The sequence below is a fragment of the Mesorhizobium sp. WSM4989 genome, from assembly GCF_029625795.1.
Lineage (GTDB): Bacteria > Pseudomonadota > Alphaproteobacteria > Rhizobiales > Rhizobiaceae > Mesorhizobium.
In genome coordinates this window covers 909,860-966,737 of sequence record NZ_JARTVN010000002.1, presented here as the reverse complement: position 1 = coordinate 966,737, position 56,878 = coordinate 909,860, and the positions used below count along the sequence as shown (strand labels likewise).

General features: G+C 64.1%; 56 protein-coding genes and 1 pseudogene (2 of these 57 cut by a window edge). 24 read left to right on the top strand and 33 right to left on the bottom strand.

The genetic code is table 11. The features are described from left to right. From P9217_RS17420 to P9217_RS17375, 10 genes are all read right to left on the bottom strand, one after another. Window positions 1–327: the 5' end (the start) of a PfkB family carbohydrate kinase gene (locus P9217_RS17420; protein ID WP_278087354.1), read on the bottom strand. It extends 648 nt beyond the left edge of the window; the window shows 327 of its 975 coding nt (coding positions 1–327); the start codon lies at window positions 325–327; its stop codon lies off the left edge, out of view. Next, entirely contained in the window at window positions 327–1,358 is a 1,032-nt protein-coding gene (locus P9217_RS17415) for an ADP-ribosylglycohydrolase family protein (RefSeq protein WP_278087353.1), read from the bottom strand. Before P9217_RS17415 ends, P9217_RS17420 begins: the two co-directional genes overlap by 1 nt. Window positions 1,359–1,360: 2 nt before the next feature. Continuing rightward, window positions 1,361–2,086, bottom strand: a complete 726-nt coding sequence (locus tag P9217_RS17410) for a GntR family transcriptional regulator (RefSeq protein WP_278087352.1) — start codon at window positions 2,084–2,086, stop codon at window positions 1,361–1,363. Between the two features lie 297 nt (window positions 2,087–2,383). Next, window positions 2,384–3,286: a LysR family transcriptional regulator gene (locus tag P9217_RS17405; RefSeq protein WP_278087351.1), complete on the bottom strand. Its 903-nt coding sequence runs from the start codon at window positions 3,284–3,286 to the stop codon at window positions 2,384–2,386. Between the two features lie 9 nt (window positions 3,287–3,295). Continuing rightward, entirely contained in the window at window positions 3,296–4,165 is an 870-nt protein-coding gene (locus P9217_RS17400) for an alpha/beta hydrolase (RefSeq protein WP_278087350.1), read from the bottom strand. After that, entirely contained in the window at window positions 4,162–4,485 is a 324-nt protein-coding gene (locus tag P9217_RS17395) for a hypothetical protein (protein ID WP_278087349.1), read from the bottom strand. Before P9217_RS17395 ends, P9217_RS17400 begins: the two co-directional genes overlap by 4 nt. A gap of 77 nt (window positions 4,486–4,562) precedes the next feature. Beyond that, window positions 4,563–5,741 carry a muconate/chloromuconate family cycloisomerase gene (locus P9217_RS17390; RefSeq protein ID WP_278087348.1) on the bottom strand — a complete coding sequence of 393 codons (1,179 nt, stop codon included), beginning with the start codon at window positions 5,739–5,741 and terminating at the stop codon, window positions 4,563–4,565. 59 nt (window positions 5,742–5,800) lie between these two features. After that, window positions 5,801–6,670: a dioxygenase gene (locus tag P9217_RS17385; protein ID WP_278087347.1), complete on the bottom strand. Its 870-nt coding sequence runs from the start codon at window positions 6,668–6,670 to the stop codon at window positions 5,801–5,803. Window positions 6,671–6,708: 38 nt separating this feature from the next. Continuing rightward, window positions 6,709–7,233 carry a flavin reductase family protein gene (locus tag P9217_RS17380; protein ID WP_278087346.1) on the bottom strand — a complete coding sequence of 175 codons (525 nt, stop codon included), beginning with the start codon at window positions 7,231–7,233 and terminating at the stop codon, window positions 6,709–6,711. Next, the gene (locus P9217_RS17375; RefSeq protein ID WP_278087345.1) at window positions 7,220–7,825 is read right to left on the bottom strand and encodes an FAD synthetase family protein; all 606 of its coding nucleotides are present in this window, start codon (window positions 7,823–7,825) and stop codon (window positions 7,220–7,222) included. The genes P9217_RS17380 and P9217_RS17375 overlap by 14 nt, the downstream gene beginning before the upstream one ends. 230 nt (window positions 7,826–8,055) lie before the next feature. On the opposite strand from P9217_RS17375, the gene P9217_RS17370 reads away from it, so the two are divergent. From P9217_RS17370 to pcaF, 5 genes are all read left to right on the top strand, one after another. Next, window positions 8,056–9,639, top strand: coding sequence for a 4-hydroxyphenylacetate 3-hydroxylase N-terminal domain-containing protein (locus P9217_RS17370; RefSeq protein WP_126061718.1), 1,584 nt, complete (start codon window positions 8,056–8,058; stop codon window positions 9,637–9,639). A 191-nt stretch (window positions 9,640–9,830) separates the two neighbouring features. Continuing rightward, complete coding sequence (locus P9217_RS17365; RefSeq protein ID WP_245460758.1) at window positions 9,831–10,046, top strand: hypothetical protein; 216 nt, start codon at window positions 9,831–9,833, stop codon at window positions 10,044–10,046. A 194-nt stretch (window positions 10,047–10,240) separates the two neighbouring features. Further along, complete coding sequence (locus P9217_RS17360; RefSeq protein ID WP_278087409.1) at window positions 10,241–11,098, top strand: CoA-transferase; 858 nt, start codon at window positions 10,241–10,243, stop codon at window positions 11,096–11,098. Beyond that, window positions 11,095–11,898 (top strand): CoA-transferase subunit beta, encoded by an 804-nt coding sequence (locus P9217_RS17355; RefSeq protein ID WP_278087344.1) that lies wholly within the window; start codon window positions 11,095–11,097, stop codon window positions 11,896–11,898. Before P9217_RS17360 ends, P9217_RS17355 begins: the two co-directional genes overlap by 4 nt. Next, window positions 11,898–13,103, top strand: a complete 1,206-nt coding sequence (pcaF, locus tag P9217_RS17350) for a 3-oxoadipyl-CoA thiolase (RefSeq protein ID WP_278087343.1) — start codon at window positions 11,898–11,900, stop codon at window positions 13,101–13,103. Before P9217_RS17355 ends, pcaF begins: the two co-directional genes overlap by 1 nt. 13 nt (window positions 13,104–13,116) lie before the next feature. Here the strand turns inward: pcaF and P9217_RS17345 are convergent. From P9217_RS17345 to P9217_RS17325, 5 genes and pseudogenes are all read right to left on the bottom strand, one after another. Next, window positions 13,117–13,278, bottom strand: a pseudogene (locus tag P9217_RS17345) (4-hydroxybenzoate 3-monooxygenase); the annotation flags it as partial. 59 nt (window positions 13,279–13,337) lie between these two features. Next, window positions 13,338–14,153, bottom strand: coding sequence for a 3-oxoadipate enol-lactonase (pcaD, locus tag P9217_RS17340; protein WP_278087342.1), 816 nt, complete (start codon window positions 14,151–14,153; stop codon window positions 13,338–13,340). Window positions 14,154–14,208: 55 nt separating this feature from the next. After that, a complete protein-coding gene (locus P9217_RS17335; protein ID WP_278087341.1) occupies window positions 14,209–15,144 on the bottom strand; it encodes a PfkB family carbohydrate kinase in 936 nt (311 codons plus the stop codon). A gap of 13 nt (window positions 15,145–15,157) precedes the next feature. Further along, window positions 15,158–16,027 carry a MurR/RpiR family transcriptional regulator gene (locus P9217_RS17330; protein ID WP_095802307.1) on the bottom strand — a complete coding sequence of 290 codons (870 nt, stop codon included), beginning with the start codon at window positions 16,025–16,027 and terminating at the stop codon, window positions 15,158–15,160. Continuing rightward, window positions 16,024–17,013 (bottom strand): TIM barrel protein, encoded by a 990-nt coding sequence (locus tag P9217_RS17325; RefSeq protein ID WP_095802306.1) that lies wholly within the window; start codon window positions 17,011–17,013, stop codon window positions 16,024–16,026. The genes P9217_RS17330 and P9217_RS17325 overlap by 4 nt, the downstream gene beginning before the upstream one ends. A gap of 145 nt (window positions 17,014–17,158) precedes the next feature. Here P9217_RS17325 and P9217_RS17320 point away from each other — a divergent pair, with 145 nt between their 5' ends. Beyond that, complete coding sequence (locus P9217_RS17320; RefSeq protein WP_278087340.1) at window positions 17,159–18,817, top strand: sulfatase-like hydrolase/transferase; 1,659 nt, start codon at window positions 17,159–17,161, stop codon at window positions 18,815–18,817. Between the two features lie 5 nt (window positions 18,818–18,822). Here P9217_RS17320 and P9217_RS17315 read toward each other — a convergent pair whose 3' ends face one another. From P9217_RS17315 to P9217_RS17295, 5 genes are all read right to left on the bottom strand, one after another. Next, window positions 18,823–19,677: a sugar phosphate isomerase/epimerase family protein gene (locus P9217_RS17315; RefSeq protein WP_127239829.1), complete on the bottom strand. Its 855-nt coding sequence runs from the start codon at window positions 19,675–19,677 to the stop codon at window positions 18,823–18,825. Between the two features lies 1 nt (window position 19,678). Further along, entirely contained in the window at window positions 19,679–20,455 is a 777-nt protein-coding gene (locus P9217_RS17310) for an ATP-binding cassette domain-containing protein (RefSeq protein ID WP_066992195.1), read from the bottom strand. Further along, complete coding sequence (locus tag P9217_RS17305; RefSeq protein ID WP_067328839.1) at window positions 20,452–21,444, bottom strand: ABC transporter permease; 993 nt, start codon at window positions 21,442–21,444, stop codon at window positions 20,452–20,454. The genes P9217_RS17310 and P9217_RS17305 overlap by 4 nt, the downstream gene beginning before the upstream one ends. A 125-nt stretch (window positions 21,445–21,569) precedes the next feature. Then, window positions 21,570–22,559: a substrate-binding domain-containing protein gene (locus tag P9217_RS17300; protein WP_245460845.1), complete on the bottom strand. Its 990-nt coding sequence runs from the start codon at window positions 22,557–22,559 to the stop codon at window positions 21,570–21,572. Window positions 22,560–22,633: 74 nt separating this feature from the next. Next, entirely contained in the window at window positions 22,634–23,707 is a 1,074-nt protein-coding gene (locus tag P9217_RS17295) for a LacI family DNA-binding transcriptional regulator (protein WP_127239830.1), read from the bottom strand. A 138-nt stretch (window positions 23,708–23,845) separates the two neighbouring features. Between P9217_RS17295 and P9217_RS17290 the strand changes: the two genes are divergently transcribed. Both P9217_RS17290 and P9217_RS17285 read left to right on the top strand, forming a co-directional pair. Beyond that, a complete protein-coding gene (locus P9217_RS17290) occupies window positions 23,846–24,877 on the top strand; it encodes a hydroxyacid dehydrogenase (protein ID WP_278087339.1) in 1,032 nt (343 codons plus the stop codon). A 227-nt stretch (window positions 24,878–25,104) separates the two neighbouring features. Then, window positions 25,105–25,410: a hypothetical protein gene (locus P9217_RS17285; protein ID WP_095779425.1), complete on the top strand. Its 306-nt coding sequence runs from the start codon at window positions 25,105–25,107 to the stop codon at window positions 25,408–25,410. A 92-nt stretch (window positions 25,411–25,502) separates the two neighbouring features. Here P9217_RS17285 and otsB read toward each other — a convergent pair whose 3' ends face one another. From otsB to P9217_RS17230, 11 genes are all read right to left on the bottom strand, one after another. Beyond that, a complete protein-coding gene (gene otsB / locus P9217_RS17280) occupies window positions 25,503–26,285 on the bottom strand; it encodes a trehalose-phosphatase (RefSeq protein WP_278054293.1) in 783 nt (260 codons plus the stop codon). Then, window positions 26,282–28,075, bottom strand: a complete 1,794-nt coding sequence (locus P9217_RS17275; protein WP_278087338.1) for a trehalose-6-phosphate synthase — start codon at window positions 28,073–28,075, stop codon at window positions 26,282–26,284. Before P9217_RS17275 ends, otsB begins: the two co-directional genes overlap by 4 nt. Window positions 28,076–28,263: 188 nt before the next feature. After that, window positions 28,264–30,426 carry an amylo-alpha-1,6-glucosidase gene (locus P9217_RS17270; RefSeq protein ID WP_067328824.1) on the bottom strand — a complete coding sequence of 721 codons (2,163 nt, stop codon included), beginning with the start codon at window positions 30,424–30,426 and terminating at the stop codon, window positions 28,264–28,266. A 40-nt stretch (window positions 30,427–30,466) separates the two neighbouring features. Further along, entirely contained in the window at window positions 30,467–31,525 is a 1,059-nt protein-coding gene (locus P9217_RS17265; RefSeq protein WP_127239831.1) for a glycosyltransferase family 4 protein, read from the bottom strand. A 93-nt stretch (window positions 31,526–31,618) separates the two neighbouring features. Beyond that, entirely contained in the window at window positions 31,619–32,389 is a 771-nt protein-coding gene (locus P9217_RS17260) for an L-iditol 2-dehydrogenase (RefSeq protein WP_127239832.1), read from the bottom strand. A gap of 40 nt (window positions 32,390–32,429) precedes the next feature. Beyond that, a complete protein-coding gene (locus tag P9217_RS17255; RefSeq protein ID WP_127243566.1) occupies window positions 32,430–33,188 on the bottom strand; it encodes a glucose 1-dehydrogenase in 759 nt (252 codons plus the stop codon). A 40-nt stretch (window positions 33,189–33,228) separates the two neighbouring features. Further along, window positions 33,229–33,957 (bottom strand): SDR family oxidoreductase, encoded by a 729-nt coding sequence (locus P9217_RS17250; protein ID WP_278087337.1) that lies wholly within the window; start codon window positions 33,955–33,957, stop codon window positions 33,229–33,231. A 22-nt stretch (window positions 33,958–33,979) separates the two neighbouring features. Beyond that, window positions 33,980–35,233, bottom strand: coding sequence for an ABC transporter permease (locus tag P9217_RS17245; RefSeq protein ID WP_095802294.1), 1,254 nt, complete (start codon window positions 35,231–35,233; stop codon window positions 33,980–33,982). Continuing rightward, window positions 35,230–36,042, bottom strand: a complete 813-nt coding sequence (locus tag P9217_RS17240; RefSeq protein WP_278087336.1) for an ATP-binding cassette domain-containing protein — start codon at window positions 36,040–36,042, stop codon at window positions 35,230–35,232. The genes P9217_RS17245 and P9217_RS17240 overlap by 4 nt, the downstream gene beginning before the upstream one ends. A 162-nt stretch (window positions 36,043–36,204) precedes the next feature. Further along, a complete protein-coding gene (locus P9217_RS17235; RefSeq protein ID WP_066992156.1) occupies window positions 36,205–37,272 on the bottom strand; it encodes a sugar ABC transporter substrate-binding protein in 1,068 nt (355 codons plus the stop codon). Window positions 37,273–37,499: 227 nt separating this feature from the next. Continuing rightward, window positions 37,500–38,384, bottom strand: a complete 885-nt coding sequence (locus tag P9217_RS17230) for an AraC family transcriptional regulator (protein ID WP_066992353.1) — start codon at window positions 38,382–38,384, stop codon at window positions 37,500–37,502. Window positions 38,385–38,657: 273 nt separating this feature from the next. Between P9217_RS17230 and P9217_RS17225 the strand changes: the two genes are divergently transcribed. From P9217_RS17225 to P9217_RS17195, 7 genes are all read left to right on the top strand, one after another. Beyond that, the gene (locus P9217_RS17225; RefSeq protein ID WP_066992153.1) at window positions 38,658–39,260 is read left to right on the top strand and encodes an ANTAR domain-containing response regulator; all 603 of its coding nucleotides are present in this window, start codon (window positions 38,658–38,660) and stop codon (window positions 39,258–39,260) included. After that, window positions 39,257–40,489, top strand: coding sequence for a CmpA/NrtA family ABC transporter substrate-binding protein (locus P9217_RS17220; RefSeq protein ID WP_278087335.1), 1,233 nt, complete (start codon window positions 39,257–39,259; stop codon window positions 40,487–40,489). The genes P9217_RS17225 and P9217_RS17220 overlap by 4 nt, the downstream gene beginning before the upstream one ends. 357 nt (window positions 40,490–40,846) lie before the next feature. Beyond that, window positions 40,847–41,026 carry a hypothetical protein gene (locus P9217_RS17215; protein WP_095802340.1) on the top strand — a complete coding sequence of 60 codons (180 nt, stop codon included), beginning with the start codon at window positions 40,847–40,849 and terminating at the stop codon, window positions 41,024–41,026. Window positions 41,027–41,089: 63 nt separating this feature from the next. Beyond that, window positions 41,090–42,391, top strand: coding sequence for a nitrate/nitrite transporter (locus tag P9217_RS17210; RefSeq protein WP_095829417.1), 1,302 nt, complete (start codon window positions 41,090–41,092; stop codon window positions 42,389–42,391). A gap of 17 nt (window positions 42,392–42,408) precedes the next feature. Beyond that, window positions 42,409–44,859: a nitrite reductase large subunit NirB gene (gene nirB, locus P9217_RS17205; protein ID WP_278087334.1), complete on the top strand. Its 2,451-nt coding sequence runs from the start codon at window positions 42,409–42,411 to the stop codon at window positions 44,857–44,859. A 58-nt stretch (window positions 44,860–44,917) separates the two neighbouring features. Beyond that, complete coding sequence (gene nirD / locus P9217_RS17200) at window positions 44,918–45,247, top strand: nitrite reductase small subunit NirD (protein ID WP_128371899.1); 330 nt, start codon at window positions 44,918–44,920, stop codon at window positions 45,245–45,247. 3 nt (window positions 45,248–45,250) lie between these two features. Then, window positions 45,251–47,920, top strand: a complete 2,670-nt coding sequence (locus P9217_RS17195; RefSeq protein ID WP_278087333.1) for a nitrate reductase — start codon at window positions 45,251–45,253, stop codon at window positions 47,918–47,920. A gap of 16 nt (window positions 47,921–47,936) precedes the next feature. Here the strand turns inward: P9217_RS17195 and P9217_RS17190 are convergent, their stop codons facing one another. Beyond that, window positions 47,937–49,154 (bottom strand): FAD-dependent oxidoreductase, encoded by a 1,218-nt coding sequence (locus P9217_RS17190; protein ID WP_095829414.1) that lies wholly within the window; start codon window positions 49,152–49,154, stop codon window positions 47,937–47,939. Window positions 49,155–49,169: 15 nt separating this feature from the next. After that, the gene (locus P9217_RS17185; protein WP_278087332.1) at window positions 49,170–49,934 is read right to left on the bottom strand and encodes an HpcH/HpaI aldolase/citrate lyase family protein; all 765 of its coding nucleotides are present in this window, start codon (window positions 49,932–49,934) and stop codon (window positions 49,170–49,172) included. A gap of 104 nt (window positions 49,935–50,038) precedes the next feature. On the opposite strand from P9217_RS17185, the gene P9217_RS17180 reads away from it, so the two are divergent. From P9217_RS17180 to P9217_RS17140, 9 genes are all read left to right on the top strand, one after another. Then, entirely contained in the window at window positions 50,039–50,929 is an 891-nt protein-coding gene (locus tag P9217_RS17180; RefSeq protein ID WP_067328800.1) for a 2-hydroxy-3-oxopropionate reductase, read from the top strand. A 3-nt stretch (window positions 50,930–50,932) separates the two neighbouring features. Beyond that, window positions 50,933–51,745, top strand: coding sequence for a shikimate dehydrogenase (locus tag P9217_RS17175; RefSeq protein ID WP_278087331.1), 813 nt, complete (start codon window positions 50,933–50,935; stop codon window positions 51,743–51,745). Then, a complete protein-coding gene (locus P9217_RS17170; protein ID WP_095779437.1) occupies window positions 51,738–52,544 on the top strand; it encodes an SDR family oxidoreductase in 807 nt (268 codons plus the stop codon). The genes P9217_RS17175 and P9217_RS17170 overlap by 8 nt, the downstream gene beginning before the upstream one ends. Before the next feature lie 13 nt (window positions 52,545–52,557). Beyond that, on the top strand, window positions 52,558–52,905 hold the full coding sequence (locus P9217_RS17165; RefSeq protein WP_278087330.1) for a RidA family protein: 348 nt from the start codon (window positions 52,558–52,560) through the stop codon (window positions 52,903–52,905). Between the two features lie 76 nt (window positions 52,906–52,981). Next, window positions 52,982–53,770: a FadR/GntR family transcriptional regulator gene (locus tag P9217_RS17160; RefSeq protein WP_164747247.1), complete on the top strand. Its 789-nt coding sequence runs from the start codon at window positions 52,982–52,984 to the stop codon at window positions 53,768–53,770. 280 nt (window positions 53,771–54,050) lie between these two features. Then, complete coding sequence (locus tag P9217_RS17155; protein ID WP_127245854.1) at window positions 54,051–54,761, top strand: SDR family oxidoreductase; 711 nt, start codon at window positions 54,051–54,053, stop codon at window positions 54,759–54,761. 11 nt (window positions 54,762–54,772) lie between these two features. After that, complete coding sequence (locus P9217_RS17150; RefSeq protein WP_278087329.1) at window positions 54,773–55,522, top strand: SDR family oxidoreductase; 750 nt, start codon at window positions 54,773–54,775, stop codon at window positions 55,520–55,522. Between the two features lie 83 nt (window positions 55,523–55,605). Continuing rightward, window positions 55,606–56,553, top strand: a complete 948-nt coding sequence (locus tag P9217_RS17145) for a LysR substrate-binding domain-containing protein (protein ID WP_066992107.1) — start codon at window positions 55,606–55,608, stop codon at window positions 56,551–56,553. Window positions 56,554–56,640: 87 nt separating this feature from the next. Next, window positions 56,641–56,878, top strand: the beginning of a protein-coding gene (locus P9217_RS17140) for an amino acid ABC transporter substrate-binding protein (protein WP_082980382.1). The gene runs 797 nt beyond the window's last position; the window shows 238 of its 1,035 coding nt (coding positions 1–238); it begins with the start codon at window positions 56,641–56,643; its stop codon lies off the right edge, out of view.

Sequence of the window (56,878 nt, the reverse complement as noted above, 5' to 3'; positions counted from 1 at the left end):
CCACGAGACGAAGGTACGCTCGGCGTCGCTGCTGATCATGGCGACGCAATTGCCGCTGTCCATCAATAGTGACGGCGGCGTCAGAGTCTCGATGCCTTCGGCAGCAAATGCCGCCCGCAGGAAATCGCCGTCAGGCCCTGTGCCGAGCTGCCCGCCGAACACCACCTTCATGCCGGTGCGGCTCGCCGCGACCATCATGTTGAAGCCGCCGCCGGCGACCCGCGCGTAGCTCGACGCGGTCTTTTCCGTGCCGGGAGCCGGCAAGGCGTCGATGCGGTAGACATAGTCGACCACCGCGCTGCCGACATTGACAAGCCGTCCGCTCATCAGGCAACCTCCTTGCCGGAGCCGGCCTTTGCCGCCCGCGCCGCGACGAGATCGCTGGTCAGCGTGCGGACTTCCGCAAGGTCGATGCCGGTGAGCCCGGCGATCCGATCCTGCGGCAGCCCCGACAAGCCCGAGCACGCGCCCGCCATGCCGGCGGCGATGGCGCCGATCGTGTCGGTGTCACCACCGAGATTGGCGGCAATGACGGCTGCCCGCCATGCATCGCCTTGCGCCACCTCCAGCACCGCGAATGCCGCCGGCACCGATTCCTGGCTGGCGACGCCGGTGCCGACCAGGTCGACGATAAGCCTGATTGCGTCGTTCTCGGTCTTGCCGCGAACCAGCTCCTGCGCCCAGAGGATGCGCGCAGCGATATCGCCGCCGGTCATCCAATGGCCGAGCGCGGCGCCAAGTCTCGCCGCTGCGACGGCATGGCCGGATGCGGCGCGCCAGTCGCCGCCCGAAACGCCGAGACTGACGACAGCAGCGACGGCGGCAGCGGAGGCGATGGCGATCGAAGTGTTATGCGTGGCCCGGCAGGTTTCGGCCACCTTGGCGACCAGCGCGTCGAGCGGCTCCGGCGGCATCATGATGCCGACAGGCGCGATGCGCATGGCAGCGCCATTGGTGTCGCCGCCGCGTCCCGCCTCTTCCGCCGGCACGCCCTCATTGATCGCATCGATGGCGCGCTTGGTCGATGGGCCAAGCAGGTCGTAGCTGCCGCGCGCCTTCACGTCCCGCTCCCAATCGAGCAGCGCGTTGACCCAGCGCTCATGGTCGAAGCGATCGCCGGAGCTGACTAGGATGCGGCCAAGCAGCAGCGCTTGCTCGGTGTCGTCGGTAATGGCGCCTGCCGGCAGCCCCTTCGACACCGGGTGGTCGGCGGCGGGCGCGACGAAATCCTTGACATGACCGTAGAGCTCGGCGATGCGGGCGGGTGACAGAAGCTGCGTCGGCATGCCCAGCGCATCGCCCAGCGCGCCGCCGATGAGCGCGCCCATTGCCCGATCCATCATATCCGCCGCGCCCATGCTCAAAATTCCAGATGCAGCGCGAAATGCGCCGGGTTGAGCAGGCTGGTGACGAATTCGATGGCGCGCCCGTCGGCGGCGCGCGTCAACCGCCGCGTCCTGAGGAAAGGCGTGCCCGGCGCGCAGTCGAGGATGGCGGCATCCGCGGCGCTCAGCATCTCGATGTCGACCCACTCCTCGCCATGGTCGGGCACCAGCCCTGCGCCGCGCAAAGTCTGGTGCAGCGAGCCTTCCCGAAGCCCGCGCAGCGGTACCTCTTCCAACTCGGGCGACAGCGGCAGGCGGCTGCGCTCGATCGAGATCGCGTGACCGTCGTCCGCGTTGGTGCGCACGCGGTCGACGGCGATGAAGGACGGGTTTTCGACACCCAGTTTCGCAGCGAGTTGGGCGTCCTCGATGACCTCGAGCCTCAGAGTCCGGGTCTCGGCATTGGCGCCGGCATTGGCAAGCGCGCGCGACCAGCCGATCGCATCATCGACCGGCATGCCGTCGAAGGTGACGAAGGAGCCGATGCCGACCTTGGTGGTGATCAGTCCGCGATTGGAAAGCTCCTCCAGCCCCTTGCGGACCGTGTTGCGGCTGACGGAGAAGCGCTGAACGAGCTCGTTCTCGCTCTGCAGGCGGTCGCCGAAGCCGAGCACGCCGGAGCGGATCTCGTGCTCCAGAACCGTCGCGATCTGCTCGGGCTTGCCCGTGCCGGGGGTGAGCTGCATCGCGCGACGGGCCATATCAATACCTGTTCAATGAACCTGTATAATCCTGTTCAATATTGGATTTGGACCGGCGAGTCAATGTCGTTGTTACGACCGTCGCGCTCCTCTCGCCTGCCTGTTGTTGTGCCGGCGTCGCAGAAGGTGCGTGGAACCCGCAAAGGCGCGTGGCAATCGTGTCCAGCAGTGCCGGCAACCTGCTCAAACTGCAACGCGAGACGCCGCGGGTGGCGTAAGCCGAGGCGGCGACGCCTTGAGCTAAACCAGTTCCACTTCGGCCATGTCCGCAATCATCGCATTACCGAGGCGACGTATTCAGACCGGCGGACCCGAATGCGAAGCCCGCGCTATTTTCCGAGCCAATTCAAGAAAGCCGAACAAATGCGGCGAGCGGTTGTCTCGTCGATAGTTGAGTGAAAGCTCGGTTCCCGGATTGTGGCCTTCGTATTTCCGATAGACAATGCCGGGCCGCTGATTTTCACTGACCGATGCTGGCACGACCGAGATGCCGACGCCAACCGAAACCAGGCTCATCGCTGTAAGATAGTCCTGGGCCATGACCTGCACGGCAGGAACAAAGCCGTCGACCTTGCATACGTCGAGCACATAGTCCGCGTAACTTGGCCGTGGGCGCCGCGGAAAGAGGACGAAAGTAGCATTCTTGAAATCTGCGAGATGGAATGGTTGTTCACGATTGGCATAGCTGTCGGGAAGCGCCAGCACGAGCGGTTCCTTCATGAGCGTTTCGGATTTGACCTCCGCGTCTTCGATCGACGGGCGCGCCACCGCAATGTCGATTTCCCGCTGGATCAGGGCTCGTCTCAACTCGGCATTGTTCATGGCCGAAAGCGCCAGTTCGATATCCGGATGCGCGGCGCGGAAAGCCCTGATGATGTTGGGCAGAACACCGAAGGTTGCCGTTCCGACGAACGCGATCCGCAGGCGTCCCGCGACACCCTGCCCGATCCGCATCACCTCACGTTCCGTCTGGTCGACGCGTTCGAGGATTTCCCTTGCCCGCTCCAGCAGCAATTCGCCTGCCTGGGTGAGCCGAATCTGGCTGCGGCTGCGGTCGAACAGGGCCGCGCCGATCTCCCTTTCGAACTGGGCGATCTGTCGGCTTAATGGAGGCTGAGCAATTCCGAGCCGCGCTGATGCGCGGCCGAAATGAAGTTCTTCGGCCACTGCCAGGAAATAGCTCAGCCGTTTGAAGTCCATCGCCGTTTGTCAGGCGTCCATCAGCCGCGCAGGCACCCGCGTGACCCTTTCCAGCGCCTCCTTGAAATAGGCCCTGAAGGCAGTAGGGTTCTCGCTCATCGGAAAATGACCAAGATCCTTCATGATCGCAAGAGTGGAACCCTTGATCGCGGCTGCCGTGCGTCGCGCGTCTTCAGGAGTGCAGGTCATGTCGTACTCGCCGCACATGATATGGACGGGCGTGCGCCGCGTGTCGATGGACGCGAGCCGGCCGACGAGGCTGTCATCGGACGTGTAAAAGCTGAGGTCTCCCCGAAAAACGCCTGGCCCGGACTGCATGAACATCCACAGTGTGGTCCAACGCTCTGCGTCGGGCGCCTGCGGCGCGATGTTGGCCGAGACCAGGGCGGCGCCCATTTCGCCGCCATGCGCATCGGGCCGGTGAAACCAGTTGATGTCATACCATGCCGGCTGGAAATCGGACGCCTCGATCGCGATGAAACCCGAAAAGGATTCAGGATGGAGGGCTGCCAGTTGCAGCGCAATCCTCCCACCCATCGAACATCCGGCCAGCAAAGGCTTTTCCAGCCCTGCCGCACGGCAGAATGCCAGCACCGTCTCCATGTAGGTCTCGGTCGAGAGCAGATACTCTTCGGTCTCGAATCCCTCCGGCGGCAGCGACTTTCCATGCCAGGGCATGTCGAAGGCGATGAACCGGTGGGATCTGGTGAACGCCTGGTCGTTCAGGACGGACCGCCACTGCCGCGTGTCGGCGCCCGCGGTGTGAAGGCACACGACCGGACGGCCCTGGCCGGCTTCCTCGAAGTAGATGCGCTGCCGGGCATTTCCAACCGTCACATTGACATAGCGGCCGACGATCGGCTCGATCGAAGATTTCATGAGAAACCCTCCTTGCGTCCCAGCGCCATGAATTCCTTGAAGTACCGCAAGTTCTTGACCAGCGTCAGGATATCGCCGTCGATGCTGCCGTTTCCGTATTTCACCAGGCCGAAAATGTCATGGAACCCCGGCTTAGGCAGAGGTTGCCAGAATTCGCGCAATGCATCGCCCTTCGCTCGCAGCGCAAACCGCCACGGAAGCTTCTTGCTCGGACCTTCCTTGATCTCGACAACCTTTCCCTTCTCGAAGGTCAGATAGAATTCGTCCTGGTCGACCTCGATCAGAATGGTTTCGTTGAAGAGGCGGCCAAGCCGCAGCAAATGAGGTCTCCGCTCGAGGGCGGCCGCCATGTCGTCGAGTCGCTGGCGTAAGTTTCGAACGCGCGGCATGGTCGGTCTCACATCTTACGCGCCATCATGCGCACCTTGTCCTCGTCCAGCGTCACACCGAGCCCCGGCCCGGCCGGCACGCGTATTTCGAACTCCTCGAACACCAGCGGCGTAGCGACGAGATCCTCGACCAGGATTCGCGGACCGAAATGTTCGCTTCCCCATTCGAGGTGAGGCAGCGTCGAGAAGACGGCCATGTGGGCCGCGGCGCCGATGCTGCTCTCCAGCAGGCACCCGCCGTAGAGCTCGATTCCGAACGCCTGGGCGATACCGGCAGCCCGCTTGAGCTCCAGGAGGCCGCCGCTTTTGACCAGCTTCAGCGAATAGACGCTGCCGCAGGCCTGCGTCGCCACGCTGGCCAGCTCCGAATTGGTGAACGCGGCCTCGTCGATGAGAAGCGGAATGTGCGTGCGGGCCGCGACGCGCGCCATCGCTTCGCGTTGGCTTGCTTGAACGGGCTGCTCGATCAACGCGACATTGAGTTCCTCAAGCGCAGGAAAAAGCCGGATGCAAAGCGCCTCGGTCCAAGCCTGATTGACATCGACGATCAGCTTCACGTCGTCACCCAGGCCGGCACGAAGATGTTGCAAGCGCACGATGTCGGCATCCGGCGAGTTGAAGCCGAGCTTGATCTTGAAATCCTTGTGGTGGCGCAGCCGGAGCTTTTCCCTCGCCTCCTCGAGTTCTTGCCCGGCATCACCCGAGGCAAGCGCCCAGATGACACCCATGCGATCTCTGACCTGTCCGCCAAGCAAGGCACTGACAGGCAGGCCGAGCGTATGGCCGACGGCGTCGAAGAGCGCCGACTCCACCGCTGCTTTTGCCGCGAAATTGCGCGTTGCGGCCTTGGCCATGCGCACCGCATTGGCTTCGAAGAGCATGGCGTTCTGACCAACGAGCGCAGGTTCGAGGTAGTTCGCTATGGCGGCCCAGATGGATTCCACGCTTTCTTCGGCCCAGCGCGGTCCTCCGAGCGTGGAGGCCTCACCAATCCCGGTAATGCCGTTTTCAAGCTGGACGCGTACGAGGACGAACCCTTGGTGCGCTATCTCGGTATTCGAAAGCTTGTGGCGACGGACTGTCGGCGCCTCGATGATGGTCGCGACAATCGATCTGATCCGCGTGTCGCGCCCAAGCTCGATGGGAGCGGCGCGGGGTGGAATGTTCTCGGTGACGTTGATCGACATACCGACTGCCCTCGCGAGGACCCGTCTGGGCAACCACCAGGCGGGTCGATTGCTGACTGTTATTCGGCCGCGACGGCGATTGCGGCAGCCTTCGGCTTGAGCTTGAAGTCGAATTCCATGACCAAGTCCGTGTCCGAGCCGGCAGGCGCTTTGTGCAACTTGCCGATCAGGCTTTCCTTGACGGCGAAGACCGCATCGTTGTCGAGGTACTTCGTGTCGGCGTCGTAGATCTGCGACACCAGGCTTTGGTAACCGTCCTTCTGGATCATGAAGTGGATATGCCCCGGCCGCCACGGATGGTGGCCCATATAGTTCAGCAACTCGCCGGCCGCCCCATCGTAGGGAATTGGATATGGCGCCGGGCGGATACCGACGAATTCGTACCGGCCCTCTTCATCGGTGAGGAAACGGCCCCGCAAATTATAATCGGGCTGCTCCGGATCCTGCTGTTCGTAGAGACCGTTCGGAGCGTCTTCCCACACATCGATGATGACGCCCGGAATGGGGCGCCCCGACGTGTCGCTGATTGCGCCGCTGACGCGCACGCTCTGACAGCCTTCGAAGCTCTTCTGGACGATCGAGGCGCCTTTCGGCAGCACCGGCGGATTCTCGCGATAGAATGGCCCAAGCACAGTCGACTCGCTTTCACCGTCCGTGACGGTGTGGTCGAGCATGTCGACGAGAACCTCTATTCCGAGGATGTCGGAAAGCAGGATGAATTCGTTGCGGGCGTCATCCGAGATGTGTCCGGCGCGAACCAGGAACTGGCAGGCCTGGATCAGTTCGGCATGCGTCACCTTGGTGTCGATGCAAAACGCATGGATGTGCCGGATCAGATTCTCAAGAATCTGGCGATTGCGCGCCGGGATATCCGAAGACAAGGCTGCGATCACAACGTCCGAGATGTTTTGCTGGGTCACATTGCGCATATTTTCCTCCTTGAATGGCAGCGTGGGTTTTTTTGGGGTCACCACATGAGTTCAGTTTCGATCTGCGGCATGCTTGCAGGGGCCTTGCGGGTGTCTTCGAGCGCGCCGAACTTGCCTTTGAAGAACAGCAGCGGATCGGCATCGCTGTCCCAGTTGAGCGCCCGGACGTGGCCGACGAAGATCGTGTGATCGCCGGCAAGGATCTCGTCGCGAACTTCCGCCGAAAAGGTGGCGAGCGCGCCGCGGACGACCGGCAGCCCGTCGAGCGAACCGAAGAGGCCGTGAAGCTCGGGATTGGGCTTGCCTGCAAAATGCCAGGCGATCTTGTCCTTGCCGGACGCCAGAACACTGACAGCAAATCGGCCCGAGGCCTGTATTTTTCCAAGCATGCGGGCCTTCTCGGCGATCGAGATCGCAATCAGCGGCGGGTCGAGCGAGATCGACATGAATGCATTGGCGGTCATCCCGTGGTCGTGTCCATCCCAATGGGTGGTGACGACGTTGACCCCCGTGGCGAAAAGCCCGCATGCGTCGCGGAACGTCCGTTGCTCAAGCGGTGACATGTGATCCTCCGCTTGCATGAACAGCACGCGCGTATGAGTGGCCCGACCAACCTTCGAGTATCTCGGCCTCGACTGAGCGTCCCGCGGCCCTCAGGGCGCGGATACGCGAGCTCGACACGATCTCTCCGGCCTCGCAACGCTCGGCCGGAAGGATGCGGGTGTCGAAGTAGCGAGCGAGGAGCAGCGGATCGCCGCTCTTGCAGGAACCGAACCGGAAGTCTGCTCCGACCCAGATGACCCGCGGTGTCAGTGCGCCGATCTCGCCGACGAAGTCACCTGCGGTGCGGGCCCGATACGCCGCGTCGAAGCGAGCGACGATGATGTGGTCCGGTCCCAGCAGGCTGATCCTCGCCAACTTGTCCTCGATCGACGTCAGCGGCCGGACGCCGCACAGCAGCGCCTTGGGAGGCGGGTCGAACGTGTAGACCACCGACGCGACACCGAGCGTGCGGGCCGCGATGACCGCCGTTCCGATCAGTTCCTGATGCCCGCGATGCACGCCGTCGAACGATCCGATCGTCAGGACGCTGGCGGAAAGCCTGAGCACGTTCTCACGATGGACGGACGTCTCGATTTGTCTGGGGTGAACCATGGTCTCCTCCCATGTTCGCGACCGGCGGCGCCATCCTCTCGGCACCGTCGACGTAAGAAATCTAACGCTAGGTCGCGACGCCAGCGATACCCGATCCGGTATCGCATGATACCTATCATTAGCACTTCTTCGGCGCGTAGCCTCCGGCCTCGAAAGGGAAGAGGAACCCTTTTCTAAGCCCGACGCCGGCTAGCGAATGCCCGGTCCGGCCCAATGGAGGAGTACAGGATATGCATAATCTGGCTACCAAGCCGGTGCTTGATACCCAAGCACCAGGAACCGATGCCTACACCGGTTCCGAATTCCTGGAGAGCATCCAGGACGGCCGCGAAATCTATATTTATGGCGAGCGGGTCAAGAATGTCACCCAACATCCGGCATTCCGCAACTCGGCCCGCATGGTTGCGCGCTGGTACGACCGCTTCCACGAAAAGAAGAACGAGATCGGCGTGTTGACGGACACCGGCTCGGGGAAGCTGACGCACCCCTTTTTCCTCGGCTCCAAGACCACCGAGGATCTGGTCAGGTCGCGCGATGCGATCGCCGATTTGCAGAAGGTTTCCTACGGTTGGATGGGACGTTCGCCCGACTACAAGGCTTCTTTCCTTGGCACGCTCGGCGCCAATTCGGCCTTCTACGGAGACTATGCCGGGAACGCCCGCAACTGGTATGCCCGCACCCAGGAACGTCTCGATTACTGGAACCACGCCATCGTCAACCCTCCGATCGACCGGGACCGCCCGATTGAGGAAGTCCGCGACGTGTTCATGCATGTGGACAAGGAAACGGACAAGGGGGTGGTTGTGTCGGGCGCGAAAGTCGTGGCGACCGGCTCGGCGCTGACCCACTACAACTTCATCGCCCATTACGGCATCCCGATTAAGGACAAGTCCTTCGCGCTGATCTTCACCGCGCCCATGGACTCGCCCGGCATCAAGCTGATCGCCCGCTCGTCCTACGAGTTCAACGCGGCGGCAACCGGATCGCCCTTCGACTATCCGCTCTCCAGCCGTCTGGACGAGAACGACTCGATCCTGGTCTTCGACAAGGTTCTGGTTCCGTGGGAAAACATCTTCATCTATGGCGACGTCGACAAGATCAACCAGTTCTTCCCGGCATCCGGCTTCGTCCCGCGCTTCACCCTGCATGGCCTGACGCGCCTGTCGGTGAAACTGGACTTCATCGCCGGATTGTTTTCGATGGCTGTCGAGGCGACGGGATCAAAGGACTTTCGCGGCGTCCAGGCAGGCGTCGGCGAAGTCATCGCATGGCGCAACACCTTCCATGCGCTCGGCGACGCCATGGTCAAATCGCCGGTTCCATGGGACGGTACCGACGGCTACAACCTCCCCAACCTCAATGCCGGGCTTGCTTACCGCGTGCTGGCACCGGTGGCTTACCCCAGGATCAAGGAGCTCATCGAACGGCACGTCGCCAGCGGCCTGATCTACCTGCCGTCGAGTTCAGCCGATTTCGAGAGCGAGGCGATCCGGCCCTATCTCGACCGCTTCGTGCGCGGTTCGAACGGTTACGCAGCGCTTGACCGCGTCAAGCTGCTGAAACTGCTTTGGGACGCCATCGGAACCGAATTCGGCGGACGACACGAACTGTATGAACGAAACTATGCCGGCAACTATGAGAACCTGAGGATTGAAACCCTGAACGCCGCTGCCGCGACCGGAGATCTGGCTTCGATGCAATCGATCGTGAAGGACTGCATGAGCGAATATGATCTTTCCGGCTGGACGAGTTCGGACCTCATCAATCCGGACGACATCAGCCTCGTCGGCCGAGGCACCGTTCAGGCGGCGTAGGATGATGGGACCGTTCCCTCGTGGAGGAGCGGTCCCAACCCTCCTCTCCGAGGCCCCATGACAAGGCTGCGAGACCGGGGAAAAATGCTTGCCGTGGACCTACGTGCGGCCCGGGGCGAGCGAACCTAAACCAACTCCACTTTCCACCACGCTCGGCCCCTTACTACCCGGCCGAGGCCGCGGTCCGCCGCGTGCGCCACAATGGCGAGATCAGATGGAATGGCGGCTTTATCTATGTCTCACAATCACTGGCCGGCGAAGCCGTCGCCGCGATTGAAACCGAGGACGGCCAATGGGCACTTTCCTTCCATGCCCATCCGCTCGGCATTATCGACAACAGACGTATGAAGTTTGTCCGTCGCAGCGCCGCGCCAACCAATCCGCTTGGCGCTGCGACGGACGCATAGGGGGAGAACTGTTACCTATGTATCCGGTTCAAAGTGTTACCCATCTATCGGTTGGACACCGGCAGGGCGATGAGGGGCAGCGCCGACTTTCGGCGGTTAGCCTTGCTAATCAAACGAAGAATTTCTCGACGCGCAGCATTGCCCATGGAAAACTTGTGTCCGCAATGCAAACTGAAATCCCCGGAGCCGCCACGATGGTCAAGTTCCTGCCGCTGAAGGAGGCCGTCGCGGAAAATCTCCACGACGGCGACGCGGTCGCCTTCGAGGGCTTCACCCATCTGATCCCGACCGCCGCCGCGCATGAGGCGATCCGCCAGGGCTTTCGCGACCTGACGCTGATCCGCATGACGCCCGACCTGATCTACGACCAGATGATCGGCATGGGCATGGCGAAGAAGATCGTCTTCTCCTATCTCGGTAATCCGGGCGTCGGCCTGCTCAGGCGCGTCCGCGACGCCATCGAGAACGGTTTTCCGCGATCGATCGAGGTCGAGGAGCACAGCCATGCCGGCATGGCCAACGCCTATGAGGCGGGCGCCGCCGGCCTGCCCTGCGCGGTATTCCGCGGTTATCGCGGCGCAGGCCTGGCTGCGGTCAATCCGAACATCAAATCGGTCACTTGCCCCTTCACCGGCGAGGTGCTGGCCGCTGTTCCCGCGATCCGGCCGGACGTAACCTTCATTCACGCCCAGAAGGCGGACCGAAAAGGCAATGTGCTGGTCGAGGGCATCATCGGCATCCAGAAGGAAGCTGTTCTTGCCGCAAAGCGCGCCGTGGTGACAGTCGAGGAAGTGGTCGACACTTTCGACAATCTCCACCCCAACCTCACCGTGCTGCCGAGTTGGACGATCGCCGCGATCGCGGTCGTGCCGGGCGGCGCGCATCCCTCCTACACGCATGGCTATTACGAGCGCGACAACGCCGCCTATCTCGAGTGGGACGAGATCGCCGCCGACCGCGACCGCTTCCAGGCGTGGATCCGGAAGAATGTCATCGAGAGCAGCGCGGACGATTTTGCCGGCCGCGTCGAGCATCTGAGGAAAGTCGCATGAGCGAAGCGTCTAACCTCGGCTTCACCCCCAACGAGATCATGACGATCACCGCCAGCCGTGCGCTGAGAAACGACGATGTCTGCTTCGTCGGCATCGGGGCGCCGTCGGCCGCCTGCAACGTCGCGCGGCTGACGCACGCGCCGGACATCACGCTGATCTATGAAAGCGGCACCATCGGCACAGCGCCCGACGTTTTGCCGCTGTCGATCGGCGACGGCGAATTGTGCGAGACGGCGGTCACCACGGTCGCTGTGCCGGAGATGTTCCGCTATTGGCTGCAGGGCGGCCGCATCTCGATCGGCTTCCTCGGTGCCGCCCAGCTCGACAAGTTCGGCAACATCAACACCACCGTCATCGGCAACTATGCGCATCCCAAGACCCGCCTGCCCGGCGGCGGCGGCGCGCCGGAGATCGCCACCTCGTCGAGAGAGGTCTACATCACCATGGCGCAGTCGAAGCGCGGCATGGTCGAGAAGATCGACTTCTTCACCTCCTTCGGCCATGGCGAGGGCGGCGACCACCGCAAGCGCCTCGGCATCGACACGGCCGGCCCGACGCTTTTGATCACCGACCTCGCCATCTGGAAGCCCAACCCGGTGACCAAGGAGTTCACCGTGGTCTCGCTGCATCCCGGCGTCACGCGCGTGCAGGTGCAGGAGACTTGTGGCTGGACGGTCAAGTTCGCTGAGGCCCTTGACGAGACGCCGTCGCCATCGGAGCTCGAGCTGAAGACATTGCGCGACCTGCAGGCCCGCACCAAGGCCGCGCATGCAGGTACCGCCAAAGGGAAAGCTGCATAATGACTGATGCCTTCATCTGCGACTATATCCGCACGCCGATCGGCCGTTTCGGCGGCGCGCTGTCCTCGGTGCGAGCCGACGATCTCGCCGCCATTCCGCTGAAAGCGTTGGTCGAGCGCAACCTGGGCGTCGACTGGGCCGCGGTCGACGACGTCGTCTTTGGCTGCGCCAACCAGGCCGGCGAGGACAACCGCAACGTGGCGCGGATGGCGTTGCTGCTGGCCTGCCTTCCCCAGGACATTCCGGGCTCCACGATCAATCGGCTCTGTGGCTCGGGCATGGATGCCGTCACCATCGCCGCCCGGGCCATCAGGGCCGGCGAGGCCGAGCTGATGATTGCCGGCGGGGTGGAATCGATGAGCCGCGCGCCCTTCGTCATGCCGAAGGCCGACACCGCCTTCTCGCGCAATGCCGAGATCTACGACACCACCATCGGCTGGCGCTTCGTCAACCCGCTGATGAAGAAGCAGTACGGCGTCGATTCCATGCCGGAGACCGGCGAGAACGTCGCCGAGGAGTTTTCGGTCAGCAGAGCCGACCAGGACGCCTTTGCCGTGCGCAGCCAGGACAAGGCTGTTGCGGCGCAGGCCAATGGCCGGCTGGCGAAGGAGATCACGCCGGCGGCGATCCCGCAAAAAAAGGGCGAGCCAATCGTCGTCTCGAAGGACGAGCATCCCCGCGCCGGCACGACCATCGAGGCGCTGGCCAAGCTGCCGACGCCGTTCCGCCAGGGCGGCACGGTGACCGCCGGCAATGCCTCCGGCGTCAATGATGGTGCTGCTGCGCTGATCATCGCCTCCGAAGCGGCTGCCAGGAAACATGGCCTGACGCCGATCGCCCGCATTCTCGGCGGTGCTGTTGCCGGCGTCGCGCCGCGCATCATGGGTATCGGTCCCGCGCCGGCAACCAAAAAGCTCTGCGCCCGTCTCGGCTTGAGGCCTGACCAATTCGACGTCGTCGAGTTGAACGAAGCCTTCGCCTCGCAAGGCATTGCCGTGCTGCGCGAACTCGGAATTTCCGAGCAGGCGAAGCATGTGAACCCCAACGGCGGCGCCATCGCGCTCGGTCATCCGCTTGGCATGTCGGGCGCGCGCATCACCGGCACGGCGGCGCTGGAGCTGCGCGAGCGCGGCGGACGCTGCGCTTTGGCCACCATGTGCATCGGCGTTGGCCAGGGCATTGCGATTGCACTGGAACGGGTCTGACGGCTCGGCCCGCTCAGTAAGGCAGGCCGACATAGTTCTCCGCCAGCGCGGTCGAGGCGGCGCTGGAGTGTACGAGATAATTGAGCTCGGCTTCCTGGATGCGCTGACCGAACTCACCCGCCTCGGGGAAGCGGTGAAGGATCGTCGTCATCCACCAGGAGAAGCGCACCGCCTCGCAATCGATGCGATGCGTCGCCCTCGAGCCCGGTCCGGGATCCGTTGGTATTGTTTGCGTCATCGCCCATGGAGATGCTTTCCCTCAGGCAACGACGCGACGAAGGCGCGGATCAGGGCGACGAGCGCGTCGGGCTGCTCGATGCAGGGAATGTGCCCGGCGCCGCGGATCACCTCGAAGCGCGCGCCGGGGATCAGGTCGGCAAGCGAGCGCACGAGATCGGGCGGCGTCGAGCCGTCCTGGTCGCCGACGATGCAGAGCGTCGGCACCGCGATGCGGCGCGCGCTGTCGGTGAAATCCGCATCGCGAACCGCCATACACGTGCCGATGTAACCCGGCAGCGCCTGCCTGGTCAGCATGTTGCGGCAACCGGCAAGCTCGGCGGCGCGGTTGGCATGAAAATCCGGCGTGAACCACACCTTCATGATGCCATCGGCAATCGCCTCGATGCCGTCACGCTCGACCGTCGCGATGCGGCTGTTCCAGCTCTCGGCGGTACCTATTTTGTGCGCGGTGTCGCTGAGGATCAGCGCTTCGACGAGTTCGGGCCGCCGTGCATAGAACCCCTGCGCGACCATGCCGCCGACCGACAGGCCAAAAAGCACGACCTTCTGGAAGCCGAAGCAATCGATGAGCGCGCTCAGATCGTCGACATGGTCGTCGATCGAGCGCACGCCGCTGCCGATGTCGGAAAGCCCGTGGCCGCGCTTGTCATAGACGAGCATCGGCATCTCACCGGCAAGCCGTGCGACGACATCGTCCCAGATCCGGAAGTCGGTGCCGAGCGAATTGATGAAGATGATCGGGCGCGCAGCAGCCGTCCCGGCGATAAGGCGATGGTGCAACGTAATGCCGCCGATACTGACGAATGGCACGATCTCGATCCTCCAAACCAACATTGCACCAGTTGTCTAGATCGGTAAACCGAGGCTACTCTGGACGGTGCACGCCATCTTGGATCTTTTGAGGGGGCGTCTGGCGATCCGCCTCTGGGGTCGAGACCAGCAGGGCGGCGGCGGCATTCGCGGCGGCGATGGCGGCCTCGGTGGGCTCGCCGCGAGCAAGCGCAGCCGCAAAGGCACCGACGAATTCGTCACCTGCGCCATGGGTGCTGACCACCTTCACCGGAATGGCAGCGAGCGCAAAGGCGCGGCCATCGGGATCGTGATAGGCGACGCCATCGCCGCCGGCGGTGACGATTGCAGCCGGATAAACGATTGCCAATTGCCGCGCTGCCTCAGCTGCGCCTTCAAGCGTGTCGACGACCGGAATGCCGGCCAGGAACTCCGCCTCTATGGCGTTGGTGATCACGATGTCGACGAGCCCGGTGAGTTCGGCGGGCAGCGGCCGGGCCGGCGCCGCGTTGAGCACGACGCAGCAGCCGTGAGCCTTCGCCGCGCGCGCGGCAGCGATGTTGGCGATTTCCGGAACTTCGTTCTGCAGCAACAGCACCGAAGTCTGCGCGAGCAGACCGGCGGCCGCCGCGACATTCTTTTCGCCGAGTGTCAGATTGCTGCCGGAAACGATCACCGCGCCGTAGTCGCCATCGTCGTCGAAGATGGCCACGCTCATGCCTGATCGGATCCCCGGTTCTACTCGCACGAAGCGGTGATCGACATTGCTGCGGCTGAGATTGGCGAGCAGCGCACGGCCGAAATCGTCGTCGCCGACGGCGCCGATCATCGCCGACCTCGCCCCCGCGCGCGCCGCCGACAGAGCCTGATTGCCGCCCTTGCCGCCGCATTTCGGCTGCCAGCCGAAACCGGTCACCGTCTCGCCCTTGCGCGGACGATCCGGTGCGTCGACCAGGATGTCGTAATGCAGGCTGCCGAACACGGCCACCAGCCCCGCTGAAGCAACGCTCATCCGCGACGATCTTTCATCTGTACTTGTCTCGCCGTTTCGACGTCACTGCCGACATGGTGCGGCCGAGATTGTGCTCCGCCGCCTGGTAGTCGCGCTGCGCCACCGCGACGAACAGCGCATCCAGGATGTTGAGCTGGGCGATACGGGCGGCCGCATTCTCGCCCATCAGCGGCGACCCCCGCGCGGTCGAGCAGAGCACGACATCCGCCTCGGCTGCCAGCGGCGAGTTGGCGTAGTTGGTTATGGCAAGCGTGCGGGCGCCGTTCTTCTTGGCGAGCTGAACGGCATCAATCACCGCGCTGCTGTTGCCGGAATGGGAAAAGCCGACGGCAATGTCTTCGGCGCCGAGGAGCGACGCCGACATGAGCATCATGTGGGAATCGTCGTAAACCGCCGCGCGGACGCCGATCCGCAGGAACTTGTGCGAGACGTCCCGGGCGATCTGAGCCGAGCCGCCGACGCCATAGAAGTCGCGATTTCTGGATCGATGGATGAGGTCGGCGGCCCGGTCGAAATCGCCGATGTCAAGGATCGCCAGCGTTTCCTCCAGCGCCTGTATCGAAGTGCGGAAGACCTTTTGCACGATCTCGGCCGAACTGTCGTCGACGGAGAGTTCCCGGTGCATCTCGGCGGTCGGCGAGCGGCTGTATTCGCAGACTGCCGTCCGGAAGTCGCGATAGCCGGAGAAGCCCAGCTTCTTGGCAATCTTCACCACCATCGCCTCGGAGACGCCGGCCTCGTCAGCGATCTCCTTCAAAGGGATCGTCTCGTCGAATCCGCGGCGGCCGAACACGGTTTCCACCACCTTTGCCTCCAGCGGTGTGAGATGCGGCATCATCATGCGGATGCGCGGCCCCACGGCCCGGAGATCCGCGGACGTCATCCTGCAGCTCCGAGCAGGATTTCCTGGACGATAGCCTGCGAGGTAACCGCGTCCTGCCCGTCGAGGGCAGCCGCCAACCGATTGTCCCGCTCCAGCCGCTCGACGACCCGCAACATGCGCTTGACGGTGGCGATGTTGACCTCGCATTCGCGCACCGGGTCGAGACCGGTCATGTCCGGAAAGGTGTCGAAATAGATGGCACCGGCGTAGCCGTCCCTGCGTATCTGGCGCAGCAGCTCGATGGTCTGCAGCGTGTGCACGGCGCCGACCATCAGGCCGTCGTCGCGCTTGGCGTAGCCATCGTTGAGATGAACGCCGAGCAACCTGCTGTGACGGGCGACAAGAGCGGCGGCAAAGGCCGGTTGCTCGTCGGCATAAAGAACATGCGCTAAGTCGAGGGTGACGCCCAGATTGGGCAGGCCGGCCTCGCGGATCGCCAGCAACGTGGTCGCGGCATCCGGCATCAGCGAATAGGAGCGCGGCTCGTTCGGCTTATATTCGAGACTGATGGCGCAATCGGGGTCATGCGCCGCAACTTCACGAATACCGTCGATTTCGTGTTGCCAAAGTGTCGCGTAGTCGGCCTGGAAAGCGTAGTCGAAACCATCCTGCCCCAGCCACAATGTCATGAGACCGGCGCCCGCCTCTCGCGTCGCATTGATGCCAGCCTTGGTGAGGTCGATGGCTTCACGCCGCACTGCCGGATCGGGATTGGTGAACGCGCCGAGCTTGAAGGCGGGATTGGAATAGTAGCGCATCGCGAAGCCATTGATGGAAAGCCCGAGATCACCAAGCCTCCGTGCGATTTCCCGGGGGTTTTCACCGATATGGTCGGGAAAGTTGAGGTCGAGATCGGTGAGCCCCTCGACCTTAGCCGCCCGCGCCGCCATCTGCAGCACCGAGGGCTTCCCGGTAAGCCCGGCCCACTCCGCCTCAGGCCGCGAGGCGAAGGAATTGAGACGGGTGGCAAAACGGTGGGATGTCATTTGGAATCCTTGGGATGCCTGAGACTTCACATGAAAAAATGATTTTGTAAAGTTGTCTGGTGAGCGGTACAGGCTGGCTGCCCTGGTTGGCATGCGCTGATTGTTCTGGCATTACCGGGTTCGAGAACCATTCCGACGGGCAGCAATGACCTCGAAACGCAACGTCCTTTTCATCATGTGCGACCAGCTGCGGTTCGATTATCTGAGCTGCGCCGGGCACAAGAGCCTGAAGACGCCGAACATCGACCGGCTCGCCAGCCGCGGCGTGCGTTTCACCAATGCCTATGTGCAATCGACGGTCTGCGGCCCCTCGCGCATGAGCGCCTATACCGGCCGCTACGTCCGCTCGCACGGCTCGACGCATAATGGCGTGCCGCTCAGGGTCGACGAGCCGACGCTGGGCGACCATCTGCGCGAGGTCGGCGTGCGTTGTGCGCTCATCGGCAAGACACATATGAAGGCCGACGAGGAAGGGATGGAGCGCCTCGGCATCGCCAAGGATTCCGTCATCGGCGTGCGTGTCGCGGAATGCGGCTTCGAGCCGTTCGAGCGCGATGACGGCCTGCACCCCTCGACCAGCTACGACCCCGATCCGGCCTACGACTCCTATCTGCGCCAGCACGGCTTCGAGGCCGAAAATCCTTGGGAGCATTGGGCGAATTCCGGCGAAGGCGAGAATGGCGAGAATTTCAACGGCTGGCTGCTCGTCCATGCCGACAAGGCGGCGCGCATTCCGGAGGAGCATTCCGAGACGCCTTACATGACGCGCCGTGCCATGCGCTTCATTGAGGACGCCGAGGCCAAGGGCGAAGTCTGGTGCGCGCATCTTTCCTACATCAAGCCGCACTGGCCCTATATCGTGCCCGCGCCCTACCACGCCATGTACGGCAAGGCGGACATCCAGCCGCCCGTTCGCAGCGAAGCCGAGCGCGTCTCGCCAAACCCGATCTTCGAGGCCTTCCAGCAGGAGCGGTACTCGAAGAACTTCTCGCGCGATGAGGTCCGCGAAACGGTCGTTCCCTGCTACATGGGCCTGATCAAGCAGATCGACGATCAGCTCGGCCATTTGTTCGACTTCATGGAGAAGCGCGGCCTATTCAAGAACACGCTTGTCGTCTTCACTTCTGACCACGGCGACTATCTCGGCGACCATTGGCTCGGCGAGAAATACCTGTTCCACGACGTCGCGGTGAAGGTGCCGATGATCGTCTACGATCCTCGTCCGGAAGCCGACGTCACAAGAGGAACCACGTCGGACGCGCTGGTCGAGATGATCGATCTCGCGCCCACCTTTCTCGATTATTTCGGCGGCAGGCCCAAGCCGCATGTCCTCGAAGGCCGCTCGCTGCTGTCGCTGACTTCGGGTGAGCGGAAGAGCCTGCGCAACTATGCCGTCAGCGAATATGACTACAGCGGCGATGCGGCGCGGCTGAAGCTCGTCATGCCGGTTTCGGGCTGCAAGCTCTACATGATCACCGACGGCCGCTTCAAACTCGTCCATGGCGAAGGTGTCGAGCCGATGTTCTTCGATCTCCACAACGACCCGGGCGAATTGCGCGACCTCGGCCGCGAGCCATCGGCCGCCGGCGATATCGAGCGGCTGCGCAAAATGCTAATGCGCTGGCTGGCGCTGCCCAACAACCGCATTACCGTCCCCGACGAGTGGCTGACACAGATCGACGACAAGGTCGGGCATTTCGACCCGATCATCGGCTCCGGCGTGCTCATCGGCTACTGGGACGAGGCCGAACTCGCCGAACAGCTGGAGGCGCGTCGCCGCTGGCTGACGCGCCGGGGCAACTAGCTTCGTTACCCGAGTGTCAGCCCCGCCTTCTTCGCTTCCTCGCGCAGGAAGGGCAGCCCCACCTCGATGACGTCGCGCGGGTCTTCCGCCACCGGACGCCATACCGCGAGCCCCCCGGCGATGTCGACGTCGACATGGTTCATGCTTTCGAGCGTGATCGGGCCCGCATAGCCGATATCGGCGATCGCCTTCATGCAGGCTGCCCAGTTCAGCATGCCGCGCCCCGGCACGCCGCGATTGGCCTCCGACACATGCACATAGCCGAGGAAGGGCGCCGCCGCCTCGAAGCCGGCCGCGAAGCTCTCTTCCTCGATATGCATGTGGTAGGTGTCGAGATGGATGAAGATGTTGTCGGCGCCGATGCGCTCGATGATGCGCGCCGCGTCGACGCCGCGGTTGATCAGATGCGTCTCGTAGCGGTTGCAGGGTTCGATGCCGAGCTTCAGGCTGCGGGCCTTCGCCGACTTTGCCGCCCGTTCGAGGAAGCGGCACATGCCGTCGATCTCCCGCTGCGTCGGCGCCCGGCCGGTGGTCTTGCCGATCGTTCCATAGGTGACGCCGCCGAGCGCCTCGGCGCCCACCTCGTTGCAGACGTTGAAGGCCGGCTGCAGGAAGTCGAGCGCCTCTTCCGGCCGCTCCACCACGTCGAGCGCGCGCGGCAAGCCGAGCGAGGGAATGAGCTGCACGCCATAATGGTTTGCAAAACCGCGCGTGCGCTTGGTGTCGATCTCCTCGGGTCTGAGCAGCGGGATTTCCATGAGGCCAATACCGAGCTCCTTCAGCCGGTCCATCTGCGGCTCGATGCGGGCCAGATCCCAGACCGGGGCGATGGCGAAAGTGTGCAGTCCGAAAACATTCATATCAGCCTCGTTGCTCGTGCGCCGCCGCGGCGGCCGTATCGCCGCCGCCGACGATGCGGCTGACGACTTCGTTCATGTTGGTTTTGGCGGTGACGAGATCGGCATCCGCCCTGCCGTGGCGCAGCACGACGATGCGATCGGTGACCGACAGCACGTCGTTCAGCCGGTGCGAAATCAAAATGACGGCGATGCCTTCAGACTTCAGCCGCCGGATGAGATCGAGCACGCTCTGCACCTCGCGCACGGCGAGCGCCGCCGTCGGCTCGTCCATGATGACGAGCTTCGGGTTGAAGGTGAGCGCCCGCGCGATGGCCACCGTCTGCTGCTGGCCGCCGGAGAAGGAGCCGACGGAACGACTGATCGACGGCAGGTGCGCCCCGAGCCGCTCGATCATCCGCGCCGCCTGCCGATCCATCTCGGTCTTGTCGACAAAGCCGGGGAAGAGGCCGAGCAGCCTTTTCGTCGGCTCGCGGCCAAGGAAGATGTTGGAGGCCACGTCCTGCTGCTTGGCCAAGGACAGATCCTGGTAGATCATCTCGATGCCGAGCCGTCGCCGCTGGCCGGGGTCGAGGGCGAGGATGTCCTTGCCGTCGAACTCGATCGAGCCGGTGTCGGCGCGGTAGATGCCGGTGATGGTCTTCATCAGCGTCGACTTGCCGGCGCCGTTGTCGCCGACCAGCCCGACCACCTCGCCGGCTGCGACCGACAGGTCGACGCCATGCAGCACGTCGACCGCCCCGAAGCTTTTGCGGATCTTGTGGAGCGAAAGCAGGGTCATACGCGCGACTCCTTCCGCACCTGATACTGGTCGATGAAGACCGCGAGGATGAGAACCGCGCCGATCGCCATCTGCTGGTAATAGGATTGCACGGCAAGCAGCGTCAGCCCGTTCTGCAGCACGCCCATGATCAGCGCGCCGATCATGGTGCCGAGGATCGAGGCACGGCCGCCGAACAGATTGGTGCCGCCGATGATCGCCGCGGTGATCGCGGTGAGCTCATAGTTGATGCCTGCGGTCGGGTCGCCCGCATTGACGCGGGCGGTGAACAAGAGACCTGCAAGCCCGGCAAGCGCGCCGGAGAGCGTGTAGATGATGCGGCGATGCTGCTCGACGCGGATGCCGGCGGCGCGCGCCGCGCCTTCGCTGTCGCCGAGCGCCAACGTGTGGCGACCGAAGCGGGTATAGGCAAGCACCGTATGCGCGACGATCGCCGTCAGCACGAAGATGATGACGGGCATCGGAATGCCGAGCGGCCTCCCTTGTCCGATATAGACGATCTCCGGCGGCAGGCCGTAGATCGCCCTGCCCTGTGAGATGACGAGCGCCAGCCCGCGCGCAAGGCCCAGCATGCCGAGCGTTACGATGAAGGCCGGCACGAAGGCGCGGGTGACCAGTTGGCCGTTGATGTAGCCGGCGATACTTCCGGCCAGAATGCAGGCGATCACCGCGAACACCGACGGCCAGCCGAGGTTGACGGCGACGAAGGCCCCCGCCACGCCGGCAAGGCCCATGACCGATCCCAGCGACAGATCGAGCCCACCTGAACCGATGACGAAGGTCGCGGCGATCGCCAGCACGCCGATCGTCGACGTCGCGAGCAGGATGTTGAGGAAATTGCTGAGCGACAGGAAGAAAGGCGACAGAATCGCCATCGCCGCGCTCAGCAGCACAAGCACCAGCAGCGACTCCAGCCTGATGTGGAGCCTCTCGACGGATGCGCGCTGCACCCGAGCCCAAAACCCGGGCTGCGCCGTTTCGGAAGCCATGGTTTTCACCCTTCTGGGTAAGGGAACTAGGGGAATAGGGAAGTGAGCGGGAGAGAGCCGGGTCTTGGAAGTGCAAACCTTCCTACTCCTACTCCCCTACGGACCTACTCCCCTACTCCCTTCTCTTACTTCACATATTGCAGCATCGGCTCCTTGCCGGCGTCGAGCACGTCCTTGGTCAGCACCAGGGTGGGCACCGCGATGCTTTCCTCGACCTTCTCGCCAGCCAGCGCCTTCTTGACGTTCTCGACCGCCTGCTTGCCGACGAGATAGGGAAGCTGGGCGACGGAAGCGTTCAGACGGCCTTCCTTGATCGATTTCACCGCGTCGATGTTGCCGTCCACGCCGATGATCGTCACCTGCTCGCCCTTGCCGGCGGCGTAGACCGATTCCACGGCGCCCAACGCCATGCCGTCGTTGGCGCAGAAGATGGCAACCAGATCGGGATGCGCCGTCAGTGTGTCGGTGGCGATCGAGGCCGCCTTGCCACGATCCCAGTCGCCCGGCAGCGAGGCGACGACCTCGAGCCCCGGCGCCAGTTCCTTGAGCTTGTCGGCAAAGCCCTTGGCGCGCTTCTCGCCGGTGATGTTGCCGGAGAGACCCTCGATCACCAGCACCGGACCCTTGGCGTCCTTGCCAAGCTTGGAGACGAGATATTCGGCCCCTTGCGCACCCGCGGCGACGTTGTCGGAACCGATATGGAAGGTGACCTTGACGCCTTCCTTGTCGAGAACCGCCTGGTCGAGATTGTTGTCGAGATCGACGATCTTGATGCCGGCATCCTGCGCCGATTTCAGGCAGGGCAAGAGGTTGGTCGAGTTGATGGCGGCGGTGATCATCGCCACCGGCTTGCGCTCGAGCATCGTGTTGCAGAGGTTGAGCTGCGGCTCGGCCGCCTGGTCGCTTTCGGCCGCCTGCTGGAAGTATTTCACGCCGGCTTCCTTGGCGCCGTCGGCGACGCCCTGCGCCATCGCGCCCCAGAACGGATTGGCCAAGGTCTTCATCAGCACGCCATATTCGCCGTCCTCGGCCTTAGCAGTGCCGACCGCGGCAAAGGTAAGCGCCACGCCCAATGCGAGAGTAAATCGATTTATCTTTGTGGAAAGCGATGTCATTCCGTCCTCCGTTTGTTTTGCGCCGGATGCCTCGGCCAGGGCCGGCACTCTTCTTCCGTTTTCGACAATGGGGGTTATTGTCGGTCTCCTCCCCCGGAATGCGGGACGCTGCCTGGCGAGCCAACGGATTCCCGCATGAACACCTTGCAAGGTTCGAGCCGCGCCCTCGGCGGGCCGCGCTCGCCTTCGATCCTGCGAAACAAAACCTCCATTGCGTTGGCGGCGATCTCGCGCACCGGCTGCACCACCGCGGCGATCGCCGGCCACGTCACCTGCATCCATTCGGCGTCGTCGAAGCCGACCAGCGAGATGTCGTTTGGGCAGTGCCAGCCGCGCCGCCGAAACTCCGAAAGCGCCACCAGCGTGCCCTTCAGGAAGAGCGAATAGACCGCCGTAGGCCTGTCGCCGCCGTCTTCCCGCTGGCTGAAATAATCGCGAAGCAGCGTCCGCAAAGGCCCGACATCGCTTTCGCAGAGTACGACGTCGATCCGGATGTCGGGCGCAAGCTCAAGGGCCATCTTGCGAAACCCTTCGAGCCGGGCGCGCACGGTCGCCGCCTGCTGGCCGAGACCGACCACAAGAACATGACGATGGCCCTGGCTGACCAGCGCGCGCGCCACTTCGGCGCTTGCCGCAGCGCTGTCGGCCGAAACCGTGTCGAAGGCGTCATCGGCAAGCACGCGGTCAATCAGCACCCCTGTCATGCCGTTCGCTTTCATGAAACCAGCCGCCGGTCCGTGCTCGTTTCGCACCGGCGCCAGTACGACGCCGGCAACGCGCCAGTCATGCATGCGGGCGAGGATCTCCTTCTCACGTTGCTCCGATTCCCGGCTGGAGGCGGCGACCAGCGTATAGCCGCGTTGCTCGGCGAGGCCTTCGAGCTCGCTCACCATCTGGCCGAAGAACTCGCTTTCGAACTCCGGCATGATGGCGCCGATGATGCGACGCTTGGCCCTGCGCATATCCGAGGCGAGCGGATCGACGCGGTAGCCCAGAAGCTCGACGGCATCGAGGACGCGCTGCGCGTTTTCCGGTTTTACCGTGGTGACGCCGGAAAGAACCTTGGAAACGGTGGCCGCCGACACGCCCGCCTGGCTTGCCACATCGTGGATCGACGCGCGCCGCTGCTGGGCCTGCTGTTGCGCCATTAATCTTCTCCCGGAGGCGAGTGGTCGCCCTCTCGTTAACATAATCGATAAATCGATTTTTCGCTGTTGTAAATCGTTTCATCGGGAGTAAAAACGCTGATATGATTGGTGCGATCCAATCGCGCCGGGAGGAAAATCATGTCCAACAAAGCCTCGCCGCTGGTGATCAGCGCACCCGACCCGCGCACGCTCGACCTGATCTTCACGCCGCCGCAGCTGGCGCGCTTCCGCAAAAGATATCGCATCGTCGAGACAACGCCGGAAGGCGTCTCGGAGTTGCCGACAGATGTGCTGGCCGAAGCCCGCTACATCGTCGGCCAGCCGCCGATCACCCCTCAGACGCTGGAGAGGTTGAAAGCGCTGCGCTGCATCTTCAACGTCGAGACCAATCTCATCAACAACATGCCCTATGAGACGCTGTTTGCCCGCGGCATTCACGTCGTCACCACCGGCCTGGTGTTCGCGGAGCCGGTGGCGGAACTCGGCCTTGCCATGGCGCTAAACCTGGCGCGCGGCATCGTCGATGCCGACCTCGCCTTCCGGCAAGGCAAGGAACTATGGGGCGGTGACGGCAACCAGACGGCGCGACTCCTCTCGGGTTCGGATGTCGGCATCATCGGCTTCGGCGATCTTGGCCGCGCTCTCAATCGGCTGCTGACCGGCTTCCGAACGCGCACTAGGGTCTTCGATCCCTGGCTACCACCTTCCGTGCTGGTGGAGCATGGCGTCGAGCCGGCCTCGCTCGAAAGGGTGCTGTCGGAAAGCGATTTCGTTTTCGTCGTCGCCTCGGTGACCAGCGAGAACCAGGGTTTTCTCGGCGCCGACGCTTTCGCCAAGATGCGCCAGGGCGCCGCTTTCATCCTGCTCAGCCGCGCCGGCGTCGTCGATTTCCCGGCGCTGATGGAAGCGGTCAAAAGCGGCCATGTCGTTGCGGCCAGCGACGTGTTTCCCGAGGAGCCGCTGGCGAAGGACCATCCGGTGCGCTCGCTTTCCGGCTTTCTGCGCTCAGCCCACCGCGCCGGCGCGCTCGACGTTGCCTTCAAGCGCATGGGCGACATGGTGCTGGAGGACATGGAGCTCGTCGATCGCGGTCTGCCGCCGATGCGCTCCAAGCGCGCCGAGCGAGAGACCGTTTCGCGGATGCGCTCCAAGCCGGTCGACAGGAACTGATCGCGCCTCGTCGCCTGGAACATTAGCGTTCCTGCTACTGATTGCCGCCCTCAGTGTAATGCAACCAAACTTAACGGCCGGACCACGGAGAGTTTCGGCCCTCTCAGGACCATTTTTTCTTCAGAATTTTTTTCTGCATTTCACGGGAATAGAGGAACTTTGATCCGGACCTTCCGTTGATGACACGATCGTTTCTCGAACGATCCAGAGAAACAGGAGGTTATGTCATGAACATCAAGATGATCTGCCTTGGCGCAATGACCCTTTCGATGGTCGCCGGCTCGGCTCTCGCCGCTGGCGAAACCGGCACGTCGGCGCTGGATGACCCAGCCAAGATGCAGCCCTTCTACACCGACTCCAGCATGAAGACGATGGTCAGCAAGGACGCCTTCGTGAAGGCGTGGAAGGCAATGTCGCCGGAGGACCAGACCGCGATGATGACGGCTTGTGAAGACGAGGCCAAGAACGCCAATGCAGCCAACAGCCATCCGGAGTTCTGCAGCAGCGTCAAGGAGAACGGCGGCAGCAAGTAACCAATCAGTGCAGCTACCGACAAAACGGCCCCGTTGTGGGGCCGTTTTGCGATCCCAGACGAAGGACCGTGACGCACTTTTCCCGAGATTGATCAGGCAACCAGATCGCTGCGGTCCGCCGGCTCGAAGCCGTCATTGAAATTCGCCGCGAGCCAGGCGATCGCGCTGGCGACATCGGCGATGGCGAAACGCGCCGCGGTCTCGCCCTGCGGTCTCACGCGGATCGAGATCCCGCCCGCGGCATTGACGGTCTCAAAACCGTTTTCGTCGGACGTGTCGTCGCCGAGGAATACCGGACGCCGTCCGGTGAAAGGTTCAAGCTGCATGAAGCGCCGGATTGCGGCGCCCTTGGCCGCCTCCAGCGGCATCAGTTCGACACCGGCATTGCCGGCAATTACGCGGTAGCCTTTCGGCAGCCGGGCAAGTGCTGTCTCGACCAGTTCCGTCGCGCGGGCCAGCAATTGCGGCGCTGCCCGCGTGTGGATGGCGAGCACCGGCCCCTTGCGCTCGACATAGACGGCCTTGCTTGCCAGCTCCAGCTCGATTTCGTCGGCAAGTGCGGCCATATCCGCCGGCTCGTCGGCGGCCTCGATTTTCCCGCCCGGTGTCAGCCTGTGCTCCAGCCCGTAGAGGCCGGCGATCCGCAGCTTCACAGGGTCGAACAGCCGGTCGACGGCCGCGATGGAGCGGCCGGTGATGAAGGCGAGCGCTCCATCCAGCCGGTGCTCGACCGCTTGCAGCAGCGAACGCAACTCCGCGCTGACCGCGACGCTATCTGGATGGGCGGCGTGCTCGAGCAAGGTGCCATCGATATCGAGGAAGAGCGCCCACCGGCCTTCGGGGAGCGGCGGGGTCAAATCTGCCTGGATGTTCATCGGAATCCGACCGCCTGTTTGCGTTCGAAGATAGAGACGACATTGTCGCCGTTGGTGTTTGCCGAGCGGTCAGACAAGGCGGTGACGCGGTCGAGCTCGCCGCGCTTCCTCAATCGCGCCGCGTCGAGCAGCATGCTGCCGGCCCAGCGATAGACATTGTTGTCGCGTACGATCTCGCGCATGCGGCGCATGCGCTCGCGCTGCTCGTCGGGCCCCATGACCAGCGCCTGCCGCATGGCATCGCTCATCATCGCCGCGTCGTAAGGATTGACGATCAGCGCCTCGAGCAGTTCGCGCGAGGCGCCGGCAAACGTGCTGAGCAGGAGCACGCCCTCCTCGTCGTCTCGCGCGGCAACGAACTCCTTGGCCACGAGGTTCATGCCATCATGCAGGCTGGTGACGAGGCAGATGTCGGCCGCGCGGTAGATCTTGTAGACGTCCTTCTGCGAGTGATGCTCGGCCACGAGCACGACCGGACGATAGCTGCCGTTGCCGTAGCGCTCGTTGAGTCCCTCGGCGAGCCGCTGGCATTCCTCATGCAGGTGCTTGTAGGCCGGCAATGTGCCCCGGCTCGGTGCGGCGACCTGCAGGAACACCGCCTTGCCGATCATTTCAGGGTAGCGGATGAACAGTTCCTCCAGCGCATGGAAGCGGTCGAGAATGCCCTTGGTGTAGTCGAGGCGCTCGACACCGACGCACAGCTTGGCGTCGGCTGGAATTCCGAACCGCTCGCGGATTTGCGCGCGGCATTCCTCGACCGGCGGCAGGCTCTTCAGGAGTTGCACTGGCCATTCGATAGAGATGGGGTAGGCGTGGACCAAAGTCGTCTGGCCGCCATAGGACACCGCGGCATCCGCCCGTTCGATCCGGCTCTCCATGAAGCGGTCGACGCTCTCGGTGAAGTTGTTGGCATGGAACTGGGTGTGGAAGCCGATGATCGAGCTGCCCAGCAGCCCATCCAGAATGCGCTCGCGCCACGGACAGATGCTGAACACTTCCGAATTCGGCCACGGGATGTGCCAGAAGGTGATGACAATCGCCTCGGGCAGGCGCTCGCGGATCATGCGCGGCAGCAGCGCGAAATGATAATCCTGGACCAGCACGATCGGCCTCTCGTTGCGCGCCTCGGCAACCACCGTTTCGGCGAATTTGCGGTTGACGGCCTCGTAGGCCGCCCAGTCCGACTCGCGGAAGATCGGTCGGGTAAAGGCTATATGGCAGAGCGGCCAAAGCCCTTCATTGGCGAAGCCGAGATAATAGCCCTGATATTCCTCATCGGTCAGCCAGACCCGGCGCAGGGCATAAGATGGATTTTCGGGCGGCACCTGTACCCGGTCGTGGCGGTCGACGACCTGACGATCCGCGCTTCCGCCGCCATAGGCGATCCAGGTGCCGGCGCAGGCGCGCGTGATCGGCTCCAGTGCCGAGACCAGTCCGCTCGCCGGCACGACGAGCTCGACATCGCCGTTCTCGTCCTCATTGTGGATGTAGGGCTCGCGGTTGGAGACGACGATGACCTGTGCGTCCGGCAGATCCTCGGCAAGGATCTTGCGCAGCGTCTCCGGTGACCAGGTGACGAGGGCGGCGTCGACCGACTGCCCGTTCTTCTCGAATTCGCGCAACACCTTGCGTGCGGCTTCCGATGCGACGTCCTCGCCCGCACCGGGCGTGTTCACAGCCGTTGCATGCTGGTGACGGTGCCTGGTTATTGAGACGAAGATCGCGAGAGCGCTGAGTCCGAGACTAGCTAGGATAAGGACCCACAAGAGGTCGACGCCATACTGTGCCATTGATGCCAGGTTGCCTCCGGCTGTTCGCTATTTTGTTTTCGTTCTTGCCGGCTGCGGAGAGGTGTGCCGGTTCCGGTTTGCAAACGCATAGGGCGCTCGTCGGTTCCGACATTTTTCGACTGCCGGATGCATTTGCGGAACTCCGCTCTCGTAACGGTTTTCCGTCCGGAATTGCGCAATCGACCCGTCTAAGTCCGCACAATCAGCGGCACCAGGCCCTCATGCCGATCGGCGAGGAAGGCAACGACGCGGTCCCCGACACGCTGGAAGGTGAGGTCGATAGTCTTATTGCCGACGGACAGATGCCGGAGCGTGAGCGTGTCGATACCGATAGGCATCCGTGGGCGGGTGACGCGCAACTCGCCTTTCCAACCGTCGATTTCCAGACCGAGGCAGGCCTGCATCAGCATGAAGGTGGAGCCTGCCGACCAGGCCTGCGGCAGACAGGCGACAGGATAGGCGATCGGCGCCTCGCCTGGCGCCCGGGTGAAGCCGCAGAACAATTCCGGCAGCCGCATGTTGAAGTGCACGGCCGACTCGAACGTGCCGCTCATCAGCCGCACGACACTTTCGCGCTCGCCATAGCGCGAGAGGCCGACACCGCAGAGCGCCGTGTCGTGCGGCCAGATCGAGCCGTTATGGTAGGACATTGGGTTGAAGAAGATCGCGTCGTCCGCAAGCGTCCTCAGTCCCCAGCCGGAATGGAAGGAAGCCGACAGCAATTGATCGGCGACAATCTTGGCACGCTCCGGCTGCGGCAGCCCGGCATAGAGCAGATGCCCCGCATTTGACGTTCGCACCTTGCAGGGCTGGCCTTCGCCGTCGATCGCGATGGCGTAGAAGTTTAGATCCTCGATCCAGAAGTCACGCTCGACGGCGATCCGCATTTCCTCGGCGCGGTTCTCCCAATGTTCGGCATCGGCAAACTCGCCGCGGCGGCGTGCGAGCGCGGCAAGGCCGCGATAAGCGGCAAAGACATAGCCTTGCACCTCGACCAGCGCGATCGGTCCTTTGGGCATGCGGCCATCGGCATGGAAGACCGAGTCGACGCTGTCTTTCCAGCCCTGGTTGGCGAGGCCGGACTCCGCCGCGCGTTGGTAGGTGACGAAACCCGTTGCCCGGCTTGCCTCTTCCGTCCACTCGGCGGCCGCCTTGAGCGATGGCCAGAGCGTGTCGATGAAGGCCATGTCGCCGGTGCGGTCGGCATAGGCGCAGGCGAGATGAATGTAGAGCGGGGTCGTGTCGACGCCGCCATAATAGCGGCCGAAGGGAAGCTCGCGCAGTGCCGCCATTTCGCCCTTGCGCGTCTCATGCATGATTTTGCCTGGCTGGGAATCGATGAAGGGCGACGTCTCCGTCGCCTGATGTTCGGCAAGGAACGCCAGCACGCCGCGCGCGAGACCCGGATTGAGCCACAGCATCTGCAAGCCGGAGATCACGCCGTCGCGGCCGAAGGCCGTGGAGAACCACGGGATGCCGGCATAAGGATAAGGCCCGGTAGGAAGCTCGGTGGTAAGCAACGCGACATCCGCGCGGGCGCGTTCGACCCAATCGTTGAAGACGCGACCGGAGCTGTGGACGGTGGCGCCATGCCGGCGCTTGGCGCGCATGGCAAAACGCGCGCGTGCGGCAGCGGCCCGGAACCGGTCGCGATTGGGCGTTTCGGCAACTTCCGGTCCCACTTCGACATAAAGCACCTTGCTGCTGCGCTTGGTCACCGCGATGAGGAAGTCGGCACGATTGTCGCTCAGTTGGTCGGGAGCTTGCGAGAAGGAGATTGCCGACTGGCGCGGCAGGCCGTCGAGACCGTCATAGCCGAGCATAACGGACGCCTTATCGGTCTTCGCCAGATGGACCGTTCCACGTTTCGGCCGTGTCGAGCCGCGCACCTCGAACATGTCGCGAAAGTCGGCGGCGAAATGCAAGGAGATGGCGATGGTCGAATGCTCGCGGCTGTAGTTGGAAAGCGTGATGCGATCGAATAGCCTGTCCTGCCAGATCAGCCTGACGCGCTCGATATGGATCGCGCCTTGCGGAATGTCGCGGCCGGCGGCGCTCTGTATCGGCAAGTTGGTGAGGTTGCTGGTGAAGAGAACATTGTCCTGGCTGAGCGAGGCGCCGAGCAGCGACATCGGCCTGCCGCCGATCGTCAGGCGGAACTCGGAAAGAACGCGCGTGTCGTCGCGAAAGAAACCGTCGCCGGCTCCCCTGATGTCACCATAGGCGTCGGTGACCGCGAAACAATCGCCCTGTTTGAGCGCGAACAGCCGGTGCGGCTCCCGCGGCGCCGTTTCGTCGAGCGAGGCAAGGGCTACGGCGGGATCGAGCTTGCGCTCGTCGAGCTGCGTCATTCGTCACCTCTTCGCTTGCCCCGCCCCAAGAGAATGCCGATCAGGAGGCTCTCGCCTCCTGGATACCGATCAGGCGCATATAGGCGGCAAGATAGTCGCGCGCCATCCTGGTGGCTGAAAACCGCTTTTCGAAGACCACTCTCACCTGCCGTCGGTCAAGTCCGAGCAGGGCCGGCATCGCAGCGACCGCATCATCGACAGAGTCCACGACAAAGCCGGTCACGCCCTGGTCGATGAGCTCCGGCAGGGCGCCGCAGTTCCAGGCGATTACCGGCGTGCCGCAAGCCATCGCCTCGATCGGCGCCAGGCCGAACGGCTCCGGCCAGTCGATGGGAAACAGCAGGCCCGCGGCATTGCCGAGAAACTCGGCCTTCTCGTGTTCCGCGATCTCGCCGATATAGTCGACCCGGTCGCCGTCGATGAGCGCCTCGATCTCGTCGTGAAAATAGGCGCGATCGTCATCGCCGATCTTGGCCGCCAGCTTAAGCTTCAAACCGGACCGCCGCGCGATCTCGATCGCTCGATCCGGGCGCTTGTCGCGAGACAGCCGGCCCAGGAAAGCCAAATAGGGTTCCTCGGCCGAGGGATTGTACGTGGGCTGATACGCATCGACCGGAATCCCGTGATGGATCGTCGCCAGCCAGTTGGCGTCGGGCAATCCGCGCTTCTGGCTGTGCGAGATGGAGATCATCGGAAAGCGCGGGAAGCGCTTGTAGGCCGGCGCCAGGTCGACATAGTCGAGCCGGCCATGCGGGGTCGTCACCGTTCGCCCCGCCATATGTTCGAAGAATGGAAAATGCACGAAATGGCTGAGATGGAAGTGTATGACGTCGAACTCGTCCGCCCGCTCGCGCACCTGGCAAAGCATCGCCATATGCGCCGCAATCTCGGACTTTTTCGGCCGCGGATCGAGACGGATCGCCTGGTCGCGACCGGGCACCAGCCGCGCCGAGGTCTCACTGTCGCCGCTGGCGAACAGGGTCACTTCGTGCCCGACTTCCACCAGCGCTTCGGTGAGATAGGACACGATCCGCTCGGTGCCGCCATATAGTTTCGGCGGCACGGATTCATAGAGCGGCGCGACATGAGCGATGCGCATGGTTCCCTCAAATGGTTGATGGGAACCAAAATGCGTCAGCCGCCAGATCGTTCCTGCCCGATTGTCGCAGGCGGGGCCTCGAGCTTCGGCCAATCAACTCATCCAGTTGCCGCCGTCCACATTGAGCGTCTGCGCCACGACGTAGTCGGCCTCGCTCGATGCCAGGAAGACAGCCGCACCCCGGTAATCGTCGGGATCGCCCATGCGCCCCGCCGGCACCGCCAGCCCGACCTGCCGCTTCTTCTCGCCGATCGGCAGGTTCTCGTAGCGCGCGAACAGGGCGTCGACCTGGTCCCACATCGGTGTGTCGACCACACCAGGCGCGATGCCGTTGACGTTGATGCCGTGCTTGATCAGTGCAAGGCCGGCCGATTGCGTGATGCTGATTACGGCGGCCTTGGTGGCGCAATAGACGGCGACCAGCGCCTCGCCGCGCCGTCCCGCCTGCGAGGCCATGTTGATGATCTTCCCCTTGCGCCCTTGGGCGACCATGCGCTTGGCCACCGCCTGCAGCGTGAACAACAGCCCTTTCACATTGACCGAGAACTGCAGGTCGAAGCTCTTCTCCGAAATCTCGAGAAGCGGCCCCATGTCGAAGACGGCGGCATTGTTGACCAATATGTCGATCCCGCCATGCGTCCTCGTCACCGAAGCGACCATCGCCTCGATCGAGGCGAGGTCGCGCACGTCGAGTTGCAGAGCGGTAGCTTTGCCTTCGAGCTCGCGCGCAAGCGCTTCCGCCTTGTCTAGTGCCATATCGGCGATCACGACATGGGCGCCTTCGGCGGCGAAACCGCGCACGATGGCTGCGCCGATGCCTTGCGCGCCGCCAGTGACGACGGCGACCTTGTCCTTGAGTTTCATCGCAATTCTCCTGTCTCAGCGCCCTAAGCTCAGCGCCATCTCAGCGTGTGGTATAGCCGCCGTCGATGACCAGCACCTCGCCGGTCACGTAGCTTGAGGCGGGAGAGCACAGGAAAAGTGCGGCCGCCGCAACTTCTTCCGGCTGGCCGACGCGGCCCATCGGCGTCATGCCGCGCCAGATCGGGAACCATTCCGGATTCTCGATGCCGCCGCGCGAAAGGTCCGTTTCGATATAGCCGGGCGCGACGGCGTTGACGCGGATGTTATCGGCCGCCACCTCGCTGGCGAGGCTCTTGGTCATCATGTGCACCGCCGCCTTGGAACTGCTATAGGCAACCTGGTTCTGGGGAATGTTGGAGACGATGCCGGAAATCGAGCCGACATTGAGGATCGCGCCGCCTCCCTGGCGCCGCATCGGCGCCAGCGCCGCCCTGCAGCAGCGGAAGACGGCATCGACATTGATCGCCATCGTCTGCCGCCAGATGTCCTCCGGATAGTCGCCGCTGTCGCCATGGATGGCGATGCCGGCGCTATTGACCAGGATGTCGAGGCGGCCGGCCTTGGCGAGCGTGTCGGCGACCAGCCTGTCCGGCGCTTTCTCGTCCAGCATCTCGGCGGCGTGAAAGTCGAAGGCGAGGCCCGCGAGTTCCTGCCGCGCATCATCCTTCATCGTCCGGCCCGCAACGACGACGCGTGCGCCGGCTTCGCCGAGCGCCTTCGCGATGGCGAGGCCGATGCCGCGCGTGCCGCCGGTCACCAGCGCGACATTGTCGTCCAGTCGGAAGCGGTCGAGGATCATGGCGGCGGTTCCGTTCTGCGAAGGCCGGTCGGCAAGCCGCTCAGATGTCCACGCTCTGCGGCAGGATGACGAGGTCGCGAATGGTGATGTTGCGCGGTCGCGTCAGCATGAACAGCACGGCGTCCGCCACTTCCTTCGCCTCCATCAGGCTGCCGGCGGCGAGCGCTTCTTCCATCTTGGCCTTTGGCCAGTCGCTGAGCAGCGCCGTCACCACCGGACCGGGAGCGACTGCACCGACGCGAATGCCGTGCTTCAGCACCTGGCGCCGGACCGTATGGACGAATGCCTGCACGGCGAATTTCGAGGCGGTGTAGATCGGCTCCCAGACCACGGGAACGAAGCCGGCCACCGAACTGGTGACGATGATATCGCCGCTCTTCCGCTCGATCATATGCGGCAGCACGGCGTGCACCGTGCGGAACACGGCGTTGACGTTGAGGTTGAGCATCCTATCCCACTGGTCGGGATCGCCCGACGCTACCTCCCCGCCGACATAGGCGCCGGCATTGGCATGGAAGATGTCGAGCTGGCCCGCCTTTTCGAGGATCTCGGGCATCATGCGGTTGACGCTCGCCGGATCGAGCAGGTCGGTGACGACGGCATAAGCATTGTCGCCGAGCTCCGCGACAAGTTTCTGAAGCCGGTCCTCGGCCCGGTCGACAAGGACGACCTTCGCGCCGGCTGCGAGCATGGTGCGGGCGCATTCCAACCCGATGCCCGAGGCAGCGCCAGTGATTGCGGCAACCTGGCCGGAAAGACTTTCAGACATTGCGATCCTCTTCGATAGGCCGTCAGGCGCGGCCGTGTGAGACACGCGAGCGGCGGGCGAGAGAATCGACGATGACCGCGATCGCCAGCACGCAGCCGGTGATCATGTACCGGAGCGAGGATGACAGATCGAGCAGCGTCAGGCCGCTTGCGATGGATTGGATGACGATGATGCCAAGCAGCGCCGAATAGGCGCTGCCGCGGCCGCCGAACAGGCTGGTGCCGCCGATGACGGCCGCCGCGATGGCGTTGAGATTGACGTCGCCGGTGCCGGCCTGCTGGCTGGCGGTTGCCAGGCGTGCTGCCGAGAGCAGGCCGCCCGTCGCCGCCAGCGTGGCGCAGAGCGCGAAGGCGCTGGCGTAGATCAGCCGGACATTGATGCCGGCGCGACGCGCCGCTTCGCGGTTGCCGCCGACAGCGGTCATCGAGCGGCCCCATTGGGTGCGCTTCAGCGCATAGTTCATCGCCACGACCAGGCCGACGAACAACGCGAACATCCAGGGCACGCCGCGCGACAGGTTGAGGTAGTAAGCCACCAGTTCGAGCGCGACCGTGATCGCGACCGCCTGGAGCAGCAGCCCGCCCAGCGAACGCGATGACAGGCCGGCGGCCTGGCGGCGTTGCGCCTTGCGATAGCCGAGAGCCAGGGCAAGCACGCCGGGCACGACGGCCAAAGTGTGCGACACCCAGTGTGGCATCACCAGAAGCTGGCCGAAATTCACCAGCGGCGAATCGTAAGGCAGGTTGATCGAGCCCGTCGGGCCGAGGATGTAGAGCTGCAATCCCAGGAAGGCGAGCAGGCCCGAAAGCGTCGAGACGAAGCTTGGCATGCCGAGCCTGTTGAGCAGCAGCGCGTAGACGCAGCCGGTCACGAACCCGACCGCCATCGCCGCCAGCATGGCAAGCGCGACCGGCCAGCCCCACTGCACCCACAGCACGCCGAGCAGCGCGGAGGCCAGGCCGCTGACGGACCCGACGGACAGGTCGATCTCGCCCACCATTAGCACGCAGACGATGCCGAGCGAGATGATGCCGACCGTCGAGCAGTCGAACAAAAGATTGACCAGATTGTTCGGCGACAGGAATACCGGGTTGAGCGTCTGGAAGATCGTGCAGATCAAAACCAGCCCGACAACCACGGGCAGCGAGCCGAGATCGCCGGAGCGGACGCGGTCGAGGAAGCCCCTGATGACGCCCTTGGCGCCGCTGCGATCCTTCAGCCGTTCGTCGCTGCGATCGAGCAGCGCGCCGGGATTGCGGTCGGACGCCGTGGTCATGGCTGTTCTCCTTGCGCTTTCTCGGCCGTGCGCCTGCCGCGCCGCGAGACCGCATTGTCGTCGGCGCCGGTGATCGCCGTGACCAGCTCCTGATTGGAGGCGCCGGGCAGGAAGATGCCGTTGTTGCGGCCGAGCCTCAGCACCACGATGCGGTCGGCCACGGCGCGCACGTCCTCCATGTTGTGGCTGATCATGACGACGCCCAGCCCGCGATCCCGCACGCGCTCAATGAGATTCAGCACTTCAGCGGTCTGCGCGACGCCGAGTGCGGCGGTGGGCTCGTCGAGGAGGATCACGCGCGGCTCCATCAGCAGCGAGCGGGCGATCGCCACCGTCTGCCGCTGCCCGCCCGACAGCGACGCCACCGGCTCGCGCACGCTGGGAATCCGTGCCGAGAGCTCGTTGAGCAGTGTCCAGGCGCGGACCTCCATCGAGACCTCGTCGAGGCGAAGCGGATGAAGCTCGCGGCCGAGAAAGATGTTGGCCACGACGTCGAGGTTTTCGCAGAGCGCGAGATCCTGGAAGACGGTGGCGATGCCGAGCTTCAGCGCCGCGGCGGGATTGGCAAGCGTCACCGGCTGGCCGTCGAAAGTGATCGAGCCCGAGCTCGGCATATGCGCGCCGGCCAGGATTTTCACCAGCGTCGACTTGCCGGCGCCGTTGTCGCCAACCAGGGCTACGATTTCCCCGGCATTGATGTCGAGATCGACGTCGGTGAGAGCCGACACCGCGCCGAAATTCTTCGAGATGCCGCGCAGGCTAAGCACCGGCGGACGGCTCGTCGTGGGCGGTGCGTCGAGTATTGCCATTGCGTGTCTCTTCCCGCGTTTTGGTCGATCTGTCCGGCCGCCAGGAGGGAGCGGCCGGACACACCCGGCTCTCAGCCCTGACGGGCCAGCCGAGCATATCGCAGGCGACGCGGCTGCGCCGCATCGCTTTGGGAGACGATGCGGCTTCAGCCGCATCGCTCCTTATTGAATGCCGAGCTTCTTGCAGCCTTCGGCGTAGCGGTCGGTGCAGAGCTGGGCTGCGGTCTGGATCTTCTTGTCGATGATTTCGGCCTTCAAATTCTCCTGCGTCACCACCGCCGGCACGAAGAGTTGCGAGGGCGTATCGTACAGCGTTGTCTCGGCTTTCGGAGTCTCGCCCTTGAGAAGCTGCACAGCAACGTTTGCCGCCGCCGCGGCGACGATTTCGCTCGGCTTGGAGATAGTGTTGTACTGGTCGCCGGCAATGATGAGCTGCAAGGCGGCGATCGTCGCGTCGTTGCCCGTCACCGGCGGCACCGGATCGACGCCGGCTGCCTTGAAGGCGGCAATGGCGCCGCCGCCCGTGCCGTCGTTGGCGGCGACCACGCCGACGATCTTGTTGCCGAAGCGCGAGATCTGTCCCGCCGCCCATTGCTGGGCATTCGATGGCGCCCAGTTCGGCGTGTCAAACTCGGCGAGCGTCTTGTAGCTGCCGGTCTTGAGACCCTCATGGATGCCGTCCTTGATCAGGCCCGCCGCGGCGTCGGTCGGCGAGCCGTTGATCTGCAGCACGCCGACATCGCCGTCGCTCGACACGCCCTTGGCCTTGAGATGCTCGACCAGCGAGGCGGCGATCGCCTTGCCGATGGCCTTGTTGTCGAACGATACATAGAAATCGGCCTTGGCCGTGGGGATCGGACGGTCATAGGCGATCACCTTGACGCCCTGAGCCTGCGCATTGTGCACCAGCGAGGCCGCCGCCGCGGAATCGACCGGGTCGAGCACGACAACCTTCGCGCCCTGGGTGATGACGGAGTTGAACTGCTGCTGTTGCTTGGTGACGTCGGCGTCGGCATTGAGATAGAGCACCTTGCAGCTGTCGCAAAGCTTCTTCATTTCAGCGACGAAGCCCGGATGATCATGCTCTTCGTAACGCGTCGAGCCCTGGTCGGGCATCAGGAACGCGACCGTGGAGCCGGCGATATCCTGCGCATTGGCAAAAGTCGCCCCAAGAGCGAGGCTCGAGACGGCCATCGCGGCTGCTGTCAATCTGGACACGTATCTGGACATAAGGTCTTCTCCAATTCCCATTGTGTGATCTAAACGGACTTCGACATCGAGCCGCGGATGCTGCTCGCGCACCCCATCGGAAGTCCAGTGAACTCGTGCAGCAGCCTCACGGCTTCCTCCCGCTGGCATGACACGAGGAAATACTCGTCCATCGCTGGTTCGCTTGCGCGACCCACCGCTTCGTCCTGGTTCTTGTCTAAGGCTTGTTTCTCCTCCCGAACTCCTTTCTATGCGGCGCGCGCGGCCGCGAAATTATCCGCAACCAATCTCCTGAACTGCGAAGGCGGCATGCCCTTCTCGGCCAGGAACTGGCGATTGAAGTTCGACAGATTGTTGAAGCCGACCTCGAAGCAGATGTCCGAGATCTGCGCCTCTTCGTCGCTCATCAGGATCTGGCAAGCGAGGTTGATGCGCAGCCGCTTGATGTACTGCAGCAGCGACATGCCGGTATGCTTGCGAAACGAGCGCGAGAAGGCGCTCGGCGTCTGTCCCGCGATTGCCGCCAGATCGCCTTCGTTGAATTGCTGGGTCAGGTTCTCGCGGATATAGGCGAGCGCCTGGTTCATGCCCGCAGACATGTATCCGGACGGGTCCGGCAGATAGTTCTCGCTGGCGAGCACGCGCGGCGTAGTTTCGCGGCTCAGCGCCTCCATGATCGACATGAACAGGCTGATCCGGTGAACGCCGTAAGCATGAGTGATCTCCGCCAGCAACGGCATGACCGCCCTGCTCACACTGGCGCTGAACAGGACGCCGCGCCGCGCGAGCTCGAGCAGTGGCGAGACCGCGCCAAGCTCGGGAAAAGTGGCGATCGCGCCGCCGATGAATTCCTCGCTGAACTGGACCAGCCGGCAGCGCAGCGGAACTGACTGACCTTCCGGAACCTCGCTGATCCAGTTGTGCGGCAGGTTCGGACCGGTGAGAACGAGGTTGCCGACCTCGAACTCGCCGATGAAGTCGCCGACGAAATAGCGGCCCTTGGTCGCGACGATCTGGTGCAGTTCGTATTCCGGATGAAAATGCCAGCGCACCGTATGGTAGGGATAGCCATGCCACCTCACCGCGAACGACTCGCCAGGCCTTATCTGTATGACTTCCAGATCGGGTCCCATCGATTCCTCCCGCAGGCTGTGCCAGCCTTCGAACCGCGGCCGTTTGTTCCGGCTCATCTAGGGTCAGGATAGCGGCGGCCAAGGATGTGCGCCACCTCGCCACGCCGCGCCGACTGATACGTTTTTGACCTTTTTGGCCCAGCGAAAAACCTGCCTTCGAAAATTAGAAGCTTCGAATATCGGCGACTGGCCGGCGGCGTTTGGGCGTGGGAAAGTCGCCGCGGACCACGCTACCGCATTGCACAATTCCGGCCGGGCTGCACAATAGGGCGCATGTCCGCTGGTTCGTTGACCATCCTTGTTATCGACGAGAACCGCATCCGCGCCTCGATCATTGAGGCCGGATTGCGGGACGCCGGCCATCGCCATGTCACCGTTGTTCATGACGTGGCCGGCATTGCCAAGCGCATCGCCGAGATCGAGCCGGATGTCATCGTCATCGATCTCGAAAACCCCAACCGCGACATGCTGGAGAACATGTTCCAGCTTTCGCGAGCAGTGAAACGGCCGATCGCTATGTTCGTCGACCGCTCCGACCGGGCCTCGATCGAGGCGGCGGTCGAAGCCGGCGTGTCCGCCTATGTGGTCGACGGGCTGAAGAAGGAGCGCATCAAGCCGATTCTTGACATGACGATCAGCCGCTTCAACGCCTTCTCGCGCATGGCGCGCGAACTGGAGGAGGCGCGCAGCGAGCTCGAGAACCGCAAGGTCGTCGATCGCGCCAAAGGCATATTGATGAAGTCGCGCGGCTTGAGCGAGGAGGCCGCTTACGCGCTTCTTCGCAAGACCGCCATGAACCAGAACCGCAAGATCGCCGACATCGCCCAGAGCCTGGTGACGGCGGCGGGATTGCTGGGCCCGCTGGAGGGCGAATGAGCAAGACTGCCGCGCACCAGATCACCGCCGGCTTCATGCCGCTCTTCGACAGCGCCGTCCTTGTAGCAGCCGGCGAGATGGGCTTTGCCACCCGCGAAGGCATCGAGCTCAAGCTGCATCGCGAGACCTCGTGGGCCAACATCCGAGACCGCATCGCCATCGGCCATTTCGACGTGGCACATATGCTGGGGCCGATGCCGCTCGCCTGCAGCCTCGGCCTCACGCCGCTTGCCTCGGAGACCATAGTGCCCTTCTCGCTCGGGCTTGGCGGCAACTGCGTCACCGTCTCCAATGCGGTGTGGCAAGGCATGTCGGCGCACGGGGCCGCGCCCGATCTCGATCCGGCGCGCGCCGGGACGGCGCTTGGCGCTCTCATCCGCGAGCGGGCGGCCGCCGGCCGCGAGCCTTTGCGTTTCGCCGTCGTCCATCCGCATTCCGGGCATAATTACGAGCTGCGCTACTGGCTCGCCGCCTGCAGCATCGATCCCGACCGCGATGTCGAGATCGTCATCGTGCCGCCGCCCTTCATGGCCGATGCGCTCTCCGCCGGCCGCATCGACGGCTATTGCGTCGGAGAGCCCTGGAACAGTGCCGCCGTCGCCGCCGGCACCGGCCGCATCGTCACCGTCAAGGCGCTGCTGTGGCGCAACAGCCCGGAAAAGGTGATCGGCGCGCGCAGAAGCTGGGCCGAGGAAAACCCCGACGCGCTGGCGGCGCTGCTGAGAGCGCTGCATCACTCCGCGCGCTGGTGCCAGGATCCGGTGAACCGCGGCGCGCTGGCCGCGCTGATGGCCAAGCCTGCGTTCCTCGGGCAGCCGGAGGCGATCCAGATGCCGGCACTCACCGGGCGACTTCAGCTCGGCGGCGGCCCGGAGCGCAGCGTTGAGGCTTTCTTCCTGCCCTTCGACAAGGCGGCGAACTTTCCCTGGAAGAGCCATGCGCTCTGGTTCTACACGCAGATGGTGCGCTGGGGACAATTGCCGCATACGCCGCAAAACCTGGCGATCGCCCGCGACTGCTACCGGCCCGATCTCTACCGCTCGGCGCTGAAGCCGCTCGGCGTGGCCCTGCCCGGCGCCAACGCCAAAGTGGAAGGCGCGCTGAAGACCGCGACGCCGGTCGGCTCGGCCGGGGCGAGCCTTGTGCTCGGCCCGGACGGATTCTTCGACGGCCAGATCTTCGATCCCGATCGGATCGATGCCTACATCGCGGCCCAGAATTGCGACTGATCATTTGCGCGCCATTCTTGTGCATTGCACAAAATTTGTGCGCCCTGCCCGCTCCGTTGATCAACGTTTGACCGTGTCTCGGCTCGGCCGGGCCGGCGCCTGAAGCGCCTACCGCTTTGATTCTCCTGGAAATCCGTCTTCCACGCAAAACTGGCACGCTTCGTGCTTTAAGATAATCGCGCCCCTCGCGGGCAATAGAACAGGCGTCCAATGGCGGGCGCCACAGGCAAAGCTGCCGCTCAGGTCGACGCGTGTCCCGGATGTACGGACGCGACAGGCCTGGTCGGCAGCTTTTTTGTTTTGGACCGAAACGCAATCGAAGGCGCCGATCCCAGGCGGCGCCGGACGGAGACGACGATGACGAAACGGATCGGAACTGGCGCTTCCCTAAAGGATTTCACCCGCCGCGATTTCCTGGCGAGCAGCATCCTGACGGCGGTGGGGTTCGCCGCCGCGCTTCTGCTGTTTCCCACCAATCACGACAGAGAGGCCAAGGGTCCGCAAGTCACCGCGCAGGTCCCAGCCTCGGCGCGCTGACCGATGCCGAGCCTTTGATCAACACAACACGCGGTGCCTCCCACGCCGCAAACGGAGCCGACCATGACCGCAAACCTCCAAGCCGCGCCCAGCCAGGACAGTAGCTCCCGGCAGGCGCTCGTCATCTCCACCATCGCCTTCACCGTCTGCTTCGCGGTGTGGACGATCTTCTCCATCATCGGCGTGCGCATAAAGCAGGAGCTCGGCTTGAACGAGACCGAGTTCGGACTGCTGGTCGGCACGCCGATCCTCACCGGCTCGCTCGTGCGCATGGTGCTCGGCGTCTGGACCGACCGCTACGGCGGCCGGCTGGTCTACACCATGACCATGCTCGCGGCGGCGGTCGCGACCTTCCTGCTCGCCTTTGCACATACCTATGAGCAGATGCTGGTCGCGGCGCTCGGCGTCGGGCTTGCCGGCGGCTCCTTCGCGGTCGGCGTCGCCTATGTCTCGCGCTTCTTCCCCGCGCGCAAACAAGGCACGGCTCTCGGCATCTTCGGCGTTGGCAATGTCGGCGCTGCGGTCACCAAGTTCCTGGCGCCGCTCGTACTGATTGCCTGGGGCTGGCAGTCGGTCGCGCTGATCTGGGCCGCGGCGCTGGTTGTCATGGCCGGCGTGTTCTGGTTCATGACCAGCGACGATCCGGTTATCCGCGAGCGCCGTGCCGGTAAGGCAGTACCGGCGAGAAGCTTCTGGCAGGAATTCGCGCCGCTGAAGAACCTGCAGGTCTGGCGCTTCGCCTTCTACTACTTCTTCTCCTTCGGTGCGTTCGTGGCGCTGTCGCTTTGGCTGCCGCGCTATCTGATCGGCGTCTATGGCTTCGGCATCGCCACCGCCGGCATGATCGGCGCCGCCTATTCGATCCCCGCAAGCATTTTCCGCGCTTATGGCGGCGTGCTTTCCGACCGCATCGGCGCCCGTACCGTGCTCTATTGGACCTTCGCCGTATCTGCCGTCGCGACCCTCGTTCTGTCTCTCCCCTCGGCAGATTACGTCGTGCGCGGTATCAGCGGGCCGATCCCGTTCCATGTCGAGATCGGCCCGCTCGCCTTCATCGCCGTCGCCTGCGTGCTCGGCTTCTTCATGAGCCTCGGCAAGGCCGCCGTCTACAAGCACATCCCCGTCTACTACCCGCAGAGCGTCGGCGCGGTCGGCGGGGTGGTGGGCATGATCGGCGGCCTCGGCGGCTTCATCCTGCCGATCGCCTTCGGCGCGCTGAACGACCTCACCGGCGTCTGGTCGAGCTGCTTCATGCTGCTGTTCGTCATCGTGGTCTCGTGCCTTCTCTGGATGCACGCCACCATCCGCCGGATGGAGCGCGCGGCCGCCGTAAAGCCCGCGCCCCTCACCTACGCCGCCGAATAGATCGGAGCTGACCGGACATGAGCGAGAAACTCGTCATCATCGGCAACGGCATGGCCCCCGGCAGGATGCTCGAGCACCTGCTGGAAGCTGCACCCGACCGCTACGCCGTCACCATCTTCAACGCCGAGCCGCGCGTGAATTACGACCGCATCATGCTGTCGCCGGTGCTTTCGGGCGAGAAGGAGTTCGAGGAAATCGTCATCCATGGCGACGGCTGGTACATCAAGCACGGCATCACCCTCTACAAGGGCCACAGGATCGTCGCCATCGACCGCGACGCGAGGACCGTCACCTCGGACCACGGCGTGACCGAAGGCTACGACAGGCTGATCATCGCCACCGGCTCGGTGCCGTTCATCATCCCGGTGCCGGGCAAGGACTTGCCGGGCGTGCTCAGCTACCGCGATCTCGACGACGTCAACGCCATGCTGCTTGCCGCGCAGTCGCGCGCCAAGGCGATCGTCATCGGCGGCGGCTTGCTCGGCCTTGAAGCGGCGGCCGGGCTTAAAGAGCGCGGCATGGACGTGACCGTCCTGCACGTCATGCCGACACTGATGGAGCGCCAGCTCGATCCGGCTGCCGGCTATCTGCTGCAGAAGGCCGTCGAGGCGCGCGGCATCAAGGTCATGACCAAGGCCAACACCAAGGCCATTGTCGGCAATGGCAAAGTCGAGGGCGTCGAACTCATGGACGGCACGATCATTCCGGCGACGCTGGTCGTGATGGCGGTCGGCATCCGCCCGAATATCGCGCTGGCCAAGGACGCAGGGCTGGAAGTCAATCGCGGCATCGTCGTCGACGACCGCATGCAGACATCCGATCCGGCGATCATGGCGCTCGGCGAATGCGCCGAGGTCGGCGGCCATGTCTACGGGTTGGTCGCGCCCCTCTACGAGATGGCCCGCGTCGCGGCAGCCGGGCTGGCGAACGGCGAGGACAGGCGCTTCGTCCATTCCGACACGCCGACCAAGCTCAAGGTCACCGGCATCGACCTTTATTCGCTCGGCGACTTTGCCGACGGCGACGACCGCGAGGAGATCATCCTGCGCGACGCATCGGCCGGCATCTACAAGCGGGTCGTGCTGCAGGACAACCGCATCATCGGCACGGTGCTGTTCGGCGAGACCGGCGACGGCGCCTGGTTCAACGATTTGAAGAAGAAGGCGACCGACATCTCGGAGATGCGCGACACGCTGATCTTCGGCCAGGCATTCCAGGGAGGCGCTTCCTCGGACCCTTTGGCGGCCGTTGCGGCACTGGCGGATGATGCGGAAATCTGCGGCTGCAACGGCGTCTGCAAGGGAAAGATCACCGGCGCGATCACCGGCAAAAGGCTGACCGGGCTCGACGACGTGCGCGCCCACACCAAGGCCTCGGCTTCGTGCGGCTCGTGCACGGGTCTCGTCGAACAACTCCTGAAACTCACGCTGGGCGAGGCCTACAATCCGGCGGCCGTGCAGCCCATGTGCGGCTGCACGAGCCTCGGTCATGACGACGTGCGGCGCCTGATCAAGGCGAAGGGGTTAAAAACGATACCGGCCATCATGCAGGAGCTCGAATGGAAGACCTCCTGCGGCTGCGCGAAGTGCCGGCCCGCGCTCAACTACTATCTGGTCTGCGATTGGCCGGACCAATATGCCGACGACTATCAGTCGCGCTTCATCAACGAGCGTGTGCACGCCAATATCCAGAAGGACGGCACCTATTCGGTCGTGCCGCGCATGTGGGGCGGCGTCACCAGCGCCGGTGAATTGCGCGCCATCGCCGACGTGGTCGACAAGTTCGGCATCCCGACGGTGAAGGTGACCGGCGGCCAGCGCATCGACATGCTTGGCATCCGCAAGGAGGACTTGCCGGCGGTGTGGGCCGATCTCGGCAAGGCCGGCTTCGTCTCGGGTCATGCCTATGCCAAGGGCCTGCGCACGGTGAAGACCTGCGTCGGCTCCGACTGGTGCCGTTTCGGCACCCAGGATTCGACGGGGCTGGGCATCCGCATCGAGAAGTTCATGTGGGGTTCCTGGACCCCGGCCAAGGTGAAGATGGCGGTCTCGGGATGCCCGCGCAATTGCGCCGAAGCGACCTGCAAGGATGTCGGCGTGGTCTGCGTCGATTCTGGCTACGAGATCCACTTCGCTGGCGCCGCCGGCCTCGACATCAAGGGCACCGAAGTGCTCGGTCTGGTGAAGACCGAGGACGAAGCGCTGGAGGTGATCGTGGCGCTTGTCCAGATGTATCGCGAGCAGGCCCGCTACCTCGAGCGCATCTACAAATGGGCCAAGCGCGTCGGTGCCGCCGAGATCAAAAAGCAGGTCCTGGAGGACGTGGAGAAGCGCCGCGCCTACTTCGAGCGCTTCGTCTTTTCGCAAAAATTCGCGCAGGTCGACCCGTGGTCCGAACGCGTCTCCGGCAAAGACAAGCACGAGTTCCGGCCGCTGGCCTCGGTCGGGTTCGCCGAGGCGGCCGAGTGATGGAGAAGTTCGCGCCATCCTGGACGCTCGCCTATCAAGCAAATACGGGAGTGCCCCAATGAACTGGATCGCAATCGGCTCCGTTTCCGACGTCCCTCGCCGCGGCGCGCGTTGCGTGGCCACCCCGCAAGGCAAGATCGCGGTTTTCCGCACCGCGGATGACCAGGTCTTTGCGATCGAAGACCATTGCCCGCACAAGGGCGGGCCGCTCAGCCAGGGCATCGTCCATGGCGCGGCGGTGACCTGCCCGCTGCACAATTGGGTGATCTCGCTGGAGACCGGCAAGGCGCTCGGCGCCGACGAAGGCTCGGTTAGGACGATCCCGGTCAGGATCGAAGGCGAACGGCTGTTCATTGCGCTCGAACCGTTGGCCTCGAAAGCGGCCTGAGCCATGGAAGAAGCACGCGAGGTGAGGACCACCTGCCCCTATTGTGGGGTGGGGTGCGGCGTGGTGGCCGAGATCGCCGCGGGTGGCAAGGCAACCGTCCGCGGCGATCCCGAGCACCCGGCCAATTTCGGCCGCCTTTGCTCTAAGGGTGCCGCGCTTGCCGAGACGCTCGGCCTCGATGGCCGCTTGCTTCAGCCGGAAATCCAAGGCAGGCAGACGAGTTGGGACGAAGCGCTCGACCTCGTCGCCGCGAAATTCTCGGACGCGATTGCCGAGCATGGGTCGGACTCGGTCGCCTTCTATGTCTCCGGCCAGTTGCTTACCGAAGATTACTACGTCGCCAACAAGCTGATGAAAGGCTTCATCGGCTCGGGCAATATCGATACCAATTCGCGGCTGTGCATGGCGTCGTCGGTCGCCGGCCACCGCCGCGCTTTCGGCGAGGACATCGTTCCCGGTGTCTATGAGGATTTCGAGCACGCCGATCTGATCGTGCTCACCGGCTCCAACACCGCATGGTGCCACCCCGTGCTCTACCAGCGCATGCTCGCGGCGCAGCGCGAACGCGGAACCAGGATCGTCGTCATCGATCCGCGCCGCACCGCCACGGCCGACGAATGCGACCTGCACCTGGCGCTTGATCCGGGCACGGACGTGCTCTTGTTCAACGGCCTTCTGGCGCATCTCGTCCAGAGCGGAAAGATCGACGCGGATTTCATCCGCACCAGCACATCGGGCTTCGAAGCCGCTGCCGCGCTGGCCGGTGCCGATGCGCCGTCGGTCGCGCGCGTCGCAAAAGGCTGCGGGCTGGTGGCCACGGATGTCCAGGCCTTTTATGAGATCTTCGCCGGCACCGAACGGACGGTCACCGTCTACAGCCAGGGCGTCAACCAGTCGGCACATGGAACCGACAAGGTCAGCGCCATCCTCAACTGCCACCTCGCCACCGGCCGCATTGGCAAGCCAGGCATGGGGCCGTTCTCGGTCACGGGCCAGCCGAACGCCATGGGCGGCCGCGAGGTGGGGGGCCTCGCCAACCAACTTGCCGCGCACATGGACTTCGCGGATCAGGCCGCTGTCGAGCGGGTCTCCCGCTTCTGGAAGGCGCCCGGAATCGCGCGACGCGGCGGGCTGAAGGCCGTGGACATGTTCCAGGCGGTTGCCGACGGCCGCATCAAGGCGCTGTGGATCATGGGCACTAATCCCGCGGTGAGCATGCCGGACGCGTCGCGCGTGCGCGCCGCCCTGTCCAAATGCGATTTCGTCGCGGTTTCGGATGTGACCCGCACCGACACCACGCGCTATGCCGACGTGCTGCTGCCCGCCGCTGCCTGGGGCGAGAAGGACGGCACGGTCACAAATTCGGAACGGCGCCTCTCGCGTCAGCGGCCGTTCGTGCCGTCGCCGGGCGAAGTGAAAGCCGATTGGCGCATCATCTGCGAGGTCGCCGCGCGCATGGGCTTCGGCGATGCTTTTGCCTACCAGACGCCGGCCGAAATCTTCCGCGAGCATGCCGCGCTCTCGGCTTTCGAGAACAATGGGGGGCGCATATTCGATCTGGGCGCCCTGGCGGATATGAGCGATGCGGGCTATGCCGGCTTCGCGCCGCGCCACTGGCCGACACCAGAACGGCGCGAGTACCAGACGAGATTGTTTGCCAACGGTCATTTCCCGACACCGGACGGCCGTGCGCGTTTCGTGCCGGTGCGGCAGGAGGCGACGGCGTTCACAGTCGATGCGGACTATCCGCTTGCCCTGAACACGGGCCGGCTGCGCGACCAATGGCACACCATGACGCGTACCGGCACCGTGCCGCGCCTGATGGCCAACGCGCCCGAACCGGCGGTCGACCTCAATCCGGCGGATGCAGCCGCGCACCAGCTCAAGGATGGCGACCTTGCCCATCTGTCGACGCGCTTCGGCTTCGTGCGCGCGAGAGTACGTGTGACCAACGCGCAGCGGCGCGGCCATGCCTTCATGCCCATGCATTGGAGCGGCCAGTTCGCGGCCAGGGCCGCCGCCGGCCTGCTGTCCTCGCCTGTTACCGACCCGCATTCCGGCCAGCCGGAACTGAAGCATGTCCCAGCCAGAATCGTGCGCGAAAACACTGGATGGGCCGGCGTGCTCATCACGCGGCGCAATCTCAGGCCGACGGGTTTCGTCCACTGGAGCCGCTACACGGTCGAAGGCGGCTGGGTCTACGAACTGACGGGGACCGAGCCGCCGGACCAAGGCATTCTTCTGGCGCGCAAGCTGCTCGGCGTTCAACGGCAGGATCAACTGCTCGAATACACCGACCGCCGCGGGCTCGCTTATCGCGCCGCTGCGATCGACGAAGGCGGCGCCATGGCTGAGGCCGTGCTCGTCGCCGCTCCAGACCAGTTGCCGACGCAGGACTGGCTGATCTCGCTGCTGGCCACGCGCCAGCCGCTGTCGGCAGGCGATCGCCATGCGCTTCTTTCCGGGCGTTCGCCAGCGCCAATACCCGCCATCGGGCGGGTCGTGTGCTCATGCTTCCACGTCGGCGTCAGCCAGCTCGCTTCGGCGGTCGCTGCGGGCTGCGACAGTCTGGAGGCGATCGGCTCGACGCTGCGCGCCGGAACCAACTGCGGGTCGTGCCGCTCGGAGATAAGGGCGATCATCGACGCCCGGCACGTTCAGGCCGCCGAGTGAAATTCTCCGGAACAGCTCAGATCACCGCTTCTTCCAGGAACGGTTCGTTGCGCGGGATGCGCTCGTAACAGAACGGTGACAGGTCCAGCGTCTGGAAGGCGCCGTGAACGATCAGCTCCGACACCGCCCGCCCGACCGCCGGCGACTGCTGCAGGCCGTGCCCTGAGAAGCCGTTGGCGAACATGAAGTTCTTCACCTCCGGGTGAAAGCCGACGATGCCGTTGTGGTCGAGCATGTTGTATTCGTAGTGGCCGGTCCAACTGGTCTGGACCTTGAGCGCGTCGAAGGCCGGAATGCGGTGCCACAGCGCCGGCCAGATATAGTCGTCGAACTCCTCGAAATGCATTTCGAAATCGTCGTAATCGGCCGGCCCGTCGCCCTGCGGCGTGTTGCCGGTGAGGAAGAGCTCGCCTTCCGGGCGCACGAAAGTGCCGGAAAGGTCGATGACGTTGGGCATTCGCCCAGGGATCGGGTTGGCGCTGGCGAAGACGAAGCTGTAGCGCTTGTACGGGGCTACCGGGATGGAAAGGCCGGCCATGGCAGCGACCTGCTGCGCTCGCGGGCCGGCGGCGTTGACCAGGGTTCCGCAAGCGACTGTCTCGCCGGTCGCCAGCCGAGCGGAGACAACCCGCCCATCGACGACATCCAGTCCGGTCACGGCATTGTCGATGTACTCGACCCCGCTGGCGCGGGCGGCGCGGCGGAAGCCGTTCAACATGCCCATGGAATCGAACCAGCCCTCTTCGCGCGCACCCCACGAACCGCCGCCGAGATCGTCGACATTCAGCCAGGGGAAGCGTTCCTTCAGCGGACCCGGCTCGAGGAAGACGGTGTGGGCGCCGAGGCTGCGCTGCAGCTCGACCCGCTCCTTGGCCGCCTCCACGCCTTCCGGCGAGCAGCAATAGAGATATCCGTGCTCCTTGAAGCCGAGATCGGGCGCCGGCTCGTTCGTGTAGAAGGGCGCCATCCGCTCCTGGAAACCGCGGATGATCTCGATGCCGAACTGGCTGATCTTCACATTGATCGGATTGGAATATTGCTGGCGGATGGCGCTGGTGGAGAGCGCCGTCGAGGAGAATTCGTAGCTGGAGTCGCGCTCGACCACGAGGATCGAGGCGCCGCTGCCCAGCGCTTGGCTCAGCCAATATGCCGTCGACGAGCCGATGACGGCACCGCCGACGATGACGATGTCGTAGGCGTAGCGCGAGGGTGCTTTGTAAGGGGGGATCGCCACGGCCGTCTCCCGAGTCTAGAGGTTGAAGGACGCAATCAGGGCGTCCGAGCCCCGCGCCAGCAGGCCGAGGTCGGAACCGACGGCAACCATGGTGAAGCCGTCGGCGAGATAGCGGTCGGCGTCGGCCTTCACGGGAGCCAAAATCCCGCTCGCCTTGCCTGCCGCGGCCGTGGCCTTGCGCACGGAAGCGATCGTCTCCTGCACATGCGCAGCGCCGGGATTGCCCATCGCGCCCATATTCGCGGAAAGATCGCCGGGCCCGACAAACAGAACGTCCACGCCATCCACCGCTGCGATCTCAGCCGCATTGGCGACGCCGGCCGCGTCCTCGATCTGCACCGCCAACAGCTGCTGCTCGCGCGCTTTCGCATGATACCCGGCGATACGGCCGAAGGCGTTGGCGCGATGGCCGACCGAGAAGCCGCGGAAGCCGCCCGGAGCATAGGTCATCGCCGCGACGATTGCGCGCGCCTGGTCCGGTGTGCGCACATTCGGAATCATCAGGCTGCGGGCACCGACATCCAGGGCCTGCTTCATCAGGTTGGGATCGTCGGACGGCAGGCGCACCACCGCCTCGCACGGAAATGCCGCAGCGACCTGAAGCTGCGCCATGATGCTGCGCAGATCGTTGGGGCTGTGCTCGCCGTCGATCAGCAGCCAGCCCGCTCCGGAACCAGCCACCACTTCTGTGGTCAGCGCTGAAGCCAGCGAGCACCAGATGCCGATATGAGGCCGGCCGGCCTTAACGGCCGCCTTCAGCGAATTGACGCGCTCTTGCATTTGCGATCGGTCTCCAGTGGAAGAGGCATTGAAATTTGTATGATGTCCTATATCATACGCCTCCATTGAGCTGCAAGACGCTCTGGCGAGCACGGGAGTTGCGCATGAAAATCGGTTTCATCGGACTTGGCGTCATGGGCGCGCCGATGGCGCGGCATCTTGCCGATGCCGGGCACGAGATCGTCACGGTGCTCAATCGCTCTCCTCTGCCTGCCGATCTGAAAGCGTCGGTGCTGGCTTCCCCGGCGGAAGTGGCGCGGGTTTGCGAAATCATCATCACCATGCTGCCCGATACGCCCGACGTGGAGCGCGTCCTGCTCGGGCCGGGTGGCGTGCTCGAAGGGATTTCAGCCGGCAAGCTGGTCATCGACATGAGCTCGATCAGCCCGATCGCCACCGCGCAATTCGCGGCGAAGTTCAGGGAAGCGGGAGGCGGCTTCCTCGACGCACCCGTCTCCGGCGGCGAGGTCGGCGCAAAAGCGGCGAGTCTCACCATCATGGTCGGCGGGCCGGCTGCCGAATTCGAGCGCGCGCTGCCCATCTTCGAAAAGCTCGGCAAGAATATCACCCTGATCGGCGAGAAGAACGGCGCCGGCCAGACCTGCAAGATAGCCAACCAGATCATCGTCGCGCTCAACATAGAAGCCGTTGCCGAAGCGCTTGTTTTTGCCAGCAAAGCGGGCTGCGATCCGGCGAAGGTCCGAAGCGCGCTGATGGGCGGCTTCGCCTCGTCCCGCGTGCTCGAAGTGCATGGCGAGCGCATGATCGCCCGCACCTTCGCCCCGGGCTTCCGCATCCGCTTGCACCAGAAGGATCTCAACCTCGCGCTCGAAAGCGCCCGCGCGCTTGGAGCCGCCCTGCCGAGCACGGCGCTGGCGCAGCAACTGATGAATGCCTGCGCGGCCCGCCCGGGCGGCGCGGAAGCAGACCACTCGTCGCTCGTCCGGGCTCTCGAGGTCCTGAGCGATCATGAACTGTCAAACGGAAAGGAATAACCGATGCGCGGAACCGGCAAGGCCGATGTCTTCGTCATGCTGGCCCATCCCGTGGGCCACGCGAAAAGCCCTGGCATCTTCAACGAGATCTTCGAGCAGAAGGGGCTCGACAGCCTGATGGTGCCGCTGAGCTGCCGTCCGGAAGACTTCGATACTTTCTGGGCCGGCATCACGGCGGCGGAGAACATCCGCGGCGTCATCATCTCGGTGCCCTATAAGGTCCCGGTCTACCACAAATGCGCCGCCGCCCACGATCGCGCCGCGCGCGTGCAGAGCGCGAATTCCGTGCGCCGGCAGGCGGACGGCACCTGGTATGCCGACAATTTCGACGGCGTCGGCTTCATCGACGGCTTGAAGGCCGGCGGACACCGGATCGCCGGCCGGCGCATCCTCCAGGTCGGCGCAGGCGGTGCGGGCGCATCGCTGACCTACTGCCTCGCCGAGGAAGGCGCGACGGAGATCCGCCTCGCCGACATCGACAGGGAACGCGCGCAAAAGCTCGCTTCGCTGGCCAGCAGGTCGTTCCCCGATTGCCGCATCGAGGTCGGCGAACCCGATCCGTCCGGAATGGACATGGCGATCAACGCGACGCCCTCCGGGCTGAAGGCCGGCGATCCGCTGCCGATGGATGTGAACAAGCTGACGCCGGAGATGACCGTGGTCGACATCATCATGGAGCCGGCCGAAACGGCCCTGCTCAAGGCGGCGAAAGAGATCGGCTGCCGCATCCAGCCCGGACGCCCGATGATGGACTTCCAGGTCGAGGCCATGGCCGCATTCTTCGACATCGAGCGAAAGGAGCGCCACAATGGCTGAGGCTTCGACCGCGGTCGTCATCGGCGGCACGTCCGGGATCGGCCGCGCTATTGCGGAGCGCTTCGCCGAGGAAGGCTACCAGGTGGTCGTCGCAGGCCGGGACGCGAGCCGCGGCAAGGAAGCCGCCGAGGCCTGCGAGAGCGCCGGCGCCCCACGCGCCGTGTTTGTCCAGACCGATGTCGGCGATCCCGCTTCCGTCGAGGCGCTGGCGCAAGACGTCAGCAATGCGTTCGGCACCCCTCATGTCGTGGTCAACTGCGCCGGCATCCTGCAGAGCGGCAAGCATGTGCTCGACCAGGACCTCACCGAAGACGAGCAGATGTGGCGGATCAACTATCGCGGCACGCTGCTTGGCTGCCAGCTGTTCGGCCGGCTGATGTCGGCCGCCGGGCGCGGCGCGATCCTCAATGTCGGCTCGCTCGCCTCCTTCGCGCCGCTGTCGCTTCCGGCCTACACGCCCGGAAAGCATGCGGTCCTGGCGCTCACCCAGATCCTGGCTGCCGAACTCGGCCCGCATGGAGTCCGTGTGAACGCCGTAGCGCCGGGCTATACCCTCTCCGACGGGCTGAAGGCCAGGATCGCCAAGGGCGAACGCAACCCGGAAGCGATCCAGGCCACCACCGCGCTGCGCCGCTTCGTCGAGCCGCGCGATGTCGCCGAGGCGGCGCTGTTCCTCTGCTCCGACCGTGCCGCCTCGATCACCGGCGTCACGCTGCCCGTCGATGCGGGCTGGCTCGTCCAGGCGCCGTACGCGCAGTACCTGCAGGGCAACCCCATCCGGCAGACGCCGGCAATCTGACGAGGAAGATCCAGTGGGCGATATCCAACGCTTCGACTTCGACACCCGCATCCATCATGGCGTCATCCACAACGGCACGCTCTACCTGACCGGCCAGGTTGCCAAGCCGGGCCAACCGGCGGCCGACCAGATGCGCGAGGTGCTCGCCAAGATCGATGTCCTGCTCGCCAAGGCCGGCACCGACAAGACCCGCATCCTCCACGTCCAGATGTGGCTGGACGACGTGCGGGATTTCGACGAGGTCAATGCGGTCTGGGACGCCTGGATGCCGAAAGAGCATGCGCCGGCACGCTGTTCCGGCGAGGGGCGGATGGCCAAGCCCGGCATGCTGGTCGAACTGATCGTCACCGCGGCGGTTTGAATGGTCTCGCCGGTTCGGGCATCATCCCGAATCTGAACTTGAACGGCCCTAGTCTGGACTTGAACGGAAGGCCTGCATGACGAAGCGCAAGCCGCTTTCCACCGTCGTGGCGGAGAGCCTGGCCGAAAAAATCCGCTCCGGTGAGTTGCAGCCGGGCGCGCAACTGCCGACCGAGGCGGAGCTTTGCGCCGAATACGATGTCAGCCGCACCGTCGTGCGCGAAGCCGTGGCGCGGCTGCGCTCCGAGGGCATGGTGGTGCCGCAGCAGGGTCGCGGCATGTTCGTCAGCGAAACACCCGTGCCGCGCAATTTCTCGATCCCGGACGAGGCGCTGAGAACCTTGCCGGAAACCATCGCCTTGCTCGAACTCAGGTTGAGCGTCGAAGTCGAATCCGCCGGGCTCTGCGCCGAACGCCGCACCGACAAGGAGGCGAGCGACATCCGTGCCATGATGGATGACATCGACGCGCAGCAGGCCGACCCGGCAGCGGTCCAGATCCACTACGACTACGATTTCCACCTCGCGATCGCCAAGGCCGCGCGCAACGAATTCATCCATGGCTTCCTGGCCTATCTCGGGCCGATGATCGTGCCGCGCTTCCAACTCGGCTACGTCGTCGAGCCGGCCCTGAAGGACAGCTATTACGCGCGCATCCACAGCGAGCACAAAGCCATCGTCCATGCCATCGAAAGACAGGATGGCGGCAAGGCCCGCCAGGCCATGCGCAAGCATCTGCACAACAGCCTCGGGCGCGTTCGCGCCCTCGCGCGGGCTTCCGGAGTCGAGGCGACCGACGCGGAGCAAAAGGCCGCCGCAGCCTCGCTCTTCACCAAAATGAAAAGGCCTGCGCCAACGGCCGGTTAAGGCCGGGACGGGTTCGATCCTTCGCGTGAGCACCGAATGCGACTTGCCGCGCGTTTGCGAAAGCCGTGTTTTTGTTCCACCGGCGACCGGAAACCCTCTCCCGCGCGCCGACGGGATTGTTTTCCTTTGGTTCGCAGCGTTGGAGGCCGCGCAGGCAGCGTGGAACGTTTGAGCTGCCGGAAAGGCTCTCGAAAGTTTATCTTTCCTTTTTGCTGCTTTTCTTGGTTTCGCGGCACCGGTCGAGGCCGCAGACTAAGATCAGGCAATAGGGGAAGCCCACGTGACGACAGCCTTCATCACAGGTGCGACGAGCGGCATTGGGCGAGCCATCGCCATCGCGTTGAGCGACGCCGGCTACGACGTCTACGCGGTCGGTCGCAGCCAGGCGGCGCTGAAAGAACTGCAGGCCGAGCGTCCTGGCATCCTGCCGATCGCCGTTGACGTTACCGACCGCGAGGCTTTGGAATCGGTCCTGGCCGATCTCACAATCGATGTACTGATCAACAACGCCGGCATCATGCCGCCGCTCGGCAATTTCGCCGACATGACGATCGCAGACATCGACACCACGTTGGAGGTGAACCTCAGCGCGGCGATCCTGCTCACCCGCCTCGTCGTGCCGCAGATGCGCGAGCGCCAGTCCGGCCACATCTTGTTCACCGGCTCCACCGCCGGCCACGCGGCCTATTCCAACATCGCCGTCTATTCGGCCACCAAGGCGGCGATCTCCGGCTTTGCCGCTGCCTTGCGCGCCGACCTCTCGCCGTCCGGCATACGCGTCACCGAGATCGTCGCCGGTCGCGTCGAGACGCAGCTCTACAAAGGCATCCTCGACGCCGACGCCCGGGCGGCGATGTACGCCGGAAAAGTAGTGCAGCCGGACGACGTGGGCAGGATGGTCGTCGCTGTGCTGGCGCTCCCCGCATGGGCCGACGTTACCCGTTTCGATATCATGCCGACCTGGCCGACCTCGCCCAGCGGCACCAAGTAAGGAAAACTGCAATGAAGGATCTTTCCGTTCTGATCGTCGGCGGCGGCGCCGGCCTTGGCGCCCTTCTCGCCCGCATGGCTGTGGAGGCCGGGGCGGCAAAGATCGGCATCATCGACATCAACCAGGAAGCCGCTGAGAGCGCTCTCGACGCGGCGAAAGCCAAGGGCCTGCCCACGGCTGCCGCAGCTTGCGACATCCAGGTCGGACCGCAGTGTCACGCCGCCTTCGACGCCATTGTCGCGAAGCTCGGGCGCGTCGACACGCTGATCAATTGCGCCGCGATCTATCCTCGGCGTCCGCTCCTCGAGATCACCGACGCCGAGTGGGACGCCTCCAACGGCATCAACATCAAGGGCACGTACCACATGATGGTGGCGGCCGTTCGCCACATGCAGTCGCAAGAGCCAAAAGCGCATGTGCGTGGAAGGATCGTAAACCTCACTTCCGTCGACGCCTTCAAGGCGCATCCGCAGAACGCCCATTATGCGGCGACCAAGGCCGCCGTCGTCAGCCTCACGCGCTCCTTTGCCCATCACGTCGCCAAGGACGGGATTTTGGTGAATTCCGTCGCGCCCGCCGGCATGGCCACCGAGAAGGCCAAGGCGCTCGGTTTTCTCGAGGAATTGGCCAAGGCAAGCCCGCTCGGCCGCGGCGCCGAGCCGATCGAGATCGCCGAGTGGGTGCTCATGACCGGCGGCCCGAAGAACACCTATATGACCGGTGAAAACGTAATCGTTTCAGGCGGTTACATCTACGCCTGAATCGGTTTTCATAAGCCGGCGGCGTCTGAAATCCAGCAGTGCATGATCAACGGAGTCTCGAACGAAAGGAGGCGGACCTCACGATGACCGGCAAGCTTCGCCTTCCTTCGCTCAATGCGCTTCGCGTCTTCCACGCCGTCGCACAGCACAAGAGCTTCCGGCAGGCCGCCGACGAGCTCCTGGTGACGCCGCAAGCCGTCGGTCAGCAGATCAAGCTCCTGGAAGACACGCTGCAGGTGACGCTGTTCGAGCGCAAGGGGCGCTCGATCGAACTGACTGAGTCGGCGATCTTGCTCTCGCACTATGTCAAAGCCGGCTTCGACGAATTTTCCGAAGGCGTTCGCCGCGTCACCAAATCGAACTACCGGGACCGCATCAATCTTAATGCGAGCCCCTACTTCGCAACGCACTATCTGCTGCCCAGGCTTTCATTGTTCCGCGAGATCCTGCCGGGCGCTGATCTGCGCCTGACGACGATGGTCGACCTGCCCGATTTCGGGCGTGACGACATCGATATGACGGTGCAGTGGGGCTATGGCAACTGGCCGGACTACGAGACCACGCTGCTGGTGCCGGACCCGAAGATCATATGCTGTACCCCGGCGATCGGCGAGAAGATCAAGTCGGCGCAGGACCTGACGCGGTTCACGCTGCTCGACACCGTCAAGTCGAAGCGGCTGTGGCCCGACATATTGCGGCACCTCGGAGTGGAACTGGCTGAGGGCGACCGCAGCATCGGGTTCGATGACGCCGCCACCATGCGCCGTGCGACGCTCCAAGGCATCGGTGTCGGCCTGGTTTCCGTCATCGATGCCGAGGAGGACTTCAGGTCGGGCGCGCTGGTCGCGCCACTTGGCCGTGACGCCCTCTCGGACATGAAGCCGGAAGAAGTCCCCGGCTTCTACCTCGTCATGCCGCGCGGGCATCTGCGCGTGAAGGCGGTGGCCGCCCTGCATCGCTGGCTCGTCCAGCAGGATTGGGGCAGCGACCTCAAGCTTTCTCTGCCGAAACCGACACCGCTCTCCGATTAGGAGCGGCTTCGCGACCGAGGGCCGAAGCGCGTGTTTCGGGCCTCCAACAACAAGAACAAGTGAACCTCAACAGTGGAGACAACAAACATGAAAATGACGAAATGGGGGGCCGCAGCCATGGCCCTTGGCCTGGTTCATTTTGCGGCGCCGGCCGAGGCGGCGGGCGGCAAGACGCTGGAAACCGTGAAGGCGCGCGGCGTGCTCAACTGCACGGGCCATGACGGCTCCTATCTCGGCTTCGCCGAGGTAGACGACAAGGGCAACTGGAAGGGCATGGACATCGACCTCTGCAAGGCGGTGGCGACCGCCGTGTTCGGCGACCCGG

Coding starts and splice junctions, on each gene's coding strand:
- P9217_RS17415 (WP_278087353.1), bottom strand. CDS start 1,358: ATGGGCGCGGCGGATATGATGGATCGGGCAATGGGCGCGCTCATCGGC.
- P9217_RS17410 (WP_278087352.1), bottom strand. CDS start 2,086: ATGGCCCGTCGCGCGATGCAGCTCACCCCCGGCACGGGCAAGCCCGAG.
- P9217_RS17405 (WP_278087351.1), bottom strand. CDS start 3,286: ATGGACTTCAAACGGCTGAGCTATTTCCTGGCAGTGGCCGAAGAACTT.
- P9217_RS17400 (WP_278087350.1), bottom strand. CDS start 4,165: ATGAAATCTTCGATCGAGCCGATCGTCGGCCGCTATGTCAATGTGACG.
- P9217_RS17390 (WP_278087348.1), bottom strand. CDS start 5,741: ATGTCGATCAACGTCACCGAGAACATTCCACCCCGCGCCGCTCCCATC.
- P9217_RS17385 (WP_278087347.1), bottom strand. CDS start 6,670: ATGCGCAATGTGACCCAGCAAAACATCTCGGACGTTGTGATCGCAGCC.
- P9217_RS17380 (WP_278087346.1), bottom strand. CDS start 7,233: ATGTCACCGCTTGAGCAACGGACGTTCCGCGACGCATGCGGGCTTTTC.
- P9217_RS17375 (WP_278087345.1), bottom strand. CDS start 7,825: ATGGTTCACCCCAGACAAATCGAGACGTCCGTCCATCGTGAGAACGTG.
- P9217_RS17370 (WP_126061718.1), top strand. CDS start 8,056: ATGCATAATCTGGCTACCAAGCCGGTGCTTGATACCCAAGCACCAGGA.
- P9217_RS17360 (WP_278087409.1), top strand. CDS start 10,241: ATGGTCAAGTTCCTGCCGCTGAAGGAGGCCGTCGCGGAAAATCTCCAC.
- P9217_RS17355 (WP_278087344.1), top strand. CDS start 11,095: ATGAGCGAAGCGTCTAACCTCGGCTTCACCCCCAACGAGATCATGACG.
- pcaF (WP_278087343.1), top strand. CDS start 11,898: ATGACTGATGCCTTCATCTGCGACTATATCCGCACGCCGATCGGCCGT.
- P9217_RS17335 (WP_278087341.1), bottom strand. CDS start 15,144: ATGAGCGTTGCTTCAGCGGGGCTGGTGGCCGTGTTCGGCAGCCTGCAT.
- P9217_RS17330 (WP_095802307.1), bottom strand. CDS start 16,027: ATGACGTCCGCGGATCTCCGGGCCGTGGGGCCGCGCATCCGCATGATG.
- P9217_RS17325 (WP_095802306.1), bottom strand. CDS start 17,013: ATGACATCCCACCGTTTTGCCACCCGTCTCAATTCCTTCGCCTCGCGG.
- P9217_RS17320 (WP_278087340.1), top strand. CDS start 17,159: ATGACCTCGAAACGCAACGTCCTTTTCATCATGTGCGACCAGCTGCGG.
- P9217_RS17315 (WP_127239829.1), bottom strand. CDS start 19,677: ATGAATGTTTTCGGACTGCACACTTTCGCCATCGCCCCGGTCTGGGAT.
- P9217_RS17310 (WP_066992195.1), bottom strand. CDS start 20,455: ATGACCCTGCTTTCGCTCCACAAGATCCGCAAAAGCTTCGGGGCGGTC.
- P9217_RS17305 (WP_067328839.1), bottom strand. CDS start 21,444: ATGGCTTCCGAAACGGCGCAGCCCGGGTTTTGGGCTCGGGTGCAGCGC.
- P9217_RS17300 (WP_245460845.1), bottom strand. CDS start 22,559: ATGACATCGCTTTCCACAAAGATAAATCGATTTACTCTCGCATTGGGC.
- P9217_RS17295 (WP_127239830.1), bottom strand. CDS start 23,707: ATGGCGCAACAGCAGGCCCAGCAGCGGCGCGCGTCGATCCACGATGTG.
- P9217_RS17290 (WP_278087339.1), top strand. CDS start 23,846: ATGTCCAACAAAGCCTCGCCGCTGGTGATCAGCGCACCCGACCCGCGC.
- P9217_RS17285 (WP_095779425.1), top strand. CDS start 25,105: ATGAACATCAAGATGATCTGCCTTGGCGCAATGACCCTTTCGATGGTC.
- otsB (WP_278054293.1), bottom strand. CDS start 26,285: ATGAACATCCAGGCAGATTTGACCCCGCCGCTCCCCGAAGGCCGGTGG.
- P9217_RS17275 (WP_278087338.1), bottom strand. CDS start 28,075: ATGGCACAGTATGGCGTCGACCTCTTGTGGGTCCTTATCCTAGCTAGT.
- P9217_RS17270 (WP_067328824.1), bottom strand. CDS start 30,426: ATGACGCAGCTCGACGAGCGCAAGCTCGATCCCGCCGTAGCCCTTGCC.
- P9217_RS17265 (WP_127239831.1), bottom strand. CDS start 31,525: ATGCGCATCGCTCATGTCGCGCCGCTCTATGAATCCGTGCCGCCGAAA.
- P9217_RS17260 (WP_127239832.1), bottom strand. CDS start 32,389: ATGAAACTCAAGGACAAGGTCGCCGTCGTCACTGGCGGCGCGCAAGGC.
- P9217_RS17255 (WP_127243566.1), bottom strand. CDS start 33,188: ATGATCCTCGACCGCTTCCGACTGGACGACAATGTCGCGCTGGTGACC.
- P9217_RS17250 (WP_278087337.1), bottom strand. CDS start 33,957: ATGTCTGAAAGTCTTTCCGGCCAGGTTGCCGCAATCACTGGCGCTGCC.
- P9217_RS17245 (WP_095802294.1), bottom strand. CDS start 35,233: ATGACCACGGCGTCCGACCGCAATCCCGGCGCGCTGCTCGATCGCAGC.
- P9217_RS17240 (WP_278087336.1), bottom strand. CDS start 36,042: ATGGCAATACTCGACGCACCGCCCACGACGAGCCGTCCGCCGGTGCTT.
- P9217_RS17235 (WP_066992156.1), bottom strand. CDS start 37,272: ATGTCCAGATACGTGTCCAGATTGACAGCAGCCGCGATGGCCGTCTCG.
- P9217_RS17230 (WP_066992353.1), bottom strand. CDS start 38,384: ATGGGACCCGATCTGGAAGTCATACAGATAAGGCCTGGCGAGTCGTTC.
- P9217_RS17225 (WP_066992153.1), top strand. CDS start 38,658: ATGTCCGCTGGTTCGTTGACCATCCTTGTTATCGACGAGAACCGCATC.
- P9217_RS17220 (WP_278087335.1), top strand. CDS start 39,257: ATGAGCAAGACTGCCGCGCACCAGATCACCGCCGGCTTCATGCCGCTC.
- P9217_RS17215 (WP_095802340.1), top strand. CDS start 40,847: ATGACGAAACGGATCGGAACTGGCGCTTCCCTAAAGGATTTCACCCGC.
- P9217_RS17210 (WP_095829417.1), top strand. CDS start 41,090: ATGACCGCAAACCTCCAAGCCGCGCCCAGCCAGGACAGTAGCTCCCGG.
- nirB (WP_278087334.1), top strand. CDS start 42,409: ATGAGCGAGAAACTCGTCATCATCGGCAACGGCATGGCCCCCGGCAGG.
- nirD (WP_128371899.1), top strand. CDS start 44,918: ATGAACTGGATCGCAATCGGCTCCGTTTCCGACGTCCCTCGCCGCGGC.
- P9217_RS17195 (WP_278087333.1), top strand. CDS start 45,251: ATGGAAGAAGCACGCGAGGTGAGGACCACCTGCCCCTATTGTGGGGTG.
- P9217_RS17185 (WP_278087332.1), bottom strand. CDS start 49,934: ATGCAAGAGCGCGTCAATTCGCTGAAGGCGGCCGTTAAGGCCGGCCGG.
- P9217_RS17180 (WP_067328800.1), top strand. CDS start 50,039: ATGAAAATCGGTTTCATCGGACTTGGCGTCATGGGCGCGCCGATGGCG.
- P9217_RS17175 (WP_278087331.1), top strand. CDS start 50,933: ATGCGCGGAACCGGCAAGGCCGATGTCTTCGTCATGCTGGCCCATCCC.
- P9217_RS17170 (WP_095779437.1), top strand. CDS start 51,738: ATGGCTGAGGCTTCGACCGCGGTCGTCATCGGCGGCACGTCCGGGATC.
- P9217_RS17160 (WP_164747247.1), top strand. CDS start 52,982: ATGACGAAGCGCAAGCCGCTTTCCACCGTCGTGGCGGAGAGCCTGGCC.
- P9217_RS17150 (WP_278087329.1), top strand. CDS start 54,773: ATGAAGGATCTTTCCGTTCTGATCGTCGGCGGCGGCGCCGGCCTTGGC.
- P9217_RS17145 (WP_066992107.1), top strand. CDS start 55,606: ATGACCGGCAAGCTTCGCCTTCCTTCGCTCAATGCGCTTCGCGTCTTC.